Below are 54,697 nucleotides of genomic sequence, written 5' to 3' on the forward strand. Positions count from 1 at the left end.
TGCTGCAGGCGGTGCGCGACATCAAGGCTGGCCGTACCGGTCGCATATTCCGCGTCGAAGTGACCCAAGCCACCGAAGCCCGTATCAAGCTGGGCCTGTCGCAAGCAGATTTCGCGGCCATGCTTGGAGTATCGGTACGTACACTGCAGGATTGGGAGCAGGGCAGGCGCGAACCGAGCGGTGCGGCGAAGGCGCTGCTGAAAATCACCGTGGCCGCGCCGAAGACGGTGCGCAAGGTGCTTGCGGCGGCTTGACAAGGGAACCTGACCCGTTCTTGAAATCTTGAAGGCCTGCAGCGATTGCGGGCCTTTTGCTTCTTCAACTTCCAGGCACCACACAAGCATCAGAGCATTGTGTGACGAACACCATACTTGTATGGTCGGCGGAGCCACATGCCAAAGGGGGACTTGGAATGGCTGCCATACCGAAGAAAGTCGCGGAGCGTCTTGTCGTTGGCCTTAAACGCTATCAGCCCATCCTGGCCGCCGCGAAGGCTCGCGACGTTGGCGAAGCAGATACCGTCACGATCATCAAGGACATGCTCGCCGACGTATTCGGCCGAAGCAGAAGCAAAGGGGACGGAGGAAGTTAAGAACGTCGGATTTAACTTCCTCCGTCCAGGTTTCGGCATCGAACCGCAAAAGGAACTTGTGCGTGGAACACCTGATCCGTCTTGTCGACTCGAAGGCCACTTTTTACGCGGCGGCACTCCTGTTCACCGTCGGGGTGGCGCTGTGGCTTGCGTGGGCGCGGTTCTTTCACGAGAGGGAGGACCTGAAGCGAGTTCCCCATTTCGTGATGGCGTTGTCGGTGCTGGTGTTTTTCGTTGGTCGCTATGCCCACGCGGCCACGAGTGGCCTGGAGGGGGTTGCCTGCGTGGCGGGGCGGTATTCGCTGCGTCTGGTTTGTTTCAGTCATGACGAGCGCGCGGGGATGTTCTGGGGCGTGGCCGCACTGCAGACATTCATCTCGGCGGTACTCGTGATTGCGGCGGTGCTGGTTCTTGTGCATCTCGCGCGGCCGGGCAAGTCGGACAATCGCGTGCGGGCAGCGAATCGGCTGCGCCGAATCCGCCGCGCGGATGATGCCGGGTTGCCGGTCGCAGGCCAGGCGAGGCGGGAAGGGATGTTTCGGCTATTCCTGTTCGCCAGTTGGACGATCACGCTGGCGACCCTGGCATGGGCTGCCGTATCGCTGAGCCGGGTCGACGCGGTGCGAGGGCAGGTGGCCGAAGCTTTCGCCTCGGTTGCGTTCGAGCGAGGTACCGTCGAAACCTACCTGCAAGACCACGGCAGGTTGCCCGAAGACAACAAGGCGGCCGCGCTGCCGTCACCTGCGGACCTGCACAGGCACGACCTGAGCGAAGTCGAGGTCGTCAAGGGGAGCCTGCTGCTCGAGTTCGATGCGGCGACGGCGGACGAGCATCTTGGCGGTCGCCATGTGCTGTTGATGGCGGTGCGCGACGGCAGGCAGGTGCATTGGCACTGCGCAACCCTTGATGTCGACGACAGATATCTTCCCGTCCACTGCTCGGCGAATCTGTGAGTTCAAGTATGGGGCGGTAGCACGCCCATAGGGAGAGTGCTTCTGTGAGTGAGCGGACGCAGGATTCTTTTCATCTTTACCGGGGGGGTGGACACGAAAATAAAGGGTCGGAGGTAATTAAGCCCGGATAACTATCTCCGTCCCTTTTGATTACAAATTGTCCCTGACACCATTCTTGGGTGAAAAATAAACCTGCCTATTTGTTTTAGTTTCGGCTCCGTTACGATAACCAATGTGAGGCTAGCGCATGGCGACGATTACACAAGCTGTAGTTAAGAAGGTGTACGATTCCCTGATTGAGTACTGCTACAATACCCTCTCTGGTGATGCTCAGGTGGAAGGACTTAACCTATGTAAGGACATCAAAGATTTTTGCCTCGATGGAAAATGGAATAATCTATCGGTCGTTTATCAACAGGCCTGGCTTGGCGAGATCATACGGCGCGTTGAGTTTCTTGCGCCGAATGGGGCGACGGTTCTCGTTTCCAATCCGAAGTTGACCCAGCATGGACTGATCACTGCGTTGAGATCTGACGAGAACCGTCAGCCAACAACTATTCAACAGATTTACTTCAGCCAATTTGGCGTTAACCGTCATTTTCAGGGCTTATATGAGGGCCAGCCAGATTGGCTGTCAAATCGAGAAATACTTGACGTCGCCAAGGTGCTTCGGGCAGCTCCAGAAAAGAGCACTGATCTGAGGATTCGACTCTATCTTCAAGGCGATGTCTGGATGGCTTTGAACAATCGTGGTTTCGCACTTCATAGTTTGGCAAACATAGTGCCTAGGCGGATAGCTTTTGACACTGAACTATCGAGCGATGAGCTTTCGCGGCTGACGAAAACTCTTGAAAGCATGGGGCTAAATTTCGGCGAATCCATTCCCGCTTCACGTCGTGATAAGAGGCAGTGGGAAGCGATGATTCCAACTAGCGTTACTGCGGTACCGGAGACGAAAAATAGCACTAGGGTTATCTATACCATCCGTGCCATCGGTATGGTCGTCGGCGCAGCAGCCGACGCCGGGAACGAGTTGGTATACAACAGCGTATGAGCGCAACAGCGTATGAGCGAAAAGGTGTCAGGGACAATTTGATAGAAGTGCGCAAGAAAGATGGTGCCAGAGACTGTTCTTAGCGGCCGAAGAGACTTCTAATTGTCCCTGACACCCTTTTTGAAGCGCAGCTATCGCGTCGCGTCCAACAAAGGGGACGGAGGTAATTAAATTTCGATAATTGCCTCCGACCCTTTTTTGCTTTTTTGGACCGCCTTGCGATCAAACAGCAACTGGGGCGGAAACTCGCACCAAGGAAGATCGACCGGCCGAGAAAGACCGCCATCGAAACCTTAGACCTGCTGGAAAGTCGACTCTGACCGCTGTTTTACCTTGTGCGAGAATTCCCGCTAATCCATTGGGCGTTGCACGGCATGAAAACTATCGGGCTGATCGGTGGCATGAGCTGGGAATCCACCATGCACTACTACCAGCGCATCAACGAGCTGGTTGCCGCACGCCTGGGCGGCCTGCACTCGGCCAGGTTGCTGCTGTGGAGTGTCGAGTTCGCCGAGATCGCGCGCCTGCAACACGCCGATGACTGGGATGCGGCTGGCCGCATCCTCGCAGATGCCGCGCGCCGGCTGGAACACGCCGGGGCCGAAGGCCTGTTGATCTGTGCCAACACGATGCATCGGGTGGCGCCTGCGGTGGAGGCGGCCGTCAGCGTTCCGGTGCTGCACCTTGCCGACATCACCGCCCAGGCCTTGCTGGCCGACGGCCACCGCAGCGCCGCGTTGCTTGGCACCCGCTTCACCATGGCCCAGCCGTTCTATCGCGAACGGCTGGAACGCCACGGCCTGTCCATCAGCGTGCCGACATCGGAAGAACAGGACGCGCTGCACCAAATCATCTTCGATGAGCTGGTGAAGGGGCGCGTGGAGCCGGCATCGCGCGAACGTTTCATCACGATCATGCGCCGGATGCACGCCGCGGGCGCGCAGGCGGTGATCCTCGGCTGCACCGAGTTCGGCATGCTGCTGCGCGCAGAGGATGCGCCAGACATCCCGCGCGTCGACACAACCGAACTCCACTGCCAGGCCGCCGTGGGTTGGATGCTCGCGTAACGCTCCGGTTACAAGATGCGACCTGATCCGACTTTCAGTCGGGGTGCCCCCAGACGCTCACCGACGGCGCAGCCTGAAACCAAGCGAAGATTGCCGCATTCCAACCGCAAGGATCGCAGCACCCCAACACAACCGCCGCGAACGCCAGCAAACCATCGGCGCCACACGCTGGCGACAGCTCAGAAAGTCGACCCTGCCCCCTGTTTTCTCGAAAGCCCGCTGGAAAGTGCACTCTGAACCAGGTTTCAGGTTTCAGGTTTCACCGGTTTCAGCGATTGTTCCAGGGGAGGCCGGTCGCCAGGGTCATCTGGTCGTTGACCGGATACCTGCGCGGATAGAAGCCCGTGAAGGTTGCCGTGCCGGCCTGGACCGCCATCAATGTCCGGTCCAGGTCGCGAAGGTCTGTCACGGTCAGCCAGGGCGCCGCCACGCCCTCGCCCTTTCGACAGCAGTGCGCGGTCCACAGGATCGTGTCGCCGGGCAAGGTCGCGAGCAGCCGCCGCGCCGTCTGGCGATAGGCCGACAAGCTTGCGCCCGGCAGGAAGGCGTAAAGCGTGGTGGGATAGATGTAGTCGCCGATGAAGAGCCGATGGTCCGCTGCATCGAACAGCGCCGCGGAGCTTGGCGTATGGCCTGGGGTGGACAGGACGGTCAACGAGCGGCCGCCCAGATCGATCACGGCGCCGGGGCTCAGCCATTCGGTGATCCGCGTTGCCGGAGCGCTGCGCCCGTCCCAAAAGCCGAGGTACGCGTAACGACTCGGCCGCAGGCGCCCGTTGGACACATCCGCACGCGTCTGTGGCAGATCGATCATGGCCACGTGATCGAAAGCACCGATCCCGCCGAAGTGGTCGAAGTGCAGATGCGAGACCATCACCGTGACTGGAAGGCGCGTGAGGGATCTCACCACCTTGCCGATGTCGCGCGTTCCCGACCCCGAGTCGAACATCAGCGCGCGCTTCGTTCCGATGATCAGGTAGGAGTAGTTCTGCTGGTAGTAGCGCGGCTCGCCGATGGCGAAGGTTCCCGCGCCGAGATCCTGCACTACGAAATAGTCATCGAACATGCGGCCCTTGGCGATTCTGGCCGGCGCGGGATCGACGATCACGTGCGGCTCCAACCGGGGCATCAGCTCGGCGTAAACGAACGGCGCAAACGCCGCGGCCAGCACGGCACCGACCAGCAACACGCCGACGATGACACCCGCGGCGACCCATGCCCTGCGCCAGATGCGGGAACCGGTTTGTTTGCCCATGCTCGCTCCCGCTGTTCGACGTCAGACTGCGCCGTGTCCAGGCCACCGTCGCAATCCGGGACGCCAGAAATTGAACCCGACCCCGGTTCTATTTAGGCAACCCCGCCAGCCACGCCAGCACCGCGTGTGACAGCTCGATGCGCTTGTCCGAATAGGCGTGGTCGGTGGCGAAATGCCGGGTGGTCACGTGCGTGTCGCCGGCGTTGCGCAAGGCAGCGGCGAAGGCGCTGTTCTCCCGGGTGAGGCCGTCGTCGGCCGTGAGGATCAGCGCGTTGCGGTTTTTCAGTGCATCCACCTTGTCCAGGAACGGCCAGCTCATGGCGTGGTCCGCCAGCTCCCTGGCCAGCCCGTCTGGTGTGCATCCCGCCAGCGGCGCCATGCCTTCTTCGGCCAGTCCGTGGGCCATGGCGGCGATCGCGTCGGAGCGCTTTTCCTTCTCGAGTAGAGCTTGCATGCGTCCGGACATGTCGGCGGCCGAAATGGTGGCGAAGGCCTTGATCGCGGGGTCCGCCGCAGCGGCCTCGACGGTCATGAAGCCGCCCATGCTGTGGCCGATCAGCACGATGCGGTTGGGATCCAGTCGCAACGACCGGGCTACCTCCGGCCGGCGCAGGTAGGCGATGGCGGCTCCGGTATCCTCGATGCTGTGGGCGAACGAGAAGTTGCCCGGCGTGCCCCACGAGCCGCGGTAGTTGAAGTACAGGACATCCCAACCGGCGCGTCGCATGCCCTGCGCCAGATCGAGGTTGCGCTCGTTGCCGGGAAACCCGTGCAGCAGGATCACCACCGGATGGGGACCCGCGCCCGCGGCGATGTACACCAATGCGTTCATCAGCTCCCCATGGCTGGGGATCTGCATGGTCTGCATGGATGCGCGATCAGGCGCGTGGGCCATTGCCGCATCCCGAGGCGTACCCGGAACCGGCGGCATCCCGGCGCGGACGGCTCCAGCGGCGAGAGCAAGACAGGCGCTGAGGAACACAACCCTTGCGTGCTTCATGGCATTCCCCTGAGCGGAATTGGACAAGTCTGGTACGGAAGGAGCGCCGAACGCCAACCTTGCCAGACTACTCCGCCGAACGAGGCCATCTCAATCCGGCCCCGTTCGTTCCTGTTTCCAAGGAACGAGCCGCCGCGAGCCTTGCGAACTTGCGGCGGCCTGTTGTCACAGGGGTCAGGAAAAACGAGGGTCAGAGTCTGAGGTTTCCCCACGTTTTCATGCCGGTACATGCAGTTGATCCAGCAACTGTGGACTGGGATGCCGTGGCTGATCGATGAGTTCGCTCAGACGCGTGCTCGACCATCGTCGCACCAGCGCCTCGTGCCCCAGTCGCATGACGGAGTAGAGACGTCAGGGACAAGGGGACGGAGGTAATTGAATCCGAACGGACATCGGGCAACTGCTCCAAAGGACGCGGCGGAGCTGATCAAGCCGCCGGCAAAGCAGGCACAAGACTGATACCGTTCGCCGTATGGTGTGGTCCAGTCCGGCCACGCGCTCGTTGTCGGCAGACGGCCATCCAGGGGGACGCATCGATGAACAGGATCATGACGGCGGCGGCGCTTGTATTGCTGACCGTGTGCACGGCGCGGGCAACGATTCCGCCGACGTCGAAACTCGCCGATCGGGCCGCCGAGCCGGCGGCAGGCGTCGCCCAGTTGGTGCAGAAGGCCTTCGCTGACGCCAGTCACAATGACACCGCGTCCGCACAGGCGGAGCTCGACAAGGCGATTCATGCCGAGGGTTTCAACGACCTCCCGACGGATCTGCGATACCGCGCACTGCTGGTTGCCAGCCTGATCGCCACCCAGAACGGCCAGGACAAGAGGGCTCACGAAACGGCCGTACGGGCGACGGCTTTTGACGAGGCCGATGAAACGGCATGGATGACCCGCCTCTCCAGCGCGTTCTCCACCGGCGATTACAGCGATGCAGGGCATAGCGTGGCGGTCTTTGCCCGGCGCTGGCCGGGAAAACTGGGCGACGTGAATTCAGGCGCGATCAGGCAACTTCATTACCAGTACCTGCAGGCGCAGAACCCTGACACGGACCGGGAGATGCTGGACGCGCTGTTCGATGCGGGATGGTCGCAGAGCGGGGTCGAGCCCGGCAACTTGTGGCGTGACCTCGCGCTGCTGCACATTGAACGCAACGACATCGCGCGCGCTACGGCGGTGGCCTTGCGGATCACCTCGGCCCAGGCGGCGCTCAGCATGCGCGTGGATCGGCGCTTCGACCCCATCACCCTGAAGCGCTCTCGGAATTTCGATATTGATCGCCTGGTCGCCGCGGAGATCGAGGCAGCGCAGGAACGGGTGAAGGCCCAACCGGACAAGCTTGAGCCCATTGCGGACCTTCAAGAGCTGCTGCTGATCACCGGCCAGTATGCGCGCGTGCTTTCGATCAGCGACACGGTACTCGTTCATGCCGGGCGCGGAGACGGCCCCAAGACCTATACGGACTTTGACGACAAATACCCTTGGGTGCTCGACAACCGTTCACGGGCGTTCAAACGGCAGGGACGTTGGGACGATGCCGTGCGCGTCGAGGTATTGGCAGCGCGGCGCCCCGAGCATGGCGGCATGAACGTGAGCCAGTTGATCAATCTCGGCGGGTTGTACGTCGATCTCGGCTTGCCCGACAAGGCAGCCGATACCATCGTCGAACTCGGCGACATGAGTCCCTTCGGTCGCATGCAGCTGGAAAGCGTGAAACTGCGAATCGCCGTCGCGAAAAGCGATGCCGCCGCCATCGCTGCCTCCATGAGCTATCAGCGCGAGCATCGCGCCGATGCCATTGCCACGTGGGAGGACGCCCTGCTGCTCTGCGGGAAGCTTGACGAGGCTGCATCCCTGCTCATCGAGCGGCTGCAGAAGCCCGCCTGGCGGAATGCCGCACTGGTCGACATGCAGCATTACGCCGATGTCACCGAGACGCCGACGGAAAAGCTGATTCACGACCGTTGGATCACGGTCACCGCGCGGCCCGATGTTCAGGCCGCCATGCAGAAGGTCGGCCGCGTGGAGCGGTTCCACATAGCGGGGGCGCTGCGTTGACCCATCAATTGAAGGGGGCGTGGCCAGTCAAATTCGGTCGTCGTCTGGCAGGGCCCGTCGCCTGCCTGGCTTGATTGGCCACGTTCCCTTTTCCAGGGAGCGCGGCCGCTGGGCGTGCGCATGGCGCACACTGTCGCCATCACCACCGGTTCAAGCCGAGGAGCCGAACCATGACTGACGTTCACGTCATCCGGGAAGAAAACGGCCGGCATGGCCGCTATGTCGCAACGGTGGCGGGTATCGAGGCTGAAGCGGAACTGGTTTTCACGCATCGCGGGCCGGGGCTGATCAGCGCGGACCACACCCTGTCGCCGGAGAGCCTGAAAGGAACCGGCGCGGCGTCGGCGCTGGTCGATCGGCTGATCGCCGACGCGCGCGGGCAGGGTTTCCGGATCATTCCGTTCTGCCCCTATGTCCGTGCGCGCTATCTGAAGAACCCGGCCTGGCAGGACGTGATGACGGTGGCGCCGGGTGTGGTGCCGGAACCGTGCACTGACCAGGCATGACGTATGGCGCGGAGGCATCCGTGCCGTGCCCTGTTCCCCCTTTTTCAGGTTGACGGCGGGCGCGCCGATTTCAGCCCGGCAGCGCAGGTGAAGGAGGTCGCAGCAAAAAAAAAAGGAGGCGCACTGCGCCTCCCACCATCAATTTATATCAGTCACCGGGGCTTGCGGCAAGGCTGCCGGGGCGTCTGAGAATCGCCGGCCTGCCGATCGGGCAGCAAGCATGAGGTACGCCGGGGATGCATGACGACGACGAGTGGGTTCCGGTTTCCCACGGGAACTGCCATCGCGTGGAAGGGCCGTTCTACCACGGGACGAAGGCGGATCTTTCCCTGGGTGATTTGCTGATGGCCGGGTTCACCTCCAACTACGACGTCCGCGTCGTGATGAACCACATCTATTTCACCGCCGTAGCAAAGGGGGCCGGCCTTGCCGCGGAGATGGCGCGCGGCAGGGGAAGGCCGCGGGTCTATGTCGTCACGCCGACCGGTGCGTTCGAAGACGACCCCAACGTGACGAACAAGAAATTCCCCGGCAACCCCACTCGCTCCTACCGAAGCGCGGCGCCGCTGAGGATCGTGGGCGAGCTCGAACGCTGGGAGCCCTACGACGCGGAGTTCATCCGGGAACTGAAGCGTCGCGTCGAAGCCGGCATGGGGGAGATCATCAATTGACACGTCGAGTCATTTCGGCGTGAGCCGATACAAGCCGCCGGGGCCGGCGTCCTCCAGCATCCACAGCGAGCCGTCCAGCGCTTCCTTGATATCGCGCACGCGCTTGCCGACGTTCCAGCGGTCGACCGCGCTGGTGCCGCACTTGCCATCGAACGTGACGCGGATGATGGCCTCGCTGGCCAAATGAAAGGGGACGTGAAAAAGAAGGGGCGTGGCTAATTGAATCCGGTCGTCGTCTGGCAGGGCCAGTCGCCTGCTTGGCTGAATTGGCCACGCGCCCTTTTTTCTGGACGTCCCTGCATGCTTGCCTGGACAGCCTCATTCGTGCGGGTCACGGCTTGGGCCGCGGGGTGGTTGCCACGCTGGGTGGCAGGATTGGCAGCGTGACCTTCGGCTGGTCGCCGGTCAGGGCCCCGAGGAAAACCTCGATCTTGCCGACCTCCTCGTCGCTCAGCTTTGCGCCGAGCTGGCTGCTGCCCATGATCGCGACGGCCTGGCGAAGATCCCACACCTTGCCCGTATGGAAATAGGGCGCGGTCAGCGCGATGTTGCGCAGCGAGGGCACCCGGAACACGTATTCGTCGCTGGCCGTCTTGGTCACCGCGAAGCGGCCCTTGTCCCCCGGCGGGAGAATGTCGGCGCCGGGCCGCTCGACCACGCCGAACGGGGCGTACATGCCCCCGCCCACGTTGATGCCGTTGTGGCATGCCGCGCAGCCCTTGTTGATGAACAGCGCCAGGCCTTCCTTCTGATTCGCGTCGAGCGCCTTCTCGTTGCCTTTGAGGTAGCGATCGAACGGCGCGTTCGGCGTGATCAGGGTGGCCTCGAACAAGGCGATGGCCTTGCGTACGTTGTCGAATGTGATCGGATCGGGCACGGCCGGATAGGCCTTGGCGAACACGGCGGCGTAGCCGGGAATCCCCTTGAGCTGTTCGACGACGTGTGACTCGGTGGTGTCCATCTCGACCGGGTTGACCAGCGGACCGCCAGCCTGCTGTTCAAGGTCCTTGGCGCGCCCATCCCAGAATTGGGCAACGTCGAACACCGCGTTGTAGACGGTCGGCGCATTGCGACCGCCATGCTGCCAGCGATGACCCAGCGAAGTCTCCTGCAGGTCGACCCCGCCCATGCCGACCATGTGGCATGAGTTGCAGTTGATGGCATGGCTTTCGGACAGCCGTGGCTCGAAGTAAAGCATCTTGCCGAGCTCCACCCTGGCCGGGGTCGCCGCATTGCCCGGCAACGGCGGCGCATTGGCGGGTATCGGTTTGAACAGACCCTGGGCCTGCTTCATCAATGCCGTTTGCGACCATGCCTGGCCTGTCGCCAGGGAGGCGAGAACCATCAGTGAAACCAGCTTGATCGGCGACATGAGCTGACTCTCCGCAGTTGGGCGGCAATCGAAATCGTCAATGTCCGTGGCGTATCCAGGAAACCCTGGCGATGCGCGAACGCGGCGCGGAACAGGCGACATGGTGGACGTCGCCGGGGTCGTCGCCATGCCTGTCGTCCTGGCCCAAGCGGAGTCGCCGGCTATGCCTGTCGATGCCGGATCGCGCTGGCAACACCCGCATGCTCGGTTCATCGGCACCGATGGCTGTTGACCGAGATCAACAAAAGCGATTTCGAAGCGAAGGCAGGCGTCCGGCCCGCGACCATCGCTCCGTCCTGTCCGCAACAAGGGCATGCGGGAACAAAGGGGACGTGTCCAATTGAATTCGTGCGTCGGTCGAGATTGCGGATGGACCCGTCCGGGAACTGAACATGGCGGGCTCCTGGCCGCAGAGCGAAAAACGGCCAGTCGGGTTGTGCCGGCTGGCAAGCCTCGTGAGACCAGCGTATGGTCCGCACACGGCGCTGACTCAGGGGTGAGGCACGGCCTGCACACGGGAAGGCAGCGTCTTCGCGGCTGCGGTGCCGCAAGGCGTGGAATCGTCGATCGCCTGCAAACCAACTTCAATCCACCAGGGGTCCCCACTCATGTCACGTTTCCGTCTTTTCTGCCGCGCCCTGGGCGTGAGCTTCGGCCTGGCTGCTGCCTGTGTGTCGTTGCCGGCTTTCGCGGGCGATCCGGTAGCGGTGACCTTCGCGGCCAACAGTGTCTGGGCGCAGGAAATCGGCAACCTCACGCATTCCGACAGCTCGCTCGATTACACGGTGGCGATCGCGGCGGGCAAGACGTTGCAGCTCAATCTCCTCACCCGCAATCCCAACGTGCGTTTCAGGGTGGAGGACCGGACCAACGACAAGCTGCTGCTGGATTCGCGCAAGACCGGTGAGTCCACCTGGACCTTGCCGAACGCGCCGGCTGCCACGTATGCGATCCATGTCTACATCGATCCCGCCGCGATACCATCCGGCGACACCGCCAAGTACGCGTTGCAGGTCGGGCAGTACGGGGCCGAAGACATGCAGGTGCCCACGAGCGCGGTGACATTCGAAGCCGGCAAGCCGTGGGCGCAACAGGCTGTGGTGTTGTCGCCCGGCGCCACCGCGCACAACTTCACCGTGGCCATCGCGGCGGGCATGACGGTGAAGATCAACCTCATTTCGGACAACCCTCGGCTGTATTTCAAGGTGACCGACCAGACCCACGACAAGGCGCTGGTCGACACGAGCACGACCGGAGCGAACACCTGGACCGAGTCGGTGGCGACGGCGACAAATTACGTGATCCAGGTGTATCTCGACCCGTCGGCGACGCCGTCCGGTCAAACCCGATTCGCCCTGCAGGTCGGGCAATACCCGTCAGCGAACACGCAGCCCGCCGATGCGACTACGGCCGCGGCGGCTTCCACGCCATCGATGTGATTGCGTTCGAAGCGGCCGGCGGCCGCTCCGGGCGTGACAGAGCAAAATAAGGGGTCGGCGTGCGCTTTCGGCACGCCGACCCCTTATTTCATGGTGCGCCGCTGCGCTCAGTCCGTACCCGAGCGCAAACCGTCGAAATACGCGGCGATCTCTTCCGGAAACGCGTAGCGCTCCTCCGGTATGGGCGAGCCGGCGTCGATCAGCGCTTCCGCGCAGGCCAGCCAGTCGCCGCCGGGGGTGGTCTCGGCCAGGGACGCGAAGCTGAGCGTGCCGTAGACGTTGTCCTTGAAACCGTGGCGCTCGTCGTAGCGCGCGCCATGGGCGAGCAGGAAGCGTGCGAGCGATGCGTTGCCGCGGAATACCGCCCAGTTGAGCGCGCTGCCGTCGATGTCGCCGCCGCGCGTCGTGATCGGCCAGCCTGCCTCAACCATCACGCGCACTGCTTCCTCCTCGTTGCCGGCGGCCATTTCCGGCAGCAGGCGCAAGGCGGCCGACGGCAGTTTGCCGATGAGGCCCGGGTCGTCGGCCAGCATCGCCTGCACGTTGGCGCGATCGCCTCGCGCGCACGCGCCGAGGAAGGCGTCATGCGGGCGGTCGTCGGGCACTGCGCCGGCTTGCACCAGTTGCCGGGCCACTTCGACGAGGGCAAGGCTGCACGCCAGGCGATAGGCGGAGATGCCGTGCCCGTTGCTTGCCGAAGGATCGGCGCCGGCGTCGAGCAGCAGGCCGATGGTCGCGGGCGAGCGACGGCGGCGGATCGCGTGCAGCAAGGGGCTGCCGTCCGGGCCGGGTTCGTTCGGGTCGCCGCCGTGGGCGAGCAGCAGGCGCACCGTGTCGGGATGCTCGTGGTCGAGCGCGCGGAACAGCGCGTTGCAGCCGGTCACGCGGGCACCGGCCTCGAGCAGCAGGCGGACAATCGTGCTGTCGGCGATCTCGGTGGCGTGGTAGAGCGATTCGTTGTCGTTGGGGTTGGCGCCGGCTTGCAGCAGTCGCCGCGTGAGTGCGATGTCGTGGTTGCGACCGGCGGCGCCGTACAGGACGCTGAGCGAATCGTGCGGCAGCTCCGGATCGGTCCATCGCGCATCCGGGTCCGCGCCGGCATCGAGCAGCAGGTCCGCGCAGGCACGAATGCCCGGCGCGCAGGCGGGCAGGGCGATCAGCCCGGAAAAGGTGGCGCAGGCGAGCGGCGGCATGCCGTTGTCGGCGCGCGCCGTCGTGGCCCAGGCGGGATCGGCTGCGAGGGCGGCCTGCACCGTGGCGACGTCGCCGATGGCACAGGCAAGCGCGGGCGCGCCGACCAGCAGGTCCGCATGTTCGCGCAGCAGTCGCTCGGCCAGTGCGGGTTTGGCCGTCTGGTAGCCGTGGCCGAAGACCCAGTGCATCCACTGGCGTTTGCGCGCGTGCATGTCGACCGAGGCGGCCTGCAGCGCGACGTAATCCTTCAACTGCGACCACGAGCCGAAACCGTACTCGCGTGCGATGCAGGACTGCGCGTCGTGCAGGCGCAGTTCCATGGCGGCGATGGCGGCGTGATCGAGCCGGGCGGCGCCGGGCAGGGCAAGGCGAACGCGTTCGAGCGCGTCGGGATCGCCGTGGCGGACGTCCTCGAGCAGCCGCTTGGCCTGTTTCTTCAGATGGTCCAGATGCGGACGGGCGGGCAGGTTCTTCATGACAACCTCCATGCAATGAATGCCGAAGGTCCGCAATCCCGGCTGCACAAAGGTCGATGGTGGCCAGCGATGGACAAGTGGGTTGAACCCTTCCCGCGGACCCGGAGGCGGCTTGCGACGCCGGGGCGTGAGCATAGACCAGGAGGGAAGCGGGGCCAATCGCCAGGTAGCGTGGGTGTGGCACCCGGTTCGATGCGGGAATCAAACAGGGGCCGAGGCTGATCAAGTTCGATTGTCGTCCGCCACGGCAAGCCCCGCTGTTTCGTTGCACGTGCGTCAGGACCACTGCCCGTCCATGGGCTATCCGCCTGGACGTCACTCGGGCAGGGCTTGCCCCGATCCGCCAAGCTCGGCCGGGAAGTCTCTCAGCTTGGGCAAGCCGTCCTTCATCCGCAGCACGGTCTCGGCATAGTTCACGTGGACGGCGGGTACGAAGTCGAGATCCGGAATGGTGGCGGCGTAGACGTCGGTCAGGCCCAGCGTCGGATGGTCGGTCATCAGGTGCCCGCCGCATTGCTTGCAGAACTGGCGGTCGCTGGTTTCCGTCTTCTGGAAATGCCCGACGAATTCCGACCCCTTGGTTACCCTGACGCTGGCGGGTTTCCACAACGTGAATGCATTCACCGGTCCGGCCGACCAGGAGCGGCAGGAGCCGCAGTGGCAGTACCCCATTGCTTCGGGCGCGCCGGAGACCTCGATCTCCACGGCACCGCAGAAACAGCTACCCGTGTGCTTGTCTGTCATGTCGTTTCTCCAGCGTGTCGGTGGTGTTTCCCCTTGCCCTGATCGGGCGAATCATACGGCTGACGCGGCTCCGGGAGGGGCGAGGCAATCGAGTCGGCTCCCCCCGCTCGCCCGCTGCGGCTCTCTTCGGTGGCGAGGTGGCGTTGTCCTCACCGGAGCGTGCGCTGACTGATGCGACGGCGGAGGTTTTGGGAGGGCAGGACGATCATATCGTTTTTCATTGCGAATATATCGTTTTGCGATATATTGCGGTCACTAAACGATACGTGGAGAGCAGCGATGGGGGATTTTGCGGTGCTGGCGCTGCGCGCCGTGATTGCGATCGCGCTGGCGGGTTCCCTGGTGGTGCAGGGCGTGATCGCACCGTTGTTGTGGCATGACCTGGAATCGGCGCGCGCGGACGTGCGCATTCCGCTGGTGGTGATCGTCATCCTCGGCGTGTTGACGATGCAGGTGACTGCGGTCTGCATCTGGCGGTTGCTGACCATGGTCCGGCGCGGCACGGTGTTCTCGTCCGCGGCCTTCCGCTACGTCGACATCGTGATCGGAGCCATCGCGGCAGCCTCGGCGCTCACGTTCGGCATGGCGGTGGTGGCCGCGCACGCCAACCGCATCACGCCCGGCGACGAAATCGCCCCGGGCCTGATCGCCATGGTCTGCGGCGCATCGCTGGTGATCGCCGGCGTGGCGCTGATCGTGCTGGTGCTGCGGATGTTGCTGGCGCAGGCGGTCGCGCTGGATTCGCAGGCCAGGCAGCTCAAGTCCGAACTGGACGAGGTGATCTGATGGCCATCCTGGTGGACATCGATGTCATGCTGGCCCGCCGCAAGATGGCCGTCGGCACGCTGGCCGAGCACATCGGCATCACGCCCGCCAACCTGGCGGTGCTCAAGAACGGCCGTGCCAAGGCCGTGCGTTTCACCACCCTGGCTGCGTTGTGCGAGGTGCTGGAATGCCAGCCGGGCGATCTGCTGCGTTGGGAGCCCGACGACGCCGCCGGGACGTCGGTGCGCTGAAGAAGCGACACGGGCAATGTGCGTTCGTACTGCAGGAAAGGTCACGACGAATGGCCAGGTTGCCGGGACCAGGATTGAACGAAAGCGGTACGGCAGCTTCACGTTGTCGTGGAGGTGGTGTTCGTAGCATGGCCGGACTACTCCCGGGAGCATGTCATGGCCGATGAAAATGCCGGCAAGCAACTCGATCACGTGACTGACACGCTGGCGCAGCTCAAGGAGATGCGCCACTACGCCAAGAACAACGTGGAGCACCTGACGGCGATCTGGCTGTTATTCGACGGCGAATTGTCGAAGCTGAAGCAAACCGACAAGATCGACGACCTGATGAACCGCCAGGGCCAACTCCACGATGCGCTGGAGACGGTGATCGCCGATCTGGAGGCATTGCAGCAGAAACTGCAGCCGCCACCGGAGGGCGCGGCAGGCTGAGGGCCAGTTTCGCGCCCCGGTCCGGTGCTTGCGTACCGAAGGGGTATTACCACAGCAACAAGGAAGAGCTGCGTGCCTCCGGAGTACCGTCTGGAACCTTCACCACCGGTCGCGGCCTGAACGCCTTGCGGGAAGCCGGCTGGAAGCTGTGCACGTTGAGTTTCGACGGCAAGCTCACCCGGCGGGGACGGCAGTTGGATGGCTGCCTGGCACGGATGAGCTGAAGCGTCGGCCGCATGATCTGCAGCCTTCCCGGAGATCCTGTTCCGCCGAAGGCGCCGGCCGCCGAGGCGCCTCAACCGTCGGCGGCGTGCTTGCCGGTGAACACCGCCAGCTGCGCGGCGAACGCGCGCTTGTACGCGGGCCGCGCTTCACCGCGGGCGACATAGGCGGCGAGGTGCGGATATTCGGCGAGCATGCCGGATGGCTTCAGGCGCAGCAGCGTGTGGACCATCATGAGGTCGCCGGCGCTGAACGCGCCGTCGAGCCAGTCCGCATCGCCCAGCCGGACGGCGAGCTGGCCCAGCCGGTTGCGGATGCGATTCTTGATGAGCGGCAGCCGTTCTGCGGCCCATGGCTTGTCGCCTTCCAGGAACCTGGCGGTCTGCAGATCGAGGATCGGCGGCTCCACCGTGTTGAGTGCGGCGAACATCCACATGATGGCGCGCGCCCGGGCATTCACGTCGTCGGGCAACAGACCGGCGTGGTGTTGCGCGAGGTGGAGCACGATCGCGCCCGACTCGAACAATGTCAGCTCGCCTTCCTCGTAGGTGGGGATCTGCCCGAACGGATGCAGCGCCAGGTGGGCAGGCTGCTTCATCGTGCCGAACGAGACGAGGCGGACCTGGCAGGCTTGGCCCACTTCCTCGAGTGCCCAGCGCACGCGCATGTCGCGCGCGAGGCCCTGCCCGCGATCCGGTGAGCTTTCAAAAGCGGTGATGGTGGGGATCACGGCGAGACTCCGGGTGGGTACGCGATGTCATGTCGGGTGGCGGCAGCGCTCGGTTCGCTGCGCAGGCGGTGGGGGCAGCGCCTGCGGTTGAAACGCATCAGCCGCGCCGGGCCGCCTCGATCGCGGCGATGTCGATCTTCGTCATGTCCATCATCGCGTTGAACGCGCGCCGGGCGACGGCGGGGTCGGGGTCGCTGATCGCCGCCATCAGTGCGCGCGGGGTGATTTGCCACGACAGGCCCCACTTGTCCTTGCACCAGCCGCAGGCGCTGGGCTGGCCGCCGTTGTCGATGATCGCGTTCCACAGGCGGTCGGTTTCAGCCTGGTCGTCGGTCGCCACCTGGAACGAGAACGACTCGTTGTGCCGGAAGGTCGGGCCACCGTTCAGGCCCAGGCACGGGATGCCCATGACCGTGAACTCGACCGTCAGCACGTCGCCTTCCTTGCCGGAGGGATAGTCGCCTGGCGCCCGATGAATGGCGCCGACGGTGGTGTCGGGGAAGGTCTTGGCGTAGAACGTGGCGGCCTCCAGGGCAGCGCCGTCGTACCACAGGCAGATCGAGTTCTTGCTGGTCATGCGTGTTCTCCGGGTTGGGGGCGGCGGGGCTTGCATGATCTGCGACGAACGAGTGGCGGGCAGATCGACATCCCGCTATTCCGCCATGCGCGGCTGGCGACATCAGGCCATGTGCGTCGATGTGCCGTGGCAAACTGCGCGGACTGCGGCCGGTTGCGGCCCGACGAGTGCGAGGTCGATCGTTTTGCATCCGGACGTTGTGTCATGAACAGTCATCTGGAGACGGTGGCGTTTCCGCTCGGTCGCCGGGCGCGGCAATGGTTTGCCGAGCAGCAGTTCGACGCGGCGCGGGAGGCGCTGGAATCGCTGCTTCGGCAGGTCCCCGCCAACCCGTTCGTGCAGATGGATCTTGCGGCGGTGCTGCTGCGCTGTGGTCGCCTGGGCGACGCCGCGATCTTGATGCTCGATGTCGCGCAATCCGACGATCCGCAGCCGTCGCTGGACATCCAGTTGGCGCGCGGGCTTTCCGCTGCCGGCGAGGTCGTCGCGGCGCGATCCTGCCTGGACCGGCTGGAGCGGGCCGCGGATCTGCCGGCCATGCTGCTGGCCGAACAGGCCCATTTGCGCTGGGGCATGCGGGACATCCCCGCTGCGCGACGGATGATCGATCGCGCGGTCGCTGCAGGTGCCGACGCGCCGCGCGAACTCCATCTCCAGGCCATGCTGCGGCAGTTCGCCGGCGAAACCGACGAAGCGGGCCGCCTCCTGGATGCCTGCCTGGATCGCTGGCCTGCCTTCGGCGATGCGGCGCTGGCGCGGGCCAACCTGCGTACGCAGACGGCGCAAACCCACCACCTCGATTTTCTGCGCCTGCAGCTGCAGCGCCTCCCGGCCGACGCCGGAGCTCCCGCGCAACTGGCCAATCGCGCCGCGTTCGAGGCGGCCATGTTCAAGGAACTGGACGACCTGGGACGATACGATGAGGCATGGCCAGCGCTGCAGCGATGCAATGCGCTGATGCACCGGGTCAGGCCGTACGATGCGCAGGGCGAGACCGCGGTGGTGGACGCCTTGATCCGGGTTGCCGGTTCGCTGGGAAGGTCGGCGGCGCCGGGCGCGCAGCAGGAAGAAGGGCCGCAGCCGATCTTCATCGTCGGCATGCCGCGCTCCGGAACGACGCTGCTCGACCGCATGCTGTCCAGTCATTCGCAGGTGGCCTCGGCCGGCGAGATCATGGATTTCCCGCAACAGTTGCGCCGGGTCGCCGGGGTGGTCCCGCATGGCGCGGCAGGCACGCTGGCCGCGATCGAGCGCGGTGCGGAGCTGGACCTGGCCGATCTCGGTGCGCGCTATCTCGCGCAGACGCGCTGGCGGGCACCGGGGTCTCGCTACTTCATCGACAAACTGCCGACCAACATACGCATGGTCGCCCACATCCGCCGCGCGTTGCCGCATGCGCGCATCGTGCACGTGGTGCGCGATCCGCTGGAGGTGTGCTTCTCGAACCTGAGCATGATGTTCGGGAACCGGGCGGCGTACAGCTACGACCAGCGTGCCATGGTTCATTACTACGGCCAGTACCGCCGCCTGGCGCGGCATTGGCAAACCACGATACCCGATTCCATGATCGAAGTGGCCTATGCGGATCTCGTCCGCGAGCCGGGCGTCGCCTTGCGCAAGGTTCTCGACCATTGTGGCCTCGCGATGGAGGAAGCCTGCCTCCACCCGGAGCGGAACGCGGCGCCGGTGGCCACGCCCAGCGCCGCCCAGGTTCGCGAGCCGATCCACGGCCGGGGCAGCGGCCGCTGGCGCCCTTACGCGTCGCACCTGGACGTGTTGCGCGGGGCGGTGCTCGACATGCCGTGAGCTGCTGTGGCGCGGCGCGTATCGCGTCGCGAAGACGGGGCGGTGTTTCGAGGGCCTCGTGCGGCGCTTCGCGGCCTGCACTTTTGCGACGCAGCCCGGCTTTCCGCCACGTGCTACTGGCGGCGCTTGGAGATGTACATCGCGCGGTCGGCGTGCGCCAGCAGCGCCTCGGCGTCGGTGCCGTCGCGGGGGTAGCAGGCGATGCCGATGCTGGCGTCGGGGCGGAACGGGCCGTCGGGCAGGGTGCAGGGCAAGCCGAGGCGGGCGCGCAGGTCGTCGGCGATGGTGCGGGCGGCCCGGCTGTCGCGGCAACCCGGCAGCAGCGCCACGAACTCGTCGCCGCCGACGCGCGCCACCAGGTCGCCCTGGCGCAGGCCCTGTTGCAGCCGCTGACCCACTTCGCGCAGCACGCGGTCGCCGGTTGCGTGGCCGGCGCGGTCGTTGACTGCCTTGAATCCGTCGAGGTCGAGGTAGAGCACAGCCAGGCCAGAGCCGGTTTCCGCCGCGTTGGCGATGGCGTACTGCAGTTCGACGTGCAGGCGGTGACGGTTGGGCAGGCCGGTCAGCAGGTCGTGGGTGGCGCGATGTTCCAGTTCGCGCTCGTTGCGGCGCAGCTCGGTGACTTCGTGGGCCACGCCGATGCGCACGCCGTACTCCGGCAGCCAGCGTGCCGACCACTGGATGTCCACGCTGTGGCCGTCGCGGTGGATGTAGCGGTTGCGGAAGTGGCGTTGCAGTTCGCCGGCCATGACCTGTCCGGCTTGCCGCAAGGTGGCCTCGCGGTCTTCCGGATGCACCAGTTCGAAAATGCGCCGGCCGAGCACCTCGGCTGGTGCGTAGCCGAGTATCCGTTCGAAGCTCGCGTTGACGTAAAGCAGGCGTCCCTCCGCATCGACCACGCAGACCGCATCGGGCATCAGGTCCAGCACTTCGGCGAGCGGGGGAAGCTTGGCAATCATGGAGTGGCGTGCGGTCTTCGGGCATTACCGGTTGGCTTGCAGTATGGCCAACCGGGCAGGCCGAGGCTACCCGTCGAACCGCCGGGAACGGAAGGCGCGGGTTCGGCGGCACTCAGCCTGGCAGGCTGACCACCGGCACGAAGCCGCCGAAGATCATCCGCTTGCCGTCGAACGGGCAGTTGGCGGCTGCCTCCATGCGCGGGTCCTTCATGATCTTCTCCATGCCGGCGTCGCGGGTGGGCTTGTCGGGCCACTCGATCCAGGAGAACGCCACCGCTTCGTCCGGCTTCGCCTGCACCGCGCGGCGGAAATCGGTGAGCTTGCCGTCGGGCACGTCGTCACCCCAGCACTCCACGACGCGGAGGGCACCGACCTCAAGGAAGATCGCGTCATAGGTGCGGGCGTGGGCGATGAACTGCGCGCGATTGGCCTCGGGTACGGCGATCACGAAACCGTCGATGTAGGACATGAGCGGACTCCTGCGGAGGACACGGCCGGGATGGCCGGTCTGCCATCGTGCGACGAACGAGCGGGCGCGGAATCGACGCCTGCGGCGAAGCGGGCCGATACAATCGGCGGACCACTTGCGACCGGGCAGCACGAGCATGCGCAGTTTCGACGATCTCCACGACGGGCACTGGCAGGCCGCGCTGCTGGACGCCTCGTATGGCAACGTGCGGCTGGTGTTCTCGCGCGCCGGCGCCGGCGAGATCCGTCAACTCGCCCTGCCGGCGGAGAACCTGCGCGTGGCCGAGGACGAGCTGGCCACGATGGACGATGCCCGGTTGCGCCAGCTGCTGGGCGAGTCCGAGCCGTGGGCGTAGCGCACGAGACGGCTCGATGCCGGGACGTCGAACCCTGCACTTTTTTTGCGGGCGGTTTGCCGGTACGGTTGGCGTTCGAGGGGGACAGGGCATGCTGATGCGGGCGGGAGAACCTGGGAAGGGGATGCGGCGGCGATTCTTGTCGCGGCCCGGCACGCTGGCCGTGGCGGCACTGTTCTTGTTGGCTTTCATTCTGTCCGAGGGGTGCGCCATGGGGTTGTCCAGTCCGCTGGTGCTGTTTTCCGAGGTGCATGGCACGGTGCTGAGCGGCGGCAAGCCGGTGCAGGGCGCCGAGCTGGTGCAGGAAGTGGTGTGGTCGGACAACAAGAACGACGTGCCGCCCGCACACACGCTCAGCGATGCGCAAGGCCGCTTCCACTTTCCGGTGGTGGAGCATCGCCCCGGCGTGCTGCGCGCGGTGCCGCACCAGCCGGTGGTGCTGCAGAAGATCACCATTCGCCACGAAGGCCGCGACTACACCGCCTGGCGGCACACCCGGAATTCCTACGAGCCGAATGCGGAGCTCGACGGCAAGCCGCTCAACCTGGAATGCGAGCTGACCCGCGCGCCCGATTTCGAGGGCACGCACTACGGTATCTGCAAGGCGATCTGAGCCGGAAGCTCAGTTGACTGGAAGCAAGCGGGGAGGGATGGGGATGTCGAATGATCTTTCACCGGCGCAGGCCGCCGAGATTGCGGACAGTGCGTACGCGTTGCGCCTGTCCACCGACATGGTGGATGCGGCGACCGCCGCGCCGACGGCGCGCGAGTCGTTCGACCTGCTGGGCGGCACGCGGCTGACCGGTTCGACCGGCCTGGGCAGCTCGCCGATCAGCCAGCGCACCGGCTTCGGCTACGTGGCGCGCGGCAGGAACGCGCGCGAACGCGAGCGCCTGGTCTCGATCCGCGGCACCTTCAAGACCAGCGCCTACGACTGGCTCAGCAACCTGCGCATGGCCGGCGTCGCCGGCCCCAGCGGATACATCGTGCACGCCGGTTTCTGGGCGGCGGCGCAGACCTTGCTGCCGCAGATCCGCCAGGCGATCGGTTCGCCGGCCGAGGTATCCACGATCCACGTGGTGGGCCACAGCCTCGGTGGCGCGATCGCCACGCTGGTGGCCGACAGCCTCGGCGACCTCGGCTGCAAGCTGCAGCTGTACACCTTCGGCGCGCCCCGCGCCGGGTTGGAGCCGCATGCGCAATACCTCACCCGGCGCCTGGGCGCCGATGCGATCCACCGCGTGTACCACGATACCGACCTGGTGCCGATGGTGCCGGTCTACCCGTACAGCCACGTGCCCTGGCGCGACACCGCCTACCGCATGAAGGGCCCGGGCAAGCTGGTGTCCATCGAGGCGCACTTGATGCCGCAATATCGCCGCTCGGTCGGCGACGCCGCCTGGCGGGCGCTGCCGGTGCTGCAGGAAGGGCCGGACAGCTTCGAGCAGGCCGAAGCCTGGCTGGGCGTGGCCGCCGCGGTCGGCGGGCCAGGCATGATGCTGTCGGCGACCGCGCTGCGTTGGATCCTCCGCGCGCTGGACTGGATACTCTCCGCGCTGGGCCACGGCGCAGGCCTGGCGGTGCTGGGCGGCGCCACCATCCTGGACACGCTGGCGCGGCTGCTCTACTCCGGCGCGCTGCAGTCGCTGCGACTGGCGGCGATGATCCGCAACCTCATCACCGCGATCATGCGTTTCATGGGCCGCGCCGTGGCAGCCACGGTCAACATCACCGTGGCCTTTGTGGAGTACGTGCTGGGCATGCTGTTTCGCGTGGTGTCCACGATGGCCCGGCAGGCAGTGGACGTGCTGCTGCGCTGAAGCGGTCAGCGGAGGTGGGCGAACAACATCGCGATATAGGCGCCCACCAGCGTGGCACTGAAGACCACCAGCGCCTTGTGCAGCCACTCGCGCGAAGTCCACGCGCCCAGCAGGGAGCCGGCAATGAAAATCAGCTGGAAGCCTGCATCCAGCGTCCGGGGCAGGGCGCCGTGGAGCATCCAGCTCTTGCCGAGGCTGATCACCAGCAAAAGCACCAGCAAGGTATAGAACCAGCGGTGGTTGGCGTAGTAATGCCGGCGCAGGTCGACCGGTTCACCCGCAGTGATGTCCGGCAGGACCAGCCCGGCCAGCAGGTACAACGGCACGGTTTGCGCCAGCAGCACGGAGAAGCCGAGGAAGCTCCAGTCCTGGCGCAGGCGCAGGTCGTACATGGCCCACCAGACTTGCACGTCGAGTACCAGCAGCAAGATGGCCCACGCCAGCGAAGGCCAGTACATCGTCGCGCTGGAGCGCGCCAGCATCAGGCCGCGCAGACCCTGCAACACCTGGGTGATCGCCAGGCCCACGATGATCGAGAGCAAAACGGACAGGTAGCTGAAAGCATCCATGTTCGATCCGGGCCGGTGTGGATTTGCGCAAACGCACTTTGCCCGAGCAGCTCGGCTCGCGCCAGCGATCAGCCGGCTTGCCCGGTTTCTCCGCCGCGATGCGGCAGCTTCCAGTCCGGCCGGATGAAGTGGCAGGTGTAGCCGCCGGGGTAATGCTGCAGGTAGTCCTGGTGCTCGGGTTCGGCCTCCCAGAAATCGCCGGCGGGGGCGAGTTCGGTCACTACCTTGCCCGGCCACAGGCCACTGGCCTCGACATCGGCGATGGTGTCGAGGGCCACCTGCCGCTGCGCCTCGCTGGTATGGAAGATCGCCGAGCGATAGCTGCTGCCGCGGTCGTTGCCCTGGCGATTCGGCGTGGTCGGGTCGTGGATCTGGAAGAAGAACTCCAGCAGCCGGCGATAGCTGATCCGCGCGGGATCGAAGATGATCTCGATCGCCTCGGCGTGGTTGCCGTGATGACGGTAGGTGGCGTTCGGCACGTCACCACCGGAATAGCCCACGCGGGTAGACAGCACGCCGGGCTGCCGGCGGATCAATTCCTGCATGCCCCAGAAGCAGCCACCGGCCAGGAGCGCGCGTTCGCTGGTCGGGTTCATGCGTCGTCCCTCGCGTGGTCGAACAGGTGGAGAAACTCGCCGTAGCCCTCTTTCTCCAGCTGTTCCAGCGGAATGAAGCGCAGCGAGGCAGAGTTGATGCAGTAGCGCAAGCCGCCGCTGGCGCGCGGGCCGTCGGGGAAGACGTGGCCCAGGTGGCTGTCGCCGTCGCGCGAGCGCACCTCGGTGCGGAGCATGCCGTGGCTGGTGTCGTGCTTCTCCACCACGCGCTCGCCCTGCACGGGGCGGGTAAAGCTGGGCCAGCCGCAGCTGCTGTCGAACTTGTCCAGCGAGCTGAACAGCGGTTCGCCGGAAACGATGTCGACGTACAGGCCGGGCGCGGCGTGCGCGTTGTAGAGATTGTCGAACGGGCGCTCGGTGGCGGCCTCCTGGGTGACCCGGTATTGCTCGGGCGTGAGCCGGGCTAGCGCTTCGGCGGTCTTGCGGTACTTCGACATGGGAGCCTCCGGGGATGGTCGACCTGCACGCTGGCGAGCAGCGGGCGTTGCTGACTACATGGGGTTCGTCGGAGGCGTGCCAAGGTTACTCCCCGGCGATCAGATGACGGCCAGCGGTTCGGCGTCCAGCACGAACGCCAGGGCATCGCTGCAACGCGCGTCGACCTTCAGGCTGAGCAGCGCATCGGCGCGCGTGCGGCCGAGCGTCACCGCCGCCACCGGCTTGCCGGCCCTCGCCGCGGCCTGCACGAAACGGTAGCCGGAATAGACCATCAGCGAGGAGCCGACCACCAGCACGCCACCCGATGCGTCGAGCGCCTGCGTGGCCGCTTCCACGCGCCCGCGCGGCACGCCCTCGCCGAAGAACACCACGTCCGGCTTCACGATGCTGCCGCAGCGAGGGCACGGCGGCACGGCGAAGCGGGTGAAGTCCTGGCCGTCCAGGTCCGCGTCGCCGTCGGGGGCGATGGTGGCGTCGAGGTGTTGCCAGGCCGGGTTGCGTTCGACCAGCTGCTGCTGGAATGCATCGCGCGGCAGGCGCCAGTCGCAGGCCATGCAGCGCACTTCGTCGAGCCTGCCGTGCAGGTCGACCACGCGCTCGCTGCCGGCGCGCTGGTGCAGGCGATCGACGTTCTGGGTGACCAGCAGCTCGATGTGCCCGCGCCGCTCCAGTTGCGCCAGGGCCAGGTGCGCAGGATTCGGGCGCGCTTGCCCGAAGTGCGGCCAGCCGATCAGGCTGCGCGCCCAGTAGCGTTGGCGCGTGGCGTGTTCGTGCATGAAGGCCTGCAGCGTCACCGGCGGGGGGCGCTTCCACTCGCCCTCGCGGTCGCGGTAGTCGGGAATGCCGGAGTCGGTGCTGACACCGGCGCCGGTCAGCACGAACAACCGCGGGTGGGTCTCGATGAATTGCTGCAGCGGAGTCATGTCATGCGAGCCGGGTGACGCGCCGAAAGCGAACGCCCGAGCATAGCCGCCCCGCGGCGCTTGCCGCGGGTGCCCTCAGTGATGGTCAGGCTGCCACCGCCTCGGGTTCGACCGCCGCCGCCACGGGGCTGCGGATGATGTGGTCGAACGCGCTCAGCGCGGCGGTGGAACCGGCGCCCATCGCGATCACGATCTGCTTGTACGGCACCGTGGTGGCGTCGCCGGCGGCGAACACGCCGGGCACGGAGGTCTGGCCGCGTTCGTCGATGACGATCTCGCCGCGGGGCGAGAGTTCCAGCGTGCCCTTCAGCCACTCGGTGTTCGGCAGCAGGCCGATCTGCACGAAGATGCCTTCCAGTTCGAGCGTGTGCATCTCATCGCTGACGCGGTCCTTGTAGACCAGCGCGCTGACCTTCTGTCCGTCGCCCAGCACCTCGGTGGTGAGCGCGCTGACGATGATGTCCACATTGGGCAGGCTGCGCAGCTTGCGTTGCAGGACGTCATCCGCGCGCAGCTTGCTGTCGAACTCGATCAACGTGACGTGGCTGACGACGCCGGCCAGGTCGATCGCCGCCTCGACGCCGGAGTTGCCGCCGCCGATCACCGCCACGCGCTTGCCCTTGAACAGCGGGCCGTCGCAGTGCGGGCAGTAGGCCACGCCCTTGTTGCGATACTGGTCCTCGCCGGGCACGCCCATCTGCCGCCAGCGCGCGCCGGTGGCCAGGATCACCGTCTTCGACTTCAGCGTGGCGCCATTGGCCAGTTGCACCTCGACCAGACCGCCGGGTGCGGTCGCGGGCACCAGCTTCTCGGCGCGTTGCAGGTTCATGAGATCGACGTCGTAGTTCTTGACGTGTTGCTCCAGCGCCGCGCCCATTTTCGGGCCTTCGGTGTAGTCGACCGAGACGAAGTTCTCGATCGCCATGGTGTCCAGCACCTGGCCACCGAAGCGCTCGGCCGCCACGCCGGTGCGGATGCCCTTGCGCGCGGCGTAGATTGCCGCTGCGGCACCGGCCGGTCCGCCACCCACCACGAGCACGTCGAACGCTTCCTTGGCCTTGATCTTCTCCGCTTCGCGGGCGCTGGAGCCGGTGTCGATCCTGGCCAGGATCTGCTCCAGGCTCATGCGGCCCTGGTCGAACAGCTCGCCGTTGAGGAACACGGTGGGTACCGACATCACCTGGCGCGTCTCGACCTCGTCCTGGTACAGCGCGCCGTCAATGGCGACGTGCTGGATGTTCGGATTGAGCACGCTCATCAGGTTCAGCGCCTGCACCACGTCGGGGCAGTTCTGGCAGGAGAGCGAGAAATAGGTCTCGAACCTGTATTCGCCATCGAGGCTGCGCACCTGCTCGATCAGCTCGGCCGCCGCCTTGGACGGATGTCCGCCGACCTGCAGCAGGGCCAGCACGAGCGAGGTGAATTCGTGGCCCATCGGGATGCCGGCGAAGCGCACGCCGATGTCGGTGCCAACGCGGTTGATAGCGAACGAGGGTTTGCGTGCTTCGCTGTCGTCGCGGCGCAGGCTGATCTTGTCCGACAACGTCGCGATCTCCCGCAGCAACTCGTCCAGCTCGCGCGACTTGGCGCCGTCATCCAGCGCTGCGACCAGCTCGATCGGTTGCGTCAGCTTTTCCAGGTAGGACTTCAGTTGGGTCTTGAGGGCTTCGTCGAGCATGGCGAACACTCCGAAACGGATAAGGAGGATGCGGGAGGCTTGTGGCAGCGGCCGGCGCCATGGGGAGGGCCGACCTGACGGAGGGAGGGGCAGGCCGGACGCAGGCCGCTGGCACAAGCATCCTGTGCGGAGCCCGGGCGCACCGCGGCGCCCGGGTCCGTGACATCGTTGCAGCGAAAACTCAGATCTTGCCGACCAGGTCCAGCGACGGCGCGAGGGTCTTCTCGCCTTCCTTCCACTTGGCCGGGCAGACCTCGTTCGGATGGGCGGCGACGTACTGCGCGGCCTTGACCTTGCGCAGCAGTTCGGACGCGTCGCGGCCGATGCCGCCAGCGGTGATCTCGACGATCTGGATCTTGCCCGCGGGATCGATCACGAAGGTGCCGCGATCGGCGATGCCGTCGGCCTCGATCAGCACATCGAAGTTGCGCGAGATCTGGTGGGTGGGGTCGCCGACCATGGTGTAGTTGATCTTCTTCACCGCGTCGGAGGTGTCGTGCCACGCCTTGTGCGCGAAATGGGTGTCGGTGGAGACCGAGTAGATCTCGACGCCCAGCTTCTGGAATTCGGCGTAGTTGTCGGCCAGGTCCTCCAGCTCGGTCGGGCAGACGAAGGTGAAGTCGGCCGGATAGAAGAACACCACCGACCACTTGCCCTTCAGGTCGGCTTCGCTGACTTCGATGAACTTGCCGGCCTTGAGGGCCTGGGCCTTGAACGGTTTCACTTCGGTGTTGATCAGGGACATCTGCTTGGCTTCCCGTGGTGGTTGGACAACGAAAGGAATGCTACGAGCCCGTCGCCAATTTATCTAATTGATTGTTGGCATGGATTTGATTGGCTGTAGCTATCGGCTTGACGGTACTGTGCAGATGCGGGCGAAGCAGCCGGCTTCAAGCCCTTCGAGCCGCAGCGGACGGGCTTACGGGGCCGTCGTCGCGAAACGGTCGCGCAGCTGGTTGTCCACCACCGTGGCGGTAACGATGTCGCTGCCCACGTTCACCGTGGTGCGCATCATGTCGAGCACGCGATCGACGCCGATGATGATGCCGATGCCCTCGGGCGGGATGCCGAAGGTGGCCAGCAGGCCGGCGATCATCGGCAGCGACCCGCCGGGAATGCCGGCCACGGCCACCGCGCTCAGCACCGACAACAGCATCAGGATGGCCTGGTGGGTCAGGCTGAGTTCCACGCCGAACGCCTGCGCCACGAACAGCACCACGCAGCCCTCGAACAGGGCGGTGCCGCTCATGTTCATGGTCGCGCCCAGCGGCAGCACGAAGCCGGCGGTGCTGGGGTTTAGCTTCAGTTCCTCCTGCGCCACCGCCAGCGAAGCGGGCAGGCAGGCGTTGCTGGAGCTGGTGGAGAAGGCGGTGATCAGCAGGGCGCGAATCTGCCGGAAGTACACCAGCGGCGAGCGCTTCGCCAGGAAGCGCAGCCACAGCGACATGGTGCCGAACAGGTGCAGCGCCAGTGCCACGGTGCAGCCGATCACGAATACCGACAGCGCCAGCAGTACATCCACGCCGACCTTGACGATCACGCTGTAGATCATCGCCGGCACCGCGTACGGCGCCAGCTCCAGCGCAAAGCCGACGATCCTGGTCATCAGGTCGGTGATGGTGTCCAGCGCCACCTGCACGCGCTTGCGCTCCTTCTCGCGCAACTGGGTGGCGGCGGCGCCTACCAGGATTGCGAACAGGATCAGCGGCAGCACGTCGCCGAGCGCATTGCGGCTGGGACCGGCCACCGCGCCGACCAGGTTGCGCGGCATGAACATCTCCACCAGCGTGCCGAAGCTCATGCTCGGCTGGGCCGCCCTGGTGTCGATCGTCTTCTGCGCACTGCTGCCGTACTCCTGCATCAGCTGGGCGCGCGCCTGCTCGTCCAGGTGATGGCCGGGCTGCACGGTGTTCATCATCACCAGGCCGATCGCCACGGCGATGCCCATGTTGAGGAAGAACAGCAGGAACGTACGTCCGGCGAGCGGGCCGAGCCGGTCCAGCCGGCCGAGCTGGGCCACGCCCGAGGCCAGCGAGCTGAACACCAGCGGGATCACCACGAAGAACAGCATGCGCAGGAAGATCTGCCCGAACGGGTCGAACACGGCCCCGGAAATCTTCTGCATCAACGCCAGGGTGGGCGGATGCCACTGGCCGATGCCGAGCGTGACCACGGCGGCAACCACGCCGATCACCAGGCCCCAGAGGATGCGTTTCGCGAGAGGAGTCGATGTGCTCATCGGACCGAATGTACGGGGCCGTGGCGGATTCGTCACGCGAGAAATTGCGATCGGCTGCCGGGCTGGTGCCCGCGGCCGGCGCGGGGGTGCCAGAAGGTCCAATCCCGGCCGTTGGCGCGGTGGGCTAAAATGGGCGTTTTCAAGGGAGGCCACATGACAAAGTCAGCATCCCCGGGTGCCCGTTTTCGCGCAGCCGTCGCCGCCGAGCAGCCGCTGCAGGTCATGGGCGCGATCACCGCCTACGCCGGCCTGATGGCCAAACGCGTGGGCTACCAGGCGCTGTATCTGTCCGGCGGCGGCGTGGCCGCCAATTCGCTGGGCATGCCGGACCTGGGCATCTCGACGATGGAGGACGTGCTCACCGACGCGCGCCGCATCGTCGATGCCACCGGCCTGCCGCTGCTGGTCGACATCGATACGGGCTGGGGCGGGGCGTTCAACATTGCGCGCACGATCCGCTCGTTCGAGCGCGTCGGCGTGGCGGCGGTGCACATGGAGGACCAGGTCGGCCAGAAGCGTTGCGGTCACCGTCCGGGCAAGGAAGTGGTGTCGAAGGACGAGATGGTCGATCGGGTGAAGGCCGCGGTCGATGCACGTACCGATCCGGGCTTCGTGATCATGGCGCGCACCGACGCGGCTGCGGTAGAGGGCATCGATTCCGCGATCGAGCGCGCGGTGGCCTATGTCGAGGCCGGCGCCGACATGATCTTCCCCGAGGCGATGAAGACACTGGCCGACTACCGCCAGTTCAAGGCGGCGGTGAAGGTGCCGATCCTGGCCAACCTCACCGAGTTCGGCTCCACCCCATTCTTCACCACCGACGAACTGCGCGACGCCGGCGTGGACATCGCGCTGTATTGCTGCGGTGCCTACCGGGCGATGAACAAGGCCGCGCTCAACTTCTACGAAACGGTGCGTCGCGAAGGCACGCAGAAGAACATCATCGACACCCTGCAGACACGCGAGGAGCTGTACGACTTCCTCGGCTATCACGCCTACGAGGACAAACTCGACGCGCTGTTCTCGCACAAGAGCTGACCACCACTACGGTAGGCGCCCGCGAGCAGGCTCCTGCAGGAATCAAAAGCACCAACCCGCACCCTGGAGATTTCCGATGAGCGAACAAGTCCTGCCCAAGGCCAAGAAGTCCGTCGCCCTGTCCGGCGTGGCCGCGGGCAACACCGCGCTGTGCACGGTCGGCCGCAGCGGCAACGACCTGCATTACCGCGGCTACGACATCCACGACCTGGCCGCCAAGGGCTGCTTCGAGGAAGTCGCCTACCTGCTGGTGCACGGCGTGCTGCCGAACTGGACCGAGCTGCAGAACTACAAGGCCAAGCTGAAGCGCCTGCGCGGCCTGCCGGCACCGGTCAAGGCCGCGATGGAACTGCTTCCCGCATCGACCCACCCGATGGACGTACTGCGCACCGGCTGCTCGGTGCTCGGCACCGTGCTGCCGGAGAAGGACGACCACAACGTCACCGGCGCGCGCGACATCGCCGATCGCCTGATGGCCAGCTTCGGCTCGATGCTGCTGTACTGGTACCACTTCAGCCACAACGGCAAGCGCATCGAGGCCGAAACCGACGACGAATCGATCGCCGCGCACTTCCTGCACCTGCTGCACGGCCGCAAGCCGAGCGAGCTGCACGCGCAGGCGCTGGACAAGTCGCTGGTGCTGTACGCCGAGCACGAGTTCAACGCCAGCACGTTCAGTGCCCGCGTCATCGCCGGCACCGGCTCGGACCTGTACTCGGCGATCACCGGCGCGATCGGCGCGCTGCGCGGTCCCAAACACGGCGGCGCGAACGAGGTGGCGATGGAGATCATCGCGCGCTACCGCAACGCCAATGATGCGGAAGCCGACATCCGTGCCCGCGTCGAGAAGAAGGAAATCATCATCGGCTTCGGCCACCCGGTCTACACCGTGTCCGACCCGCGCAACGAGATCATCAAGGAGATCTCGCGCAAGCTGTGCACCGATGGCGGCAACCCGACCCTGTTCGACGTCTCCGAACGCATCGAGAAGGTGATGGGCGAGCTGAAGAAGATGTTCCCCAACCTCGACTGGTTCTCGGCCAGCACCTACCACATGATGGGCGTGCCGACCGCCATGTTCACGCCGCTGTTCGTGATCGCGCGCACCGCCGGCTGGAGCGCGCACGTGATCGAGCAGCGTCAGGACGGCAAGATCATCCGCCCCAGCGCGAACTACACCGGGCCGGAAGACCTGGCCTACGTGCCGATCGACAAGCGCTAGGAAGCAGCAGGCAAGGTGGCGGGGAGCCAAACGGCTTCCCGCCTGCCTTGCGCCCGGGTCCGATTTTCAGGGCTCGTCGTCGACGTGGCGCAGCAGGTCGCCGGGCTGGCACGCCAGTGCCGTGCAGATCGCGTCGAGCGTGCTGAAGCGTACGCCTTTCACCTTGCCCTGCTTGAGCAGGGACAGGTTTGCTTCGGTGATGCCGACCGCCGCGGCCAGGTCCCTGGATTTCATCTTGCGCCGCGCCAGCATGACATCCAGTTCGATGATGATCGGCATCAGACGAACGCCCGGTTCTCCTCGGCGGCGCGTGCCCCCTCGCGCACCATTTCGGCCACCGCATAGGCGAGGATGGCGGCGGTGAGCGCGCCCAGGAAGCCGATGCCGAGGCTGAGCTGGTATTGCGGGATCTGGGTGGCGGCGACCAGTCCGGCGGCAAACCCTCCGATGAGGTTGACCAGCAAGGCGTGACCCAGCCACGAGAAGCACCGTGCGACGACAAAGTTCAGCGGCGACGGTGCGCGCAACGCCTTGCCCAGCCGACGCAGGCAAACGATCGGCGCCATCCCGGCCACCAGGGCCAGCAGCAGGGCCGCCGAAAGTACGGCACCGTCGAAAGAAGCTCTCGGCAGCAGGTGCCAGCGTTCAAGCAGTTGCTGCGCCGAGCCGGAGTCCATCCGGGTCATGCCGCTGACTTGCCAGAACAGGAGCGCCAGCAGCATGCAGCCGCCCACGGTACAGAAGGCGAGGATGCTGGCGAACGACATGATGTCGTTGGCACGCCGCTGGATGCGTGTCGTCTGCGCATGGGCGGGCTCGGTGGCGGGGCGAAGGGATTCGGTGCGGGTGGCAGACGACATGGGAGGTTCCTGGGCGGCAGATAGTTATCGTATTACGATAATTATATCTGCGCAAGAACATCGGCCGTGCGCGACAGCGCGCTGTCGCCTTGGTTGAATCGCGTAAGGTCCGGAGAAGGCCGGCCGGCGAGGCCGCGCCTATGCGCCGGCTTGCCGCAGTCGCCGCCGGCGACGCTGGACCAGCCAGCCGCCACCGCAAATGACCAGGATGGCCAGGACGTCGAGGCCATACGCGGCCCAGGCGTGGGCGTCGAACCACCCGCTGAGCAACTGGTCGTGGGCGATCATGCGGCCGGCGGTGATCGCAATCGCGGCGGCGCCGATGTACATGATGATCGGGAAGCGGTCGATCAGCTTGAGGATCAGGGTCGAGCCCCATACCACCAGCGGCACGCTGACCAGCAGGCCGATGATGACCAGGCCCAGGTGGCCCTTGGAGGCGCCGGCGATCGCCAGCACGTTGTCCAGCCCCATCAACGCGTCGGCGACGATGATCGTGCGCAGCGCGCCCCAGAACGTCTTGCCGGCCTTGATGTCCGGGCCGTCGTCGTTGCCGTGATTCAGCAGCTGCCAGGCTATCGGCAGCAGCAGCAGGCCGCCGGCGAGCATCAGGCCCGGCAGCTTGAGCAGGAACACCACGATGGCGGTGAGCGCGAAGCGCACGGCCACGGCGCCGAAGGTGCCCCAGAACACCGCCTTCTTCTGCAGATGCTTCGGCAGCCGGCTGGCGGCCATGGCGATGACGATGGCGTTGTCGCCGGCCAGCACGAGGTCGAGCAGGATGATGGTGAGCAGGCCGGAGAGAAAATCGGGAGCAGCGAGGGTCATCGGGGGTTCCATGCGCGTCGAACAATGCGGCAGCCATGGACGCGCGCGGCCCATGCCCGCCACAAAAGTCTTGTTCGCAGGATGACTGCCGGACGACCGGAGCGAAACCTCGCTCGTGCTGACGATCGTCGCATCGCGGAAGGTGGACTTGCCGCGAGAACTACTCCCTTCTGGGCTGGCGGCGATTGTCACGGCCCGGGCGCGGTGCGGTCAAGCAACGCGTTCGACGACAGTCGGCTAAAATGGCGGTTTTCCCTCGCCACGAGATCCCGCCATGAGTGCGCACGACATCCGTTCCGCCGTCCGTCCCGATCCCGACCAGCCGCTGGTCGATATCGCCGATTACGTGGTCGATCACCAGATCGATTCGCGGGAGGCCTACGACACCGCGCGCTACATGCTGCTGGACTCGCTGGCCACCGCCATGATGGCGATGAAGTTTCCGGAGTGCGTGAAGCACCTCGGCCCGCTGGTGCCGGGCGCCACGCTGCCGGGCGGCGCGCGCGTGCCGGGCACCAGCCACGAGCTGGACCCGGTGCAGGCGGCGTTCGCGATCGGCACGCAGATCCGCTGGCTGGATTTCAACGACACCTGGCTGGCGGCCGAATGGGGCCATCCGTCGGACAACCTCGGCAGCATCCTGGCCGTCGGCGACTACCTCAGCCGCAAGGCGGAGCGCGAAGGCGGCCAACCGCTGAGCGTGCGCGACGTGCTTGGCTACGCGATCAAGGCGCACGAGATCCAGGGCTGCTACGCGCTGCTGAACGGCTTCAACCGGGTCGGCCAGGACCACGTGATCCTCGTGCGACTGGCCTCCACCGCGGTGGCCACCGCGATGCTCGGTGGCAGCAAGGAACAGATCATCACCGCCGTGTCGCACAGCTGGATCGACAACGGCGCGTTGCGCACCTATCGCCATGCGCCGAACACCGGTCCGCGCAAGAGCTGGGCCGCCGGCGATGCCTGCCGTCGCGCGGTGACCCACGCGATCAATGCGGTGTATCGCGGCGTGGTCGGGTATCCGTCTGCGCTGTCGGCAAAGACCTGGGGCTTCTACGATGTGGCGTTCGGCGGCAAGCCGTTCGAGTTCGAGCGCCCGTTCGGCAGCTACGTGATGGAGAACGTGCTGTTCAAGATCAGCTATCCGGCCGAGTTCCATGCGCAGACTGCCGTGGAATGCGCCATGCAGTTGCATGGCGAGGTGGCCGGCAAGCTCGATCAGATCGAGAAGATCGTCATCGAGACGCAGGAAGCGGGTTGCCGCATCATCGACAAGACCGGCCCGCTGGCGAACTATGCCGATCGCGACCACTGCATCCAGTACATGGTCGCCGTGCCGCTGATCTTCGGCCGCCTGGTGGCCAGCGATTACAACGACGACGTCGCCGCCGACCCGCGCATCGACGCACTGCGCGACAAAATGACGGTGGTGGAAAATACGCAGTTCACCCGCGACTATTTCGATCCGGCCAAGCGTTATATCGGCAATTCGGTGCAGGTATTCTTCAAGGACGGCAGCCATACCGGCAAAGTGTCCGTCGATTATCCGATCGGTCACCGCAAGCGCCGGGCCGAGGGCATTCCCGTCTTGCTGCAAAAATTCGAGGCGGCCATACGCAGTCATCTGCCGGCCCATCGGGTCAAGGCGATCATGGATGCCACGCGCGATCCGGCGCACTTGGACTCCATGCCGCTGCATCAGTTCCTGGGTCTCTTCACATTGTAGGCACGTCCGTCATGGAACATTCGGTTCGGTCGGAGATGAACCACTGCGTGGCGGCGAGTCGTTTAGCCAGTTTCGCCGCTCTGTGAAGGGATTGGCCCGGCACGATCACTTACCTGAATGATGTTGCACCGAATGGTTGCGAAAGCGTACGCGACGCAACTGCTACTTAACGTTTTTGCTACAATGCGGGTCGCTTGTCCAGGACACGCCAAGCGCGGGCCAGTAGGGCCTTGAATCGAGTTAAGTTCTGACGTGCGACTTTCTGGTATGGGTCGAACGGACTCAAATTTTAATAATCGAGGAGACACCTGATGAAACGTAAGGGCTTGTATTTTCTGATCGCGCTCGCCCTGGGCGGCGTAGGTGCCGTTCATGCGCAGGACACGGCTGCGGCACCGGCCGATGCCTCGAGCAGTGAAACCGCCATCTCGTCCTATGACGGGCGCTGGTATATCGCGCCGACGGTGGGGGGCTACGTCAACGACACCGAGCGCGATACCAATAGCCGCCAGATCTACTACGGCCTGGGTTTTGGTCGCTTCTTCTCGCCCAACATGTCGCTCGATTTCTTCGTCGACCGCACGAAGCGCAAGATGGACAAGGGCCCGGCCCTTGGCGGCGGTCACAGCAGCGATTCCTGGGCCAGCACCAATGTTGGTGCGGCTGCCCGGTTCTATGCCGGTGACTGGAATGCATGGCGCCCCTACGGCATGGTCGGCGTGATGGGCAGCCATCACCAGAACAAGCTGGACAATGGCTGGGCGCCTGCTGCACAGATCGGCGGCGGCGTGTCCAAGATGGTCACCGACAGCACCAACATCCGGTTGGAAGCGGGCTATCGTTTCGACTGGGACAAGGACACCCATCCCGCCAACAGCAGCTATGGTGACTGGTTCCTCGGCTTGACCGTTGCCTCGCGCTTTGGTGCGCCTGCCGCCGCTCCGGCGCCGGTAGCGGCACCGGTTGCACCCGCGCCGGCCGACTGCTCCACCCAGGACAGCGACCAGGACGGCGTGAACGATTGCGAGGACAAGTGCCCTGCCACCGCCGCTGGCACCATCGTGGGCCCGGATGGTTGCGCGCAGAAGGTGGTGATCGACCTGCGTGGCGTGAACTTCAAGTTCGATCGTCCGAAGGCCGGTGAAACCGACATCTCCAAGTCGCTCGCCGAGCCGACGGCCGATTCGATCTCGGTGCTGAACCAGGCCGTCGACACCTTGCAGCGTTACCCGCAAGTGCACGTGACCGTGGCCGGCTACACCGACTCGAAGGGCACGGACGCGTACAACCAGAAGCTGTCCGAGCGTCGCGCCTCGATCGTCTACAACTACCTGACCAGCCATGGCATCGATGCCAGCCGTTTGGAAGGCCCGATCGGCCACGGCGAGAGCAACCCCATCGGCGACAACGAAACCGATGCGGGCCGTGCGCAGAACCGTCGCACGGAGCTGCAGGTTCAGCAGTAAACGAACCGCGGTAGCTAACAGGGAAAAGCCCGGCTTCGGCCGGGCTTTTTTTGTCTTCGCCGGCGATGATTCTTGTTGCCCCGCGGCCCCGACCTATACGCTTGCACGATGTCCCGTCCTTCTTCCTTCCACCCGGCGCGCGCGACCGGGCCGACTCCGCCGTCGTGCTACGGGCTTGCCCGCGTGCTGTCCAAACTGGGTGTGTGCTCGCGCAGTCAGGCCGAGCAGTGGATTCGTGCGGGCCGGGTCAGTGTGGGCGGGCGGGTCGTCCGCGACCCCCAGCATCCGACCCTGATCGACCGCCAGGGGATCGCCATCGACGGCGAAGCCGTGGGCCGGGCCACGCCTGTCCACGTGGCCTTCAACAAGCCGCGCGGCATCGTGGTCAGCGCGGCCGACGAGCATGGTCGCGCGACGGTCTACACCGCGCTGGCGGCCGCCGGGCTGCCCTGGCTGGGTCCGGTCGGCCGGTTGGACAAGGCCAGCGAAGGACTGTTGCTGCTGAGCAACGACACCCGTTGGGCGGCTGCCATCACCGACCCGCTGACGCATCTGGAGAAGACCTATCACGTCCAGGTCGCGGGGCTGCCGGATGCTGCGGTGCTGGCCGCGATGCTGGCGGGCGTCGAGGATGCCGGTGAACGCCTGAAGGCGCGCCGCGTCACGCTGCTGCGTGCGGGCGCAAAGAATGCATGGCTCGAAGTGGTGCTGGACGAAGGCCGCAACCGACATATTCGCCGGCTGCTGGCGGCGCTGGGTTTCGACGTGATGCGGCTGATCCGGGTGGCGATCGGCCCGCTTGCGCTTGGCGAACTGGCGAAGGGCCAGTGGCGCCGGCTGGAAGAGCACGAGGTGCGTTCGCTGGCGGCGAAGCGGCCGTGATGGCGGCGCGGCCAGGCTGCGGCCGCACCAGCCTCGGTGTCAGCGCGGAATCACGCCCAGGGTTTGCCCGACCTTGGTGAAGGCTGCAATCGCCTGGTCGAGGTGTTCGCGGGTGTGCGCCGCGCTCATCTGCGCGCGGATGCGTGCCTGCCCCTGCGGCACGACCGGATAGAAGAATCCGGTGACATAGATGCCTTCCGCCAGCAGCGCAGCAGCCATCGCCTGCGCTTTGGGCGCGTCGTGGATCATCACCGGCACGATCGGGTGCACGCCCGGCTTGATGTCGAAGCCGGCGGCCGTCATCCGTTCGCGGAAATAGCGGGTGTTCTCCTTCAGCCTGTCGCGCAGATCGCCGGCGCTGGCCAGCATGTCGAATACCCTGATCGCCGCGGCCACCACGTGCGGCGGCAGCGAGTTGGAGAACAGGTAAGGGCGCGAACGCTGGCGCAGCAGTTCGACCACTTCCCGCGGCCCGGTGGTGAAACCGCCGAGCGCACCGCCGAGGGCCTTGCCCAGCGTGCCGGTGAAAATGTCGATCTTGTCCATCACGCCGTGCAATTCGGCCGAGCCGCGGCCGGTATCGCCGAGAATGCCGGTGCAATGGCATTCATCGATGTGCACCATGGCATCGTACTTTGCGGCCAGCGCGGTGATCTCGTCGAGTTTGGCGATGAAACCGTCCATCGAGAACGCGCCATCGGTGGTGATGAGCTTGGTCCGCGCGCCGGCCGCGTCGGCCGCCTGCAACTGCTTCTCCAGGTCGGCCATGTCGCTGTTGGCGTAACGGTAGCGGGTGGCCTTGCACAGCCGCACGCCGTCGATGATCGACGCGTGGTTCAGGGCGTCGGAGATCACCGCGTCTTCCTCACCCAGCAGCGGCTCGAACAGGCCGCCGTTGGCGTCGAAGCAGGCGGCGTACAGGATGGTGTCCTCGGTGCCGAAGAATTCGGCGATCTTCGCCTCCAGTTCCTTGTGCAGATCCTGGGTGCCGCAGATGAAGCGCACGCTTGCCATGCCGAAACCGTGGCTGTCGAGCGCATCCTTGGCCGCCTGGATCACCGCCGGATGATCGGCCAGGCCGAGGTAGTTGTTGGCGCAGAAGTTCAGCACCTTGCGGCCGCCTTCCAGCTCGATCTCGGCAGACTGCGGCGAGATGATGATGCGCTCGGCCTTGAACAGGCCGTACTCGCGGATGGCCGCCAGTTCGGTGGCGTAACGTGCTTTCGCGGATGGAGTCATGGAATCTCCGGGTGCAGAAGTGTGTGGCGTGGAGGTTGCGGCGGTGCTCAGTTCCAGGAGCAGACGACCTTGCCGCACTGGCCGGCATCCATCAGGTCGAAGCCCTTCTGGAAGTCGTCGATGTGGATCTGGTGGGTGAGCACCTTCTGCAGCGGGAAGCCGGTCAGCACCATCTGGGTCATCTTGTACCAGGTCTCGTACATGCGCCGGCCGTAGATGCCCTGCAGGGTGAGGCCCTTGAAGATCACCTTGTCCCAGTCGATGCCGGCCCCCTTGGGCTGGATGCCGAGCAGGGCGATCTTGCCGCCGTGGTACATGCAGTCGAGCATGTCGTTGAAGGCACGCGGGTTGCCGCTCATCTCCATGCCCACGTCGAAGCCTTCCATGTGCAGGTCCTTCATCGCGTCCTTGAGCGAGGCGTTGGCCACGTTCACCACGCGGGTGGCGCCCATGTCGGCAGCGAGCTTCAGGCGGAAATCGTTCACGTCGGTGACGACGACGTTGCGCGCGCCCACGTGCTTGGCGATGCCGGCGGCGATGATGCCGATCGGGCCGGCGCCGGTAATCAGCACGTCCTCGCCGATCAGGTCGAACTCCAGCGCGCAATGCGCGGCATTGCCGTACGGGTCGAAGAACGCGGCCAGTTCGGACGGAATCTGGTCAGGGATCGGCCACAGGTTGGATGCCGGCATGGCCATGTATTCGGCGAACGCGCCGTTGCGGTTCACGCCGATGCCCACCGTATTGGGGCACAAGTGCTGGCGGCCGGCGCGGCAATTGCGGCAGTGGCCGCAGACGATGTGGCCCTCGGCCGAGACGCGGTCGCCAACCTTGTAGCCGGTGACGCCCGGACCGATCTCGACGATGCGGCCGACGAACTCGTGGCCGATGGTAAGACCCGGCTTGATGACGCGCTGGCTCCATTCGTCCCACTTGTAGATATGCAGATCCGTACCGCAGATCGCGGTTTTCTCGATCTTGATCAGCACCTCGTTGGGGCCGACCTCGGGCATCGGCACCTCTTCCATCCAGATGCCCTGTTCGGGCTTGCGCTTGACCAGGGCTTTCATTGTCTGCGGCATGGGAAATCCATCGGCTGGCCCGCGATGCGGGCGGTTAAACGTCAATTATAGAGCGCGGCGGCGCGTGACCGCTGTCCATGCGAATTTTCCGGTCGTGTGCGGCGCCTGGAGGCGCAAGTCACTGCGATGGCGCGGAAGGCACTTCGATGCGCTGGAAGCACATGCGATCGCCTGCCGGGACGAGTATGCGTGCGCGCTGAATGTCGCAGGCATGACTTGCGGCATATGCCGCACTCGCCCGGCTCGGGCATAAGTCGAAAGTTATTGCGCCACTTTCGCCTGCTTCCCGGGGCCGGCTTTCACCAGGAGATTCCCTTTGCGCCGTCTATTGCTCGCTGCCGCCGTATCCGTCGGCTTCATCTCGTCCGCCCATGCCGTCGAAGGCATGTGGCAGCCCGCCCAGTTGCCGGGTATCGCCGCCACGCTGCAGCAGCACGGCCTGAAACTCGATCCGAAAACGCTGACCGACCTCACCGCCTACCCGATGGGCGCGATCGTCAGCCTGGGCGGCTGCACCGCCTCGTTCGTCTCGCCCGAGGGTCTGGTGGTGAGCAACCACCACTGCGTCTACGGCGCGCTGCAGCTGAACTCCACGCCGGAAAACAACCTGATCGAGAAGGGTTTCCTGGCGAAGACCCAGGCGGACGAGCTCTCCGCCGGCCCGTCCGCGCGGATCTTCGTCACCGAGGAAATCCGCGACGTCACGAAAGAGATCACCGCCAAGCTCACCGACGCGATGAGTGGCGCCGATCGCTACAAGGCGATCGAGCTGGCGATCAAGGAGCAGGTCAAGGCGTGCGAGAGCGAAGGCTACCGCTGCGACGTCTACACCTTCCACGGCGGCTACAGCTACCAGCTGATCAGGCAACTGGAAATCAAGGACGTGCGCCTGGTCTACGCGCCGCCGGAATCCATCGGCAAGTTCGGCGGTGACGTCGACAACTGGATGTGGCCGCGCCACACCGGCGACTTCGGCTACCTGCGCGCCTATGTCTCGAAGGACGGCAAGTCGGCCGCCTTCTCGAAGGACAACGTGCCGTACCGGCCGAAGCATGTGCTCAAGGTGAATCCGCAAGGCGTGGAAGCGGGCGACTACGTGATGGTGGTCGGCTACCCAGGTCGCACCAACCGCTATCGTCTCGCCGACGAGGTGCAGAGCTCGATCGACTGGGTCTACCCGACCCAGATCAAGGTATACGAGGACACGCTGAACATCATCAACACCGCCGGCAAGGCTGACCCCAAGGTGGCGGTGAAGTACGCCAGCATGGTCGCCGGCCTGAACAACTACCTGAAGAATTTCGGTGGCCAGCTCGAAGGCCTGCATCGCGCCGATGCGGTCACGGTGAAGCGCGCGCAGGAAGCGCAGTTGGAGGCTTGGCTGAAGCAGCAGGGCGGCGCCGAGAACACCGCGCTGGCGGCTGACATCGGCAAGCTGCGCCAGCAGATCGCCGCCGACCGGGCCAATCGCGAACGTGACCTGGCCATCGGTCTGGTCAGCCGCGCCCAGCTGTTCGGCACCGCGGTACGCCTGACCCACCTGGCGAAGGAGCGTCCGAAGGCCGATCTCGACCGCGACGCCGGCTACCAGCAGCGCGACTGGGTGCGCATCGAGGGCGGCCTGAAGCAGATGGATCGCCGCTACGACCCGGGCGTCGACCAGCAGTTCATGGTCTACGGCCTCAAGCGCTACGTGGCCTTGCCGCAGGCGCAGCGCCTGCCGGCGCTGGACAAGTGGCTCGATGGTGCAAGCACCGAGGCGGCGATCAAGGCGAAGGTTGCCGCGCTGTACGCCGGCAGCAAGCTCGGCAACGTCGACGAGCGCATGAAGTGGTTCGGCGCCGACAGCAAGGCGATCGACGCCAGCTCCGACAGCATGCTCAGACTCGCCCGCGCGGTGCAGCCGCAGCTGAAGGCGCTGGAGGACGAATCCGATGCCCGCACCGGGGAGATGAGCAAGCTGCGCCCGCGCTACATGCAGGCGATGATCGCGTGGAAGGACTCGCAGAAGCTGCCGGTCTACCCGGACGCGAACAGCTCGCTGCGCGTCACCTTCGGCAACGTGCAGGGCGTGGCGCCGCGTGATGGCGTGAGCTACGCGCCGTTCACCACCGCGCAGGGCATCGTCGAGAAGGACACCGGCGTCGAGCCGTTCAACTCGCCCAAGGCCGAGCTGGCCGCGATCAAGGCCAAGGCGTTCGACGGCTATGCCTCGCCGAAGCTGGGCACGCTGCCGGTCAACTTCCTCGCCGACCTGGACATCACCGGCGGCAACTCCGGTTCGCCGGCGATGGACGCGAACGGCCAGCTGGTCGGCCTGGCGTTCGACGGCAACTGGGAGTCGGTCAGCGGCGACTGGCTGTTCAACCCGCAGCTCAACCGCTCGATCCAGGTCGACGTGCGCTACATGCTGTGGGTGATGCAGCACCTCGACCACGCCGACAACCTGCTGAAGGAAATGGGCGTGCCGGCGAAGTAAGCCGCACATTCGTGCATGCATCAGGGCCCGCGTCATCGGCGCGGGCCCTTCCGTTTTCCGTGCGGCGAACCCGGTCATGCGCGGGGCCGCGCCAAACCCGGAGCGGCAGACGCCGGCATGGCGGGCGGCTTGATTCAGCCGGCCGGTCTTTCCTCGGGGCGCAGCGTCAGGACCCGCACGCCGTTTCGCGTCACCGCCACCGTATGCTCGAACTGTGCCGACCATTTTCCGTCCCGAGTGACGACCGTCCAGCCGTCATCCTCGGTCCGCACGGTCCGGCGGCCCTGGTTGAGCATCGGCTCGATGGTGAACACCATGCCCTCCCGCAATACCAGACCGGTTTGCGGCCTTCCCCAATGCAACACCTGCGGCGGTTCGTGCATTTCACGGCCGATTCCGTGCCCGCAATACTCCCTCACCACCGAGTAGCCATTCCGTCGGGCGTGATGCTCGATGGCATGGCCCACATCGCCGAGCCGGGCACCCGGGCGGACAGCCCTGATCCCCTTCCACATGGCTTCATGCGCCACCTGCACGAGTCGCTTGGCCGCTGGCGTCACCTCGCCGACGAGGTAGGTCTTGCTGGAGTCGGCGATGAATCCATTTTTTTCCAGCGTGATGTCGAAATTCACGATGTCTCCGTCTCGCAGGATTTCCGACGGAGACGGGACACCGTGACAGACGACGTCGTTGCGTGAGGAGTTCAGTGCATGGGCATAGCCGTACTGCCCCTTGCTCGCCGGACGCGCAACGAGTTCGTCCACGATGTAGCTTTCGACCAGGTCGTTCACCTGCATGGTCGACATGCCGGCCAGGCTCAACTGGTCCACGTAGCCGAATACATCGGCCAATAGCCTGCCCGACTCGGCCATCAGCGCGACTTCTTCCGGTCGCTTGGTCATGCCGCACCGGGTGCGAGCGGCCGTGCCTCGACACCGGCGGCGTGGAGTTCCCGCATGAGAACCTCCTGGAAAGTCAGCGTGGGGCTCATTTCACACAACATGCCGACCTTGATCCAGAAGGCCGCCTGCGCGTTGATGGATCGGCACGTCACTGCGCTCGCCCTGCGAATCTGGCTGTGCAGATCGTCGTCGATGTTCACGATACCCATAAAACGTTCCATATATGTTTCGTATATGGATGATATATTTTGGGGGTGTGGCTGGGCAAGCGGCGGATGTCATGGCTCATGGTGGCGACGGCACGCCCTTGGCATCATGTCTGCGCACTTTTCCACCTCGTGGGGTGAGTGCCGTCGGCCGCGAGGCCGCTGGCGGTACGGGCAGGGCGGTGCTCTCGTCTAAACTGCCGCGATGCCCGTTGATTCCCGCCCCCTGGCCATCTTCCTGATGGGCCCCACCGCCTCCGGCAAGACCGCGCTGGCATGCGCGCTGAGCGAGCGGTTTCCGCTGGATATGGTCAGTGTCGATTCGGCGCTGGTCTACCGCGGCATGGACATCGGCACGGCAAAACCCGACCAGGCGACGCTGGCGCGCCATCCGCATGCGCTGGTCGACATCCGCGATCCCGGCCAGCCGTATTCGGCGGCGGATTTCCGCGCCGATGCGCTGCCGGTGATGCAGCGGATCAGCGCGCAGGGCAGAGTGCCGCTGCTGGTCGGCGGTACCGGGCTGTACTTCCGTGCGTTGCAGCAGGGGCTGTCCGACCTGCCGGAAGCCGACCCGGCCACCCGTGCGCGGCTGGCTGCCGAGGCGCAACAGCTCGGCTGGCCGGCCTTGCATGCGCGGCTGGCGGCCCTCGATCCGGCCGCCGCCGGCCGGATCGGCTGCAACGACGTGCAGCGCCTGCAGCGTGCGCTGGAAGTGATCGAACTGACCGGCCGGCCGCTATCCGAATTGCAGCGCGGCGGGACGGCGGCGCGCTTTCCGTGGCGCGTGCTCAAGCTGGCGCTGCTGCCGACCGACCGGCGCGTGCTGCACGAGCGCATCGCCCGGCGTTTCGACACGATGCTGGCGGAGGGCTTTCTGGACGAGGTGCGCGCACTGCGGGCGCGCGGCGACCTGCACGCCGACCTGCCGGCGATCCGCGCGGTCGGCTACCGGCAGGCGTGGGAACACCTCGATGGCCAGACCGATGCGGCCACGTTCCGCGACCGCGCCATCTACGCCACCCGCCAGTTGGCCAAACGCCAGATCACCTGGCTGCGCAGCGACACCGGCATCCGGATCGTCGAGCCGGATCGGCCCGATCTCGGCGAGCGGGTGCGCGCGGCGGTGGGCCTGTTTGTCGACGGCCCGGCCGGGGTCATGCCACCAGCGTGACCCAGTCCACCGTCGTGGAGCAAAAATCTTCTTTCATCAAGCATTTGAAAGCAGTTAACATCCGATCTTGTTGGGCCGGGGCGCCAGCGGCGTCTTTTCTCCGGTCTGGTCGTGGCAAGGGGAGAACAAGAAATGTCCAAGGGGCAATCGTTGCAAGATCCGTTTCTCAATGCGTTGCGGCGCGAGCGTGTGCCGGTGGCCATCTACCTGGTCAACGGCATCAAGTTGCAGGGCACGGTCGAGTCGTTCGACCAGTTCGTGGTGCTCCTGCGCAACCAGGTCAGCCAGATGGTGTACAAGCACGCCATTTCCACCGTGGTGCCGAGTCGCAACGTGCGCATCGGCAATGGTCACGATGGCCACGAAGGCCACGATCACCAGGCCGATACTTCGGCAACCGTCGAAGCGGGCACTTGATTGCGCGTGGGGTGATCCACATGAAGGGAGACTGTCCCCGCAGGATGCTGCCCCACCGTGTTTGATCGGCAAAAGAGAGGCGACCGCGCCGTCCTGGTACTTCCGCATTCGCGCGGCGAAGGCGATGCCGCGCGCCGCGCGGAGGAATTCGCCGAACTGGCCAAGTCGGCCGGTGCCGAGGTGTTGGCAACCATCGGGGCGCGCGTTGACGACGTCAATCCGCGTTACTACATCGGCAGTGGCAAGGCCGAGGAAGTCGCCGAGGCATCCCGTGCGCTGGAAGCCGACCTGGTGCTGGTAGACCACGTGCTCACTCCGGTGCAGGAGCGCAATCTGGAGAAACACCTCGGCGTGCGCGTGGTCGACCGTGCCGGCCTGATCCTGGACATCTTCGCCCAGCGCGCACGGTCCCACGAAGGCAAGCTGGAAGTGGAGCTGGCCCAGTTGAAGCACCTGGCCACGCGACTGGTGCGCGGCTGGACCCATCTGGACGCCCAGCGCGGTGGTGCCATCGGCAACCGCGGTCCCGGCGAAACCCAGCTCGAAACCGACCGTCGTTTGCTGGCGGTACGGGTGAAGATGCTCACCAAGCGGCTGGAAAAAGTACAGACCCAGCGTGGTCAGCAACGCCGTTCGCGCTTGCGCAACACCGTGCCGCGGGTGGCGCTGGTCGGTTACACGAACGCCGGCAAATCCACCCTGTTCAACGCCTTGACCCGCGGCTCGGTCTACGCCGCCGATCAGTTGTTCGCCACGCTCGACCCCACGGTGCGCAAGATCGAGGACCTGGCCTGCGGCCCGGCGGTGATCGCCGACACCGTGGGCTTCATCCGCGAACTGCCGCATGACCTGGTCGCCGCGTTCCGCGCCACCCTGGCCGAGGCCCGCGACGCGGACCTGCTGCTCCACGTCGGTGACGCCGCCGACGAGGAGCGCGTGCGCCTGCATCGGGTGGTCGATGCCGTGCTGGAGGACATCGACGCCGGCGACGTCCCGCAGTTGCAGGTGATGAACAAGATCGACCTGGCCGGTACCGAGCCGCGGATCGAGCGCGACGCAACCGGCAAGCCGGTGCGGGTATGGCTGTCGGCCGCCACCGGCGCCGGCGTCGACCTGCTGCGCCAGGCGCTGGGCGAATTGCTTGGCGGCGACCGCGTGCAGTCGCCGCTGCATCTGCCCTTGTCCGCCGGGCGGCTGCATGCGCGCCTGAAGGCGGCCGGGGCGATCAGTGCCGAGCACGTGGACGAACACGGCTGGCAGCTGCGCATCGACGCGCCGCGCAGCGTGATAGCGCCGCTCAGCGGTGGTGAGGGCGCCGAGGCAGTGCTGTTGCGGGAACTGTTGAGTGCGGCCGGTTGATCGGCCGCGCCCGGACGGTTTCGGCTGCCTCTGCTAGAATACGCAGCGTTTGCGTCGGCCATGGCGGCATCGATGGTCCAGTGGTCACCTCGCCGTGTGCGAGGTGGAAGAAAGGCATGTTCCGGCCGTCGTTGCCGGCCTCCCGACGGCTTCAAGGAGACTGACTCGTGGCGTGGAATGAACCCGGAAAGAACGGGCAGAGCGATCCGTGGAACCGCAAGCGTCCTTCCGGCAAGTCGCCGCTGGACGACCTGCTGGCAAAGCTGAAGAACCGTGGCGGGAAGTTCGGCCAGGGCTCCGGCGGCATCCTCACCGGCGTGCTGGTGCTGATCGTGGTGGGCCTGCTGTTCAGCAGCTACACGATCATCGGCGCGCGCCAGCAGGGCGTGGTGCTGCGCTTCGGCCAGTACTCGCGCACCTTGCCGCCCGGCTTCCACCTGAAGTTTCCGCAGCCGATCGAATCGGTCACCAAGGTCGAGGCCACGCGTATCCGCTCGGTCACCGACAAGGTGGCCATGCTGACCCGCGACGAGAACATCATCACGATCGACTTCACCGTGCAGTACCAGGTGGATGATTCGCGCAAGTACCTGTTCTCGCTGACCGATCCGGACGGCACCATCAGTGCCGCCGCCGAAGCCGCCGTGCGCGGCGTGATCGGCGGCAGCGACATGGACCAGGTCCTGTCGGCGGCCGGCGCCAACCTGGTCACCCAGGCGCAGCAGGCGTTGCAGCGGACGCTGGACGTCTACGATTCGGGCTTGCGCGTCACCGAGGTGAGCTTCCAGAACGTGGCGCCACCCGATGAGGTGAAGGACGCCTTCGACGACGTCAACAACGCGCGCGAAGACAAGCAGAGCATCGAGAACGCCGCGCTGGCCTATTCCAGCAAGGTCGTGCCGGTGGCGCGCGGCGAAGCGGCCCGCATCGCGGCGGAAGCGGCTGGCTACAAGGCCGAGCGCGTCGCCCGCGCCGAAGGCGACACCGATCGCTTCAACCTGTTGCTGGCGCAGTACAAGGCAGCGCCCGAAGTGACCCGCAAGCGGTTGTGGCTGGAGACCATGGAAGAGGTGATGGCACACAACACCAAGATCGTCGACGACGCCAGCGGTCGCAACATCATCAACCTGCCCTCGACGCCGGGCGCCGCATCCCAGGCGGGGACGACCCAGGTCGGCGCGATCGTGCCGCCCCCCGCAACGGCAAGCAGTGCGAGCGACAAGGGAGCACAGCCATGAACCGCATCGTTGCCGCATTCGTTGCCGTCGTGGTGATCCTGCTCGGCTTGAGCAGCATGTTCGTGGTGAGCGAAGGCCACAGCGCATTGGTCCTGCAATTCGGTCGCATCGTGCACACGGACTACCAGCCGGGCCTGCATTTCAAGCTGCCCGTGCTGCAGCAGGTGATCCATTTCGACAAGCGCATCCTGTCGCTCGACGCGCCGCCCGAGCGCTACTTCACCTCCGAGAAGAAGAGCGTCAACGTCGATTTTTACGTCAAGTGGCGCATCGCCGACAACGCGGCCTATTACCGCGCCACCGGCGGCGACCAGCTGCAGGCCGCGCAGCGGCTCACCCCCATCGTCAAGGACGCGCTGCGGTTCGAGTTCAATGCACGCACCTTGCCCGACCTGATCTCCGGCGGGCGCAAGGACATCACCGAGCGGGTGCGTGCTCAGACCGATCTTTCCGCGCGCAAGAACCTGGGCATTGCGGTGGTCGACGTGCGCATCAAGCGCATCGACCTGCCCAACGAGGTCAGCGAATCGGTGTACAAGCGGATGCGTGCCGAGCGCCTGCAACTGGCCAATGAACTGCGTTACACGGGCCAGGAAGCGGCGACCCGGATCAAGGCCGACGCGGATCGCCAGGCGCAGGTGCTGGAAGCCGATGCCAACCGGGATGCCGCCAAGGTGAAAGGCGAGGGCGATGCCGAAGCCGCCGCGATCTATGCGCGTGCCTACAGCAAGGACCCGGAGTTCTACGCGTTCTATCGCAGCCTGGCGGCCTATCGTGCGTCGATGGAAACCGGCAACGGCGTGCTCATCCTCAAGCCTGATTCGCCGTTCCTGCATTACTTCGACGACCCCGCACCGCGGAAGTAGGCCGCATCGACCCGCGCAGCGGGCGTTTACCCAGGCAGCCCCGTGGCGGGGCGGCAAACTAACGAAACGAGAGTTCACATGGGCAAGTCAGTCGTAATCCTGGGCGCGCAGTGGGGCGACGAGGGCAAGGGCAAGATCGTCGACCTGCTGACCGAGCGGGTCAGCGCGGTGGTGCGCTTCCAGGGCGGCCACAACGCCGGCCACACGCTGGTGATCAAGGGCAAGAAGACCGTGCTGCACCTGATTCCCTCGGGCATCCTGCGCGAAGACGCGCTGTGCCTGATCGGCAACGGGGTGGTGCTGTCGCCCGAGGCGCTGATCAACGAGATCAGCGAATTGGAAGCCAACGGCGTCGAAGTGCGCTCCCGCGTCAAGATCAGCCCGGCGACACCGCTGATCATGCCGTACCACATCGCCGTCGACAAAGCTCGCGAGATCGCCGCCGGCGGCAAGGCCATCGGCACCACCGGCCGTGGCATCGGTCCGGCCTACGAGGACAAGGTTGCCCGCCGTTCGATCCGCGTTGCCGACCTGATGTACCCGCACGAATTGCCCGCGTTGCTCAAGACCGCGGTGGACTACCACAACTTCATCCTTACCCAGTGGCTGAAAGCCGAGCCGGTCGATTACGACACCGTGCTGCAAGATGCGCTGGCCTGGGGCGAGTACATCCGCCCGCTGGTCGACGACGTCGCCACCATCCTGCACGACGTGCGCAAGGGCGGCGGCAACATCCTGTACGAGGGCGCGCAGGGCGCGCTGCTGGACATCGACCACGGCACCTACCCGTACGTCACCTCCAGCAACACCACCGTCGGCGGCGCGCTGGCCGGCACCGGCGTGGGTACGCAGGACATCGACTACGTGCTGGGCATCTGCAAGGCCTACGCCACCCGCGTCGGCAGCGGTCCGTTCCCGACCGAACTCAATGACGAGATGGGCGAGCTGCTGCGCAAGAAGGGCAACGAGTTCGGCGCCAGCACGGGCCGTCCGCGCCGCTGCGGCTGGATCGACCTGGTCGCGCTCAAGCGCGCCACCCAGATCAACGGCATCAACGGCCTGGCGATCACCAAGCTCGACGTGCTCGACGGCCTGTCCACCATCAAGGTCTGCATTGCCTACGAATACCGGGGCAAGCGCCGCGAGCTGGCGCCGCTGGATGCGGACGGCTGGGACGAGTGCAAGCCCGTCTACCTGGAATTTCCCGGCTGGGAAGAATCCACCGCCGGTATCCGCGACTGGAACAAGCTGCCGCCCGCCGCCCGCGCCTACCTGCGCGCCGTCGAGGAGCTGTCCGGTTGCCGCCTGGCGCTGGTCGCAACCGGTGCGGACCGGGAAGACACCATCGTGCTGGATGACCCGTTCGCCTGAGGTCCGTACGCCCCGCCGCGCACTGGCGCAAGGCGGGGTTCGCTGATCAGGCGCGGTTGTGCGAGCGCATGGTGCGCTGCTTCTCGATCTGCCAATCGCGTTGCTTCTCGGTCTCGCGCTTGTCGTGCTCCTGCTTGCCGCGGGCCAGGCCGATCTCGACCTTGACCTTGTTGCCTTTCCAGTACATCGCCGTGGGCACCAGGGTGTGGCCCTTGCGTTCGACCGCACCGACCAGCTGGTCGATCTCCTTGCGGTGGAGCAGCAGCTTGCGGGTGCGCCGATCCTCGGCGATGACGTGCGTCGACGCGCTGATCAGCGGCGGGATCGAGCAGCCGACCAGGAACACCTCGTTCCTGAGCACCACCGCATAACTGTCGCCGAAATTGATGCGGCCGGCACGCAGTGCCTTCAGCTCCCAGCCTTGCAGGGCAACGCCGGCCTCGAAGCGCTGGTCGATGTGATATTCGAAGCGCGCGCGCTTGTTCAGCGCGATGGTGCCGCCGCCCTTGGTGTCCTTGTCCTTGCTCTTGGCCATGTCCGCTAAACTTCGGGCCACTGGGCGGCCGCATTGCCCGCCGCCCCATCGGGGCGACGCATTTGTCGAGATGGCGCCTCGGGGCGGGCGCTCACTTGATCTTCGCATTCATGGATGAATGCACAAGCCCGAGAGGTTGTCGTGATCGAAATACGTCGCAGCGCGTTGGTGAAGTACTCGCCGGCGCAGATGTTCGAACTGGTCAATGAGGTGGAAGCATACCCAAAGCGCTTCGCCTGGTGTGCGGACGCCGAAGTGCTGGAGCGCGGCGACAACGTGGTGGTGGCCAGGCTGGATCTCAAGTTTGCCGGGTTCAGCCAGAGCTTCACCACGCGCAACGTGCTCGACCCGCCGCGGCGCCTGGAGATGAACCTGGTCGAAGGACCATTTCGCAGCCTGCATGGCGTGTGGGATTTCACCGCGCTGGGTGATGCCGGCAGCAAGGTCGCCTTTGCGCTTGATTTCGATTACGCGGGCAGGCTCGGCGGTGCTGCCTTGCGGCTCGGCTTCCAGGGGCTGGCCGGGCGCATGGTGGATGACTTCTGCCGCGAAGCGGAGCGCCTCCATGGTTGAGCCGTCGATCGGCATCGAGGTGGTGTTTGCCGATGGCGATTCGGTGGTGGTGCGTCGTCGCGTGCAGGTCGCCGACGGTTGCACGGTGGCCGAGGCGGTCACCGCCAGCGGCATCGCGTCGTCGCTGCCGGCAGGTGCCATCGATCCGGCCCGGCTGGGCATCTTCGGACACAAGGTCGTTGCCGGGCAGCGCGTGCGCGACGGTGACCGCATCGAGATCTGCCGACCGCTGACACTCGACCCGATGGAGGCGCGGCGCCGGCGTTCGCGCTGAAACCCTGCCGCCCGCGCGCCAGCCTCAATGGCCGCCGTCGGTCCCCTGGCCCAGGCCGCCGTCGTTCTTCTTGTCATCCGGTGACTGGCTCTTGTCGCCCTGGGTTTCGTTCGCCGGATAACCCGAGTTGTACTTGCGGCTTTCCCTGATCAGCTGCTGCGGGTCGCGGGCGAAGAAGTCGCCTTCGGTGTGCACCAGGGTGTCGTTGTTGAAGGTCAGCTTGAACGTGCGCACCTTGGGCTTGCCGCCGCGGCGGGACTGGGTGGACACGTAGTCCCAGCGGCTGTTGTCGAACGGTGTGCGCACCGACGGCGTGCCGAGCAGCAGAAGGACCTGGTGCTTCGTCATCCCCGGCTTCAGCTGATCCACCATCTTTTCGTCCAGCAGATTGCCTTGCTGCACGTCCGGCGTGTACGCGATGTGGCAACCGGCGACGGCAAGTGCCAGCAGCGCAACAACCGGCAGGATGATCAGCTTTTGCATGCGTGTTGCGTCCAGGGTCGTGAAGGTGTCGGATGATACACTACCGGCTCGGGCTCGCCGTGCGTGGAGAGAGGCTATGGAACAGGAAACCAGAGAACTGCGTCGGGTCGGTCTCAAGGTGACCCATCCGCGCATGCGCATCCTGCAGGTGTTCGACGACGAGAGCGAACGCCACTTGACGGCCGAGGACGTGTACAAGCACCTGCTGGCCCAGAAGGAGGACATCGGGTTGGCGACCGTGTATCGGGTGCTGACCCAGTTCGAGGCGGCGGGGATCATCGTCAAGCACAATTTCGAAGGCGGCCAGGCAGTCTACGAACTCGATCGCGGCAAACACCACGACCACATGATTGACGTGGACAGCGGCAAGGTGATCGAGTTCATCAGCGAGGAGATCGAGCGCCTGCAGCACGAGATCGCCGCCAAGCACGGCTACGTGATCGAGGATCACAGCCTGGTGCTCTACGTGCGCCCGAAACAGCGCGCCCGCAAGGATTGAAGCCGGGCGCCCGACGCCTCGTTCGTATTCGTCATGCCACGAAAAAAACCGCAGGTGGACTCCTGTCCGCCTACGGTTGATGCCTTGCCGGTCGGATGGCGCGCGGTGCGCGCGCGTATCCATCCGGCAGCGGCGAAACGGCATCCTGCCGTTTTCTCAGAATCACCGTCCCCACGGTGACCCTGATCCGCCATCTCACGACGGCGGTTCCCCCACATCGATGACGACATCCTAACGATGTCTTCACGTTGCGCATATCGGAAAAATTCCTAGTCCAGGCGACTGCGTTCGGTGCTGCTTTTGTTGCCTCGCAGCAAAATACGCAGATGCACGCCAGGGTGGTCGGTGCGCAGGCGGAACTGTCCGCCCAGCGAGGTCACCCGGTCGCGCATGCCCTGCAGGCCCCGCCCGCCGCGCGGGAGGCGATGGGGCAGGCCGGTACCGTCATCACGCAGATCGAGCAGGGCGACGGCGATGCCGTTGCGTTCGCCGATGCGCAGCCGCAGGCGGAATTCACTGGCGCAGGCGTGCTTGACGGTGTTGGTGGCGCTTTCCTGAGCCAGCCGGTAGATCGCCGTGCGGGTGTCATCGTCGAGCAATCGCGGGTCGCCGTGGAGTTCCACGTGGTAGCGCATGCCGGCACTGGTCAGCAGGTCGCGGATCGGGCCTTCATCCAGCGCGCGCAGCAGGCCGAACTCGTCCAGGATCGCCGGGCGCAGGTCGTCCAGCAGGCGATGCAGGGCGCGGCGCATGTGGGCCAGGATGGTGTTGATCGAGATGCTCACGTCGTCCATCCCGACCTCGTGCAAACGCGCCTGGGCCAGTTTCACATGGGTCTGGATCGCGGTGATGTTCTGGCCCAGTTCGTCATGCAGTTCGGCCGCAAGATGCCGCCGCTGGTTCTCGTCGGCCTGCAGGTTGCCGCGTGCGGCGTCACGCAGCTGTTGGGCCAGATGATCCAGGCGGCGATTGACGGCCCCGAGGTAGACGTTCTGCTCCGCCACCCGTTCGCTGCTGCGCCGCAGGGCGTCGGTGGCCGAACCGAGCATCAGCGCGCCGGTGCCTGCCACGGCCAGGAACAGGTAGGCGGCGGCGGTCGAGGGCGTGTGGCCCAGGTGCACGTCCACCAGGGTCATGCCCAGACTGGTGATCAGCATGGCGAGGCTGGCGCCGCGCCAGCCATGGCGGAAGGCGAAAAACAGCACCGGCGCCAGCGACAGCACCCGCGCGAACTGCGGCTGCGGCGCGGCGCGCTCGGACAGCACCAGCAGGATGGCCATGGATGGTGCCAGCACCAGCAGCACGTCCGTCAGCAGGCGCATCACCGAGGCACGCTCCAGCCGCGTGTGCAGCAGCATGATCAACACCGGCGCCACCAGCAGGATGGCCAGATAGTGGCTGAGCAATTCCTCGGCGATGACGCGGATCATCAACTCTGGCGTTTCCGACCAGTTGGTGAATGCGAGCAGCGCGGCGTCCGCGGCGGTCGTGACCGTGACCACCAGCACCACCGAAAGCAGCAGCCGGGTCACGTCCTGCGGGCTGTGCAGGCTGGGATGCAGGTGCAGCCGGCGCAGCAGCCACATGCAGGCCATCATCACCAGGAATGCCGGCAGCACGTCTGCCAGCACGCCGCTGATGTGCAGCGGTGATCCATGCCACCAGGCGGCGCCGGCGCAGGCGAGCAGTTCCGCGGCGAGCAACCAGCCCCAGTGGCGCAACGGTACCAGCAGAAGTGCGGTGAAACGCAGGCCGTAGGGCAGCATCCAGTAGGGTTGTGCCGTGGCGCCGAGCAGCAGCCACAGCACCAGATAACCTGCGCCGATGAGCGGCCCGGAATCGGGCAGGAGAGATGGCTTGAATCGCATCCGGCGATGGTACATGCGCCGTGCGCGGGGTGGCGTGCCGGGGTACTTGGCCTGGCGTGCTGTCCCGGGCGCGCCTTCCTGTGTCAGAGTAGGAAGATGTACAGCATCGTTCTGGTTGACGACCACGCCATCGTTCGAGAGGGCTTCAAGCGCCTGATCGAGCTGGAATCGGACCTGGAAGTGGTTGCCGAATGCCGCAACGGCGACGACGCGGTGGAGGCGGTCGGCCACTGGCGCCCGGACCTGGTGGCGCTGGATCTTTCCTTGCCCGATGGCAGCGGTTTGCCGTTGATCGAGCATCTGCTCAGCGTGCATGCGGCCACTCGCGTGGTCGTGTTGAGCATGCATGATGGCGACGCTTACGTTTCCGAGGCGTTGCGTCGCGGGGCCAGCGGGTTCGTCACCAAGGGCGTCGCGCCGGAGGAACTGGTGGCGGGCCTGCGCGCCGTGATGCAGGGCGAGTGCTTCCTCAGCTCGGACCTGCGCCAGCGCCGCACCGAGCGCCCCAACGACGCGCTCGATCCGGTCAACCGGCTGACCGCCCGCGAGCGCGAAGTGTTCCTGTTGCTGGCCGGGGGGCGCACGCCCAAGCAGGTCGCTGCCGACCTCGGCATTGGCCAGAAAACCGTGTACATCCACCGTGCCAGCCTGATGGGCAAGCTCGGCGCCGGATCGGAACTGGACCTCTATCGCATGGCGACCGAGCGCGGCCTGCTGTCGACGACGGTCTGAGGACAGCCGCCTTCAGGTCGCCTGCGCGCGCTCCAGCATCTGCCTGGCGTGAGCGCGGGTCTCGCGGGTGATTTCCACGCCGCCGAGCATGCGAGCCAGCTCGTCGCGCCGGCCTGCGGCGTCCAGTTGTTCGATCCGCGTGCGGGTGGTG

60 protein-coding genes (2 of these 60 only partly in view) are annotated in these 54,697 nt (G+C 65.6%); 32 read left to right on the forward strand and 28 right to left on the reverse strand.

The features are described from left to right. From ACFCQI_RS15080 to ACFCQI_RS15100, 5 genes are all read left to right on the forward strand, one after another. Window positions 1–254: the 3' portion of a helix-turn-helix domain-containing protein gene (locus ACFCQI_RS15080; RefSeq protein ID WP_395118013.1), read on the forward strand. Its footprint begins 64 nt before the window's first position; the window shows 254 of its 318 coding nt (coding positions 65–318); its start codon lies beyond the left edge, outside the window; its stop codon occupies window positions 252–254. Window positions 255–412: 158 nt separating this feature from the next. Next, on the forward strand, window positions 413–592 hold the full coding sequence (locus ACFCQI_RS15085; protein WP_395118015.1) for a hypothetical protein: 180 nt from the start codon (window positions 413–415) through the stop codon (window positions 590–592). Between the two features lie 62 nt (window positions 593–654). Further along, window positions 655–1,545: a pilin gene (locus tag ACFCQI_RS15090; RefSeq protein ID WP_395118017.1), complete on the forward strand. Its 891-nt coding sequence runs from the start codon at window positions 655–657 to the stop codon at window positions 1,543–1,545. 247 nt (window positions 1,546–1,792) lie between these two features. Next, window positions 1,793–2,599, forward strand: a complete 807-nt coding sequence (locus ACFCQI_RS15095) for a hypothetical protein (protein WP_395118019.1) — start codon at window positions 1,793–1,795, stop codon at window positions 2,597–2,599. A gap of 374 nt (window positions 2,600–2,973) precedes the next feature. After that, window positions 2,974–3,666 carry an aspartate/glutamate racemase family protein gene (locus tag ACFCQI_RS15100; RefSeq protein WP_395118021.1) on the forward strand — a complete coding sequence of 231 codons (693 nt, stop codon included), beginning with the start codon at window positions 2,974–2,976 and terminating at the stop codon, window positions 3,664–3,666. Window positions 3,667–3,934: 268 nt separating this feature from the next. On the opposite strand, the gene ACFCQI_RS15105 is transcribed toward ACFCQI_RS15100, so the two are convergent. Both ACFCQI_RS15105 and ACFCQI_RS15110 read right to left on the reverse strand, forming a co-directional pair. Next, window positions 3,935–4,921, reverse strand: coding sequence for an MBL fold metallo-hydrolase (locus ACFCQI_RS15105; protein WP_395118023.1), 987 nt, complete (start codon window positions 4,919–4,921; stop codon window positions 3,935–3,937). Window positions 4,922–5,009: 88 nt separating this feature from the next. After that, window positions 5,010–5,816, reverse strand: a complete 807-nt coding sequence (locus ACFCQI_RS15110) for an alpha/beta hydrolase family protein (RefSeq protein WP_395118025.1) — start codon at window positions 5,814–5,816, stop codon at window positions 5,010–5,012. A gap of 641 nt (window positions 5,817–6,457) precedes the next feature. On the opposite strand from ACFCQI_RS15110, the gene ACFCQI_RS15115 reads away from it, so the two are divergent. From ACFCQI_RS15115 to arr, 3 genes are all read left to right on the forward strand, one after another. Then, entirely contained in the window at window positions 6,458–7,978 is a 1,521-nt protein-coding gene (locus tag ACFCQI_RS15115; protein WP_395118027.1) for a hypothetical protein, read from the forward strand. Window positions 7,979–8,148: 170 nt separating this feature from the next. Continuing rightward, on the forward strand, window positions 8,149–8,484 hold the full coding sequence (locus ACFCQI_RS15120; protein ID WP_395118029.1) for a GNAT family N-acetyltransferase: 336 nt from the start codon (window positions 8,149–8,151) through the stop codon (window positions 8,482–8,484). Window positions 8,485–8,720: 236 nt separating this feature from the next. After that, a complete protein-coding gene (gene arr / locus ACFCQI_RS15125; RefSeq protein WP_395118031.1) occupies window positions 8,721–9,155 on the forward strand; it encodes an NAD(+)--rifampin ADP-ribosyltransferase in 435 nt (144 codons plus the stop codon). 9 nt (window positions 9,156–9,164) lie between these two features. Here the strand turns inward: arr and ACFCQI_RS15130 are convergent, their stop codons facing one another. Then, complete coding sequence (locus ACFCQI_RS15130; protein ID WP_395118033.1) at window positions 9,165–9,338, reverse strand: PQQ-dependent sugar dehydrogenase; 174 nt, start codon at window positions 9,336–9,338, stop codon at window positions 9,165–9,167. 148 nt (window positions 9,339–9,486) lie between these two features. After that, window positions 9,487–10,842: a cytochrome-c peroxidase gene (locus ACFCQI_RS15135; RefSeq protein WP_395118035.1), complete on the reverse strand. Its 1,356-nt coding sequence runs from the start codon at window positions 10,840–10,842 to the stop codon at window positions 9,487–9,489. 239 nt (window positions 10,843–11,081) lie between these two features. Here ACFCQI_RS15135 and ACFCQI_RS15140 point away from each other — a divergent pair, with 239 nt between their 5' ends. After that, entirely contained in the window at window positions 11,082–11,966 is an 885-nt protein-coding gene (locus ACFCQI_RS15140; RefSeq protein ID WP_395118037.1) for a hypothetical protein, read from the forward strand. A gap of 107 nt (window positions 11,967–12,073) precedes the next feature. On the opposite strand, the gene ACFCQI_RS15145 is transcribed toward ACFCQI_RS15140, so the two are convergent. After that, the gene (locus ACFCQI_RS15145) at window positions 12,074–13,636 is read right to left on the reverse strand and encodes an ankyrin repeat domain-containing protein (RefSeq protein WP_395118039.1); all 1,563 of its coding nucleotides are present in this window, start codon (window positions 13,634–13,636) and stop codon (window positions 12,074–12,076) included. A gap of 315 nt (window positions 13,637–13,951) precedes the next feature. Further along, window positions 13,952–14,380: a GFA family protein gene (locus ACFCQI_RS15150; protein WP_395118041.1), complete on the reverse strand. Its 429-nt coding sequence runs from the start codon at window positions 14,378–14,380 to the stop codon at window positions 13,952–13,954. A 279-nt stretch (window positions 14,381–14,659) separates the two neighbouring features. Here ACFCQI_RS15150 and ACFCQI_RS15155 point away from each other — a divergent pair, with 279 nt between their 5' ends. From ACFCQI_RS15155 to ACFCQI_RS15165, 3 genes are all read left to right on the forward strand, one after another. After that, window positions 14,660–15,166 carry a DUF2975 domain-containing protein gene (locus tag ACFCQI_RS15155; RefSeq protein ID WP_395118043.1) on the forward strand — a complete coding sequence of 169 codons (507 nt, stop codon included), beginning with the start codon at window positions 14,660–14,662 and terminating at the stop codon, window positions 15,164–15,166. Next, complete coding sequence (locus tag ACFCQI_RS15160) at window positions 15,166–15,396, forward strand: helix-turn-helix domain-containing protein (protein ID WP_395118045.1); 231 nt, start codon at window positions 15,166–15,168, stop codon at window positions 15,394–15,396. Before ACFCQI_RS15155 ends, ACFCQI_RS15160 begins: the two co-directional genes overlap by 1 nt. A 156-nt stretch (window positions 15,397–15,552) precedes the next feature. Further along, window positions 15,553–15,828 (forward strand): hypothetical protein, encoded by a 276-nt coding sequence (locus tag ACFCQI_RS15165; protein WP_395118047.1) that lies wholly within the window; start codon window positions 15,553–15,555, stop codon window positions 15,826–15,828. 295 nt (window positions 15,829–16,123) lie between these two features. Here the strand turns inward: ACFCQI_RS15165 and ACFCQI_RS15170 are convergent, their stop codons facing one another. Together ACFCQI_RS15170 and ACFCQI_RS15175 are read right to left on the reverse strand one after the other, a co-directional pair. After that, the gene (locus ACFCQI_RS15170) at window positions 16,124–16,780 is read right to left on the reverse strand and encodes a glutathione S-transferase family protein (RefSeq protein WP_395118049.1); all 657 of its coding nucleotides are present in this window, start codon (window positions 16,778–16,780) and stop codon (window positions 16,124–16,126) included. Between the two features lie 97 nt (window positions 16,781–16,877). Next, on the reverse strand, window positions 16,878–17,357 hold the full coding sequence (locus tag ACFCQI_RS15175) for a VOC family protein (RefSeq protein WP_395118051.1): 480 nt from the start codon (window positions 17,355–17,357) through the stop codon (window positions 16,878–16,880). 204 nt (window positions 17,358–17,561) lie between these two features. Between ACFCQI_RS15175 and ACFCQI_RS15180 the strand changes: the two genes are divergently transcribed. Then, a complete protein-coding gene (locus ACFCQI_RS15180) occupies window positions 17,562–19,163 on the forward strand; it encodes a tetratricopeptide repeat-containing sulfotransferase family protein (RefSeq protein WP_395118052.1) in 1,602 nt (533 codons plus the stop codon). 113 nt (window positions 19,164–19,276) lie between these two features. Here the strand turns inward: ACFCQI_RS15180 and ACFCQI_RS15185 are convergent, their stop codons facing one another. Both ACFCQI_RS15185 and ACFCQI_RS15190 read right to left on the reverse strand, forming a co-directional pair. Next, window positions 19,277–20,122 (reverse strand): diguanylate cyclase domain-containing protein, encoded by an 846-nt coding sequence (locus ACFCQI_RS15185; protein WP_395118054.1) that lies wholly within the window; start codon window positions 20,120–20,122, stop codon window positions 19,277–19,279. A gap of 112 nt (window positions 20,123–20,234) precedes the next feature. After that, window positions 20,235–20,591 carry a DUF1428 domain-containing protein gene (locus ACFCQI_RS15190; protein ID WP_395118056.1) on the reverse strand — a complete coding sequence of 119 codons (357 nt, stop codon included), beginning with the start codon at window positions 20,589–20,591 and terminating at the stop codon, window positions 20,235–20,237. A gap of 136 nt (window positions 20,592–20,727) precedes the next feature. Between ACFCQI_RS15190 and ACFCQI_RS15195 the strand changes: the two genes are divergently transcribed. From ACFCQI_RS15195 to ACFCQI_RS15205, 3 genes are all read left to right on the forward strand, one after another. Further along, a complete protein-coding gene (locus ACFCQI_RS15195; RefSeq protein WP_395118058.1) occupies window positions 20,728–20,946 on the forward strand; it encodes a hypothetical protein in 219 nt (72 codons plus the stop codon). A 211-nt stretch (window positions 20,947–21,157) separates the two neighbouring features. Next, window positions 21,158–21,559 (forward strand): DUF6795 domain-containing protein, encoded by a 402-nt coding sequence (locus tag ACFCQI_RS15200; protein ID WP_395118060.1) that lies wholly within the window; start codon window positions 21,158–21,160, stop codon window positions 21,557–21,559. A gap of 43 nt (window positions 21,560–21,602) precedes the next feature. Continuing rightward, on the forward strand, window positions 21,603–22,766 hold the full coding sequence (locus tag ACFCQI_RS15205; protein WP_395118062.1) for a lipase family protein: 1,164 nt from the start codon (window positions 21,603–21,605) through the stop codon (window positions 22,764–22,766). Window positions 22,767–22,771: 5 nt separating this feature from the next. Here the strand turns inward: ACFCQI_RS15205 and ACFCQI_RS15210 are convergent, their stop codons facing one another. The 7 genes from ACFCQI_RS15210 to ACFCQI_RS15240 form a co-directional block, all read right to left on the reverse strand. Further along, entirely contained in the window at window positions 22,772–23,335 is a 564-nt protein-coding gene (locus ACFCQI_RS15210; protein ID WP_395118064.1) for a hypothetical protein, read from the reverse strand. Window positions 23,336–23,403: 68 nt separating this feature from the next. Further along, a complete protein-coding gene (gene msrA / locus ACFCQI_RS15215) occupies window positions 23,404–23,931 on the reverse strand; it encodes a peptide-methionine (S)-S-oxide reductase MsrA (protein WP_395118066.1) in 528 nt (175 codons plus the stop codon). Continuing rightward, window positions 23,928–24,386, reverse strand: a complete 459-nt coding sequence (gene msrB / locus ACFCQI_RS15220) for a peptide-methionine (R)-S-oxide reductase MsrB (RefSeq protein WP_395118068.1) — start codon at window positions 24,384–24,386, stop codon at window positions 23,928–23,930. Before msrB ends, msrA begins: the two co-directional genes overlap by 4 nt. Before the next feature lie 99 nt (window positions 24,387–24,485). Next, window positions 24,486–25,310, reverse strand: a complete 825-nt coding sequence (locus ACFCQI_RS15225; protein ID WP_395118070.1) for an NAD-dependent protein deacetylase — start codon at window positions 25,308–25,310, stop codon at window positions 24,486–24,488. 85 nt (window positions 25,311–25,395) lie between these two features. Further along, window positions 25,396–26,988, reverse strand: coding sequence for an alkyl hydroperoxide reductase subunit F (ahpF, locus tag ACFCQI_RS15230; RefSeq protein WP_395118072.1), 1,593 nt, complete (start codon window positions 26,986–26,988; stop codon window positions 25,396–25,398). Between the two features lie 181 nt (window positions 26,989–27,169). After that, on the reverse strand, window positions 27,170–27,733 hold the full coding sequence (gene ahpC, locus ACFCQI_RS15235; RefSeq protein ID WP_395118074.1) for an alkyl hydroperoxide reductase subunit C: 564 nt from the start codon (window positions 27,731–27,733) through the stop codon (window positions 27,170–27,172). 174 nt (window positions 27,734–27,907) lie between these two features. Continuing rightward, complete coding sequence (locus tag ACFCQI_RS15240) at window positions 27,908–29,227, reverse strand: dicarboxylate/amino acid:cation symporter (protein ID WP_395118076.1); 1,320 nt, start codon at window positions 29,225–29,227, stop codon at window positions 27,908–27,910. Window positions 29,228–29,380: 153 nt separating this feature from the next. Between ACFCQI_RS15240 and prpB the strand changes: the two genes are divergently transcribed. Both prpB and prpC read left to right on the forward strand, forming a co-directional pair. Beyond that, the gene (prpB, locus tag ACFCQI_RS15245) at window positions 29,381–30,265 is read left to right on the forward strand and encodes a methylisocitrate lyase (RefSeq protein WP_395118078.1); all 885 of its coding nucleotides are present in this window, start codon (window positions 29,381–29,383) and stop codon (window positions 30,263–30,265) included. Between the two features lie 76 nt (window positions 30,266–30,341). Then, window positions 30,342–31,487, forward strand: a complete 1,146-nt coding sequence (prpC, locus tag ACFCQI_RS15250; protein WP_395118080.1) for a 2-methylcitrate synthase — start codon at window positions 30,342–30,344, stop codon at window positions 31,485–31,487. Between the two features lie 66 nt (window positions 31,488–31,553). Here the strand turns inward: prpC and ACFCQI_RS15255 are convergent, their stop codons facing one another. The 3 genes from ACFCQI_RS15255 to ACFCQI_RS15265 all read right to left on the reverse strand — a co-directional run bounded on the left by ACFCQI_RS15255 (window position 31,554) and on the right by ACFCQI_RS15265 (window position 33,175). Next, a complete protein-coding gene (locus ACFCQI_RS15255) occupies window positions 31,554–31,766 on the reverse strand; it encodes a helix-turn-helix domain-containing protein (RefSeq protein WP_395118082.1) in 213 nt (70 codons plus the stop codon). Further along, entirely contained in the window at window positions 31,766–32,347 is a 582-nt protein-coding gene (locus tag ACFCQI_RS15260; protein WP_395118083.1) for a hypothetical protein, read from the reverse strand. Before ACFCQI_RS15260 ends, ACFCQI_RS15255 begins: the two co-directional genes overlap by 1 nt. Before the next feature lie 138 nt (window positions 32,348–32,485). Then, on the reverse strand, window positions 32,486–33,175 hold the full coding sequence (locus ACFCQI_RS15265) for a TerC family protein (RefSeq protein ID WP_395118085.1): 690 nt from the start codon (window positions 33,173–33,175) through the stop codon (window positions 32,486–32,488). Between the two features lie 274 nt (window positions 33,176–33,449). Here ACFCQI_RS15265 and ACFCQI_RS15270 point away from each other — a divergent pair, with 274 nt between their 5' ends. The 3 genes from ACFCQI_RS15270 (at window position 33,450) to ACFCQI_RS15280 (ending at window position 37,249) form a co-directional block, all read left to right on the forward strand. After that, entirely contained in the window at window positions 33,450–34,901 is a 1,452-nt protein-coding gene (locus tag ACFCQI_RS15270) for a bifunctional 2-methylcitrate dehydratase/aconitate hydratase (RefSeq protein ID WP_395118087.1), read from the forward strand. Between the two features lie 311 nt (window positions 34,902–35,212). Continuing rightward, window positions 35,213–36,367, forward strand: coding sequence for an OmpA family protein (locus ACFCQI_RS15275; RefSeq protein ID WP_395118089.1), 1,155 nt, complete (start codon window positions 35,213–35,215; stop codon window positions 36,365–36,367). 108 nt (window positions 36,368–36,475) lie between these two features. After that, entirely contained in the window at window positions 36,476–37,249 is a 774-nt protein-coding gene (locus tag ACFCQI_RS15280) for a pseudouridine synthase (RefSeq protein WP_395118091.1), read from the forward strand. A gap of 39 nt (window positions 37,250–37,288) precedes the next feature. Here ACFCQI_RS15280 and kbl read toward each other — a convergent pair whose 3' ends face one another. Both kbl and tdh read right to left on the reverse strand, forming a co-directional pair. Continuing rightward, window positions 37,289–38,488 (reverse strand): glycine C-acetyltransferase, encoded by a 1,200-nt coding sequence (kbl, locus tag ACFCQI_RS15285; protein ID WP_395118093.1) that lies wholly within the window; start codon window positions 38,486–38,488, stop codon window positions 37,289–37,291. 47 nt (window positions 38,489–38,535) lie between these two features. Continuing rightward, window positions 38,536–39,570, reverse strand: a complete 1,035-nt coding sequence (gene tdh / locus ACFCQI_RS15290; protein WP_395118094.1) for an L-threonine 3-dehydrogenase — start codon at window positions 39,568–39,570, stop codon at window positions 38,536–38,538. A gap of 316 nt (window positions 39,571–39,886) precedes the next feature. Here tdh and ACFCQI_RS15295 point away from each other — a divergent pair, with 316 nt between their 5' ends. Next, window positions 39,887–42,049: a S46 family peptidase gene (locus ACFCQI_RS15295; RefSeq protein ID WP_395118096.1), complete on the forward strand. Its 2,163-nt coding sequence runs from the start codon at window positions 39,887–39,889 to the stop codon at window positions 42,047–42,049. 134 nt (window positions 42,050–42,183) lie between these two features. Here the strand turns inward: ACFCQI_RS15295 and map are convergent, their stop codons facing one another. Both map and ACFCQI_RS15305 read right to left on the reverse strand, forming a co-directional pair. Continuing rightward, the gene (gene map / locus ACFCQI_RS15300) at window positions 42,184–42,951 is read right to left on the reverse strand and encodes a type I methionyl aminopeptidase (protein ID WP_395118098.1); all 768 of its coding nucleotides are present in this window, start codon (window positions 42,949–42,951) and stop codon (window positions 42,184–42,186) included. Continuing rightward, a complete protein-coding gene (locus tag ACFCQI_RS15305; RefSeq protein ID WP_395121377.1) occupies window positions 42,948–43,160 on the reverse strand; it encodes a ParD-like family protein in 213 nt (70 codons plus the stop codon). Before ACFCQI_RS15305 ends, map begins: the two co-directional genes overlap by 4 nt. Window positions 43,161–43,362: 202 nt before the next feature. Here ACFCQI_RS15305 and miaA point away from each other — a divergent pair, with 202 nt between their 5' ends. From miaA to ACFCQI_RS15335, 6 genes are all read left to right on the forward strand, one after another. Next, window positions 43,363–44,331, forward strand: coding sequence for a tRNA (adenosine(37)-N6)-dimethylallyltransferase MiaA (gene miaA, locus ACFCQI_RS15310; protein ID WP_395118100.1), 969 nt, complete (start codon window positions 43,363–43,365; stop codon window positions 44,329–44,331). Between the two features lie 132 nt (window positions 44,332–44,463). Further along, window positions 44,464–44,748, forward strand: coding sequence for an RNA chaperone Hfq (gene hfq / locus ACFCQI_RS15315; RefSeq protein WP_395118103.1), 285 nt, complete (start codon window positions 44,464–44,466; stop codon window positions 44,746–44,748). 57 nt (window positions 44,749–44,805) lie between these two features. After that, complete coding sequence (gene hflX, locus ACFCQI_RS15320) at window positions 44,806–46,107, forward strand: ribosome rescue GTPase HflX (RefSeq protein ID WP_395118105.1); 1,302 nt, start codon at window positions 44,806–44,808, stop codon at window positions 46,105–46,107. A 167-nt stretch (window positions 46,108–46,274) separates the two neighbouring features. Further along, complete coding sequence (hflK, locus tag ACFCQI_RS15325; RefSeq protein ID WP_395118107.1) at window positions 46,275–47,345, forward strand: FtsH protease activity modulator HflK; 1,071 nt, start codon at window positions 46,275–46,277, stop codon at window positions 47,343–47,345. Then, the gene (gene hflC / locus ACFCQI_RS15330; RefSeq protein WP_395118109.1) at window positions 47,342–48,211 is read left to right on the forward strand and encodes a protease modulator HflC; all 870 of its coding nucleotides are present in this window, start codon (window positions 47,342–47,344) and stop codon (window positions 48,209–48,211) included. Before hflK ends, hflC begins: the two co-directional genes overlap by 4 nt. A 78-nt stretch (window positions 48,212–48,289) precedes the next feature. Beyond that, the gene (locus ACFCQI_RS15335) at window positions 48,290–49,582 is read left to right on the forward strand and encodes an adenylosuccinate synthase (RefSeq protein ID WP_395118111.1); all 1,293 of its coding nucleotides are present in this window, start codon (window positions 48,290–48,292) and stop codon (window positions 49,580–49,582) included. Window positions 49,583–49,628: 46 nt separating this feature from the next. Here ACFCQI_RS15335 and smpB read toward each other — a convergent pair whose 3' ends face one another. After that, entirely contained in the window at window positions 49,629–50,117 is a 489-nt protein-coding gene (smpB, locus tag ACFCQI_RS15340; protein ID WP_395118114.1) for an SsrA-binding protein SmpB, read from the reverse strand. A gap of 141 nt (window positions 50,118–50,258) precedes the next feature. On the opposite strand from smpB, the gene ACFCQI_RS15345 reads away from it, so the two are divergent. Then, the gene (locus ACFCQI_RS15345) at window positions 50,259–50,690 is read left to right on the forward strand and encodes a type II toxin-antitoxin system RatA family toxin (RefSeq protein WP_395118116.1); all 432 of its coding nucleotides are present in this window, start codon (window positions 50,259–50,261) and stop codon (window positions 50,688–50,690) included. Next, window positions 50,683–50,964 (forward strand): RnfH family protein, encoded by a 282-nt coding sequence (locus tag ACFCQI_RS15350; protein WP_395118118.1) that lies wholly within the window; start codon window positions 50,683–50,685, stop codon window positions 50,962–50,964. The genes ACFCQI_RS15345 and ACFCQI_RS15350 overlap by 8 nt, the downstream gene beginning before the upstream one ends. 24 nt (window positions 50,965–50,988) lie before the next feature. On the opposite strand, the gene ACFCQI_RS15355 is transcribed toward ACFCQI_RS15350, so the two are convergent. After that, on the reverse strand, window positions 50,989–51,447 hold the full coding sequence (locus ACFCQI_RS15355; protein WP_395118120.1) for an outer membrane protein assembly factor BamE: 459 nt from the start codon (window positions 51,445–51,447) through the stop codon (window positions 50,989–50,991). A 76-nt stretch (window positions 51,448–51,523) separates the two neighbouring features. Between ACFCQI_RS15355 and fur the strand changes: the two genes are divergently transcribed. Beyond that, window positions 51,524–51,946, forward strand: a complete 423-nt coding sequence (gene fur / locus ACFCQI_RS15360) for a ferric iron uptake transcriptional regulator (RefSeq protein WP_395118122.1) — start codon at window positions 51,524–51,526, stop codon at window positions 51,944–51,946. A gap of 269 nt (window positions 51,947–52,215) precedes the next feature. Here fur and ACFCQI_RS15365 read toward each other — a convergent pair whose 3' ends face one another. Next, window positions 52,216–53,814 (reverse strand): MASE1 domain-containing protein, encoded by a 1,599-nt coding sequence (locus ACFCQI_RS15365; RefSeq protein ID WP_395121378.1) that lies wholly within the window; start codon window positions 53,812–53,814, stop codon window positions 52,216–52,218. 96 nt (window positions 53,815–53,910) lie between these two features. Here ACFCQI_RS15365 and ACFCQI_RS15370 point away from each other — a divergent pair, with 96 nt between their 5' ends. After that, on the forward strand, window positions 53,911–54,546 hold the full coding sequence (locus ACFCQI_RS15370) for a response regulator (RefSeq protein WP_395118124.1): 636 nt from the start codon (window positions 53,911–53,913) through the stop codon (window positions 54,544–54,546). A gap of 12 nt (window positions 54,547–54,558) precedes the next feature. Here ACFCQI_RS15370 and recN read toward each other — a convergent pair whose 3' ends face one another. Next, window positions 54,559–54,697, reverse strand: partial view of a DNA repair protein RecN gene (recN, locus tag ACFCQI_RS15375; RefSeq protein ID WP_395118126.1) — the 3' end only. It continues 1,535 nt past the right edge of the window; 139 of the gene's 1,674 nt are visible here — the last part of the coding sequence; the start codon falls outside the window, past its right edge; the stop codon is at window positions 54,559–54,561.

Source organism: Rhodanobacter sp. FW102-FHT14D06 (genome assembly GCF_043950705.1).
Lineage (GTDB): Bacteria > Pseudomonadota > Gammaproteobacteria > Xanthomonadales > Rhodanobacteraceae > Rhodanobacter.

Coding starts and splice junctions, on each gene's coding strand:
- ACFCQI_RS15355 (WP_395118120.1), bottom strand. CDS start 51,447: ATGCAAAAGCTGATCATCCTGCCGGTTGTTGCGCTGCTGGCACTTGCC.
- ACFCQI_RS15165 (WP_395118047.1), top strand. CDS start 15,553: ATGGCCGATGAAAATGCCGGCAAGCAACTCGATCACGTGACTGACACG.
- ACFCQI_RS15115 (WP_395118027.1), top strand. CDS start 6,458: ATGAACAGGATCATGACGGCGGCGGCGCTTGTATTGCTGACCGTGTGC.
- ACFCQI_RS15280 (WP_395118091.1), top strand. CDS start 36,476: ATGTCCCGTCCTTCTTCCTTCCACCCGGCGCGCGCGACCGGGCCGACT.
- ahpC (WP_395118074.1), bottom strand. CDS start 27,733: ATGTCCCTGATCAACACCGAAGTGAAACCGTTCAAGGCCCAGGCCCTC.
- prpC (WP_395118080.1), top strand. CDS start 30,342: ATGAGCGAACAAGTCCTGCCCAAGGCCAAGAAGTCCGTCGCCCTGTCC.
- ACFCQI_RS15195 (WP_395118058.1), top strand. CDS start 20,728: ATGCGCAGTTTCGACGATCTCCACGACGGGCACTGGCAGGCCGCGCTG.
- ACFCQI_RS15335 (WP_395118111.1), top strand. CDS start 48,290: ATGGGCAAGTCAGTCGTAATCCTGGGCGCGCAGTGGGGCGACGAGGGC.
- ACFCQI_RS15210 (WP_395118064.1), bottom strand. CDS start 23,335: ATGGATGCTTTCAGCTACCTGTCCGTTTTGCTCTCGATCATCGTGGGC.
- fur (WP_395118122.1), top strand. CDS start 51,524: ATGGAACAGGAAACCAGAGAACTGCGTCGGGTCGGTCTCAAGGTGACC.
- hfq (WP_395118103.1), top strand. CDS start 44,464: ATGTCCAAGGGGCAATCGTTGCAAGATCCGTTTCTCAATGCGTTGCGG.
- map (WP_395118098.1), bottom strand. CDS start 42,951: ATGACCAAGCGACCGGAAGAAGTCGCGCTGATGGCCGAGTCGGGCAGG.
- ACFCQI_RS15175 (WP_395118051.1), bottom strand. CDS start 17,357: ATGACCAGCAAGAACTCGATCTGCCTGTGGTACGACGGCGCTGCCCTG.
- arr (WP_395118031.1), top strand. CDS start 8,721: ATGCATGACGACGACGAGTGGGTTCCGGTTTCCCACGGGAACTGCCAT.
- ACFCQI_RS15240 (WP_395118076.1), bottom strand. CDS start 29,227: ATGAGCACATCGACTCCTCTCGCGAAACGCATCCTCTGGGGCCTGGTG.
- tdh (WP_395118094.1), bottom strand. CDS start 39,570: ATGCCGCAGACAATGAAAGCCCTGGTCAAGCGCAAGCCCGAACAGGGC.
- ACFCQI_RS15225 (WP_395118070.1), bottom strand. CDS start 25,310: ATGACTCCGCTGCAGCAATTCATCGAGACCCACCCGCGGTTGTTCGTG.
- ACFCQI_RS15160 (WP_395118045.1), top strand. CDS start 15,166: ATGGCCATCCTGGTGGACATCGATGTCATGCTGGCCCGCCGCAAGATG.
- ACFCQI_RS15085 (WP_395118015.1), top strand. CDS start 413: ATGGCTGCCATACCGAAGAAAGTCGCGGAGCGTCTTGTCGTTGGCCTT.
- ACFCQI_RS15205 (WP_395118062.1), top strand. CDS start 21,603: ATGTCGAATGATCTTTCACCGGCGCAGGCCGCCGAGATTGCGGACAGT.
- ACFCQI_RS15265 (WP_395118085.1), bottom strand. CDS start 33,175: ATGACCCTCGCTGCTCCCGATTTTCTCTCCGGCCTGCTCACCATCATC.
- prpB (WP_395118078.1), top strand. CDS start 29,381: ATGACAAAGTCAGCATCCCCGGGTGCCCGTTTTCGCGCAGCCGTCGCC.
- ACFCQI_RS15145 (WP_395118039.1), bottom strand. CDS start 13,636: ATGAAGAACCTGCCCGCCCGTCCGCATCTGGACCATCTGAAGAAACAG.
- ACFCQI_RS15275 (WP_395118089.1), top strand. CDS start 35,213: ATGAAACGTAAGGGCTTGTATTTTCTGATCGCGCTCGCCCTGGGCGGC.
- ACFCQI_RS15105 (WP_395118023.1), bottom strand. CDS start 4,921: ATGGGCAAACAAACCGGTTCCCGCATCTGGCGCAGGGCATGGGTCGCC.
- ACFCQI_RS15120 (WP_395118029.1), top strand. CDS start 8,149: ATGACTGACGTTCACGTCATCCGGGAAGAAAACGGCCGGCATGGCCGC.
- ACFCQI_RS15135 (WP_395118035.1), bottom strand. CDS start 10,842: ATGCCCTTGTTGCGGACAGGACGGAGCGATGGTCGCGGGCCGGACGCC.
- ACFCQI_RS15270 (WP_395118087.1), top strand. CDS start 33,450: ATGAGTGCGCACGACATCCGTTCCGCCGTCCGTCCCGATCCCGACCAG.
- ACFCQI_RS15200 (WP_395118060.1), top strand. CDS start 21,158: ATGGGGTTGTCCAGTCCGCTGGTGCTGTTTTCCGAGGTGCATGGCACG.
- kbl (WP_395118093.1), bottom strand. CDS start 38,488: ATGACTCCATCCGCGAAAGCACGTTACGCCACCGAACTGGCGGCCATC.
- ACFCQI_RS15180 (WP_395118052.1), top strand. CDS start 17,562: ATGAACAGTCATCTGGAGACGGTGGCGTTTCCGCTCGGTCGCCGGGCG.
- ACFCQI_RS15305 (WP_395121377.1), bottom strand. CDS start 43,160: ATGGGTATCGTGAACATCGACGACGATCTGCACAGCCAGATTCGCAGG.
- smpB (WP_395118114.1), bottom strand. CDS start 50,117: ATGGCCAAGAGCAAGGACAAGGACACCAAGGGCGGCGGCACCATCGCG.
- ACFCQI_RS15260 (WP_395118083.1), bottom strand. CDS start 32,347: ATGTCGTCTGCCACCCGCACCGAATCCCTTCGCCCCGCCACCGAGCCC.
- ACFCQI_RS15350 (WP_395118118.1), top strand. CDS start 50,683: ATGGTTGAGCCGTCGATCGGCATCGAGGTGGTGTTTGCCGATGGCGAT.
- miaA (WP_395118100.1), top strand. CDS start 43,363: ATGCCCGTTGATTCCCGCCCCCTGGCCATCTTCCTGATGGGCCCCACC.
- ACFCQI_RS15365 (WP_395121378.1), bottom strand. CDS start 53,814: ATGCGATTCAAGCCATCTCTCCTGCCCGATTCCGGGCCGCTCATCGGC.
- ACFCQI_RS15110 (WP_395118025.1), bottom strand. CDS start 5,816: ATGGCCCACGCGCCTGATCGCGCATCCATGCAGACCATGCAGATCCCC.
- ahpF (WP_395118072.1), bottom strand. CDS start 26,988: ATGCTCGACGAAGCCCTCAAGACCCAACTGAAGTCCTACCTGGAAAAG.
- ACFCQI_RS15095 (WP_395118019.1), top strand. CDS start 1,793: ATGGCGACGATTACACAAGCTGTAGTTAAGAAGGTGTACGATTCCCTG.
- ACFCQI_RS15190 (WP_395118056.1), bottom strand. CDS start 20,591: ATGTCCTACATCGACGGTTTCGTGATCGCCGTACCCGAGGCCAATCGC.
- ACFCQI_RS15185 (WP_395118054.1), bottom strand. CDS start 20,122: ATGATTGCCAAGCTTCCCCCGCTCGCCGAAGTGCTGGACCTGATGCCC.
- ACFCQI_RS15100 (WP_395118021.1), top strand. CDS start 2,974: ATGAAAACTATCGGGCTGATCGGTGGCATGAGCTGGGAATCCACCATG.
- msrB (WP_395118068.1), bottom strand. CDS start 24,386: ATGTCGAAGTACCGCAAGACCGCCGAAGCGCTAGCCCGGCTCACGCCC.
- ACFCQI_RS15370 (WP_395118124.1), top strand. CDS start 53,911: ATGTACAGCATCGTTCTGGTTGACGACCACGCCATCGTTCGAGAGGGC.
- hflC (WP_395118109.1), top strand. CDS start 47,342: ATGAACCGCATCGTTGCCGCATTCGTTGCCGTCGTGGTGATCCTGCTC.
- ACFCQI_RS15155 (WP_395118043.1), top strand. CDS start 14,660: ATGGGGGATTTTGCGGTGCTGGCGCTGCGCGCCGTGATTGCGATCGCG.
- msrA (WP_395118066.1), bottom strand. CDS start 23,931: ATGAACCCGACCAGCGAACGCGCGCTCCTGGCCGGTGGCTGCTTCTGG.
- ACFCQI_RS15150 (WP_395118041.1), bottom strand. CDS start 14,380: ATGACAGACAAGCACACGGGTAGCTGTTTCTGCGGTGCCGTGGAGATC.
- ACFCQI_RS15255 (WP_395118082.1), bottom strand. CDS start 31,766: ATGCCGATCATCATCGAACTGGATGTCATGCTGGCGCGGCGCAAGATG.